Annotated in this window: 49 protein-coding genes and 2 pseudogenes (1 of these 51 only partly in view); 28 read left to right on the top strand and 23 right to left on the bottom strand. The window is 30.7% G+C overall.

Annotated features, from left to right (window positions below; all coding sequences use genetic code 11):
* The 13 genes from KO500_RS13520 to KO500_RS13580 form a co-directional block, all read right to left on the bottom strand.
* A partial coding sequence (locus tag KO500_RS13520; RefSeq protein ID WP_215957092.1) for a DUF5018 domain-containing protein occupies nucleotides 1–1,107 on the bottom strand: 1,107 nt, incomplete at its 3' end.
* A gap of 24 nt (nucleotides 1,108–1,131) precedes the next feature.
* Nucleotides 1,132–3,798, bottom strand: a complete 2,667-nt coding sequence (locus tag KO500_RS13525) for an Ig-like domain-containing protein (protein ID WP_215957093.1) — start codon at nucleotides 3,796–3,798, stop codon at nucleotides 1,132–1,134.
* Nucleotides 3,799–3,830: 32 nt separating this feature from the next.
* Nucleotides 3,831–5,825 (bottom strand): immunoglobulin-like domain-containing protein, encoded by a 1,995-nt coding sequence (locus KO500_RS13530; protein ID WP_215957094.1) that lies wholly within the window; start codon nucleotides 5,823–5,825, stop codon nucleotides 3,831–3,833.
* A gap of 26 nt (nucleotides 5,826–5,851) precedes the next feature.
* Complete coding sequence (locus KO500_RS13535; protein ID WP_215957095.1) at nucleotides 5,852–6,385, bottom strand: conjugal transfer protein TraO; 534 nt, start codon at nucleotides 6,383–6,385, stop codon at nucleotides 5,852–5,854.
* Between the two features lie 4 nt (nucleotides 6,386–6,389).
* Complete coding sequence (locus KO500_RS13540; RefSeq protein WP_215957096.1) at nucleotides 6,390–7,391, bottom strand: DUF4138 domain-containing protein; 1,002 nt, start codon at nucleotides 7,389–7,391, stop codon at nucleotides 6,390–6,392.
* A gap of 509 nt (nucleotides 7,392–7,900) precedes the next feature.
* The gene (locus KO500_RS13545) at nucleotides 7,901–8,386 is read right to left on the bottom strand and encodes a hypothetical protein (protein WP_215957097.1); all 486 of its coding nucleotides are present in this window, start codon (nucleotides 8,384–8,386) and stop codon (nucleotides 7,901–7,903) included.
* 415 nt (nucleotides 8,387–8,801) lie between these two features.
* Nucleotides 8,802–9,548, bottom strand: a complete 747-nt coding sequence (locus KO500_RS13550) for a hypothetical protein (RefSeq protein WP_215957098.1) — start codon at nucleotides 9,546–9,548, stop codon at nucleotides 8,802–8,804.
* Between the two features lie 6 nt (nucleotides 9,549–9,554).
* Complete coding sequence (locus KO500_RS13555; protein ID WP_215957099.1) at nucleotides 9,555–10,403, bottom strand: hypothetical protein; 849 nt, start codon at nucleotides 10,401–10,403, stop codon at nucleotides 9,555–9,557.
* Nucleotides 10,404–10,449: 46 nt separating this feature from the next.
* A complete protein-coding gene (tssD, locus tag KO500_RS13560; RefSeq protein WP_215957100.1) occupies nucleotides 10,450–10,839 on the bottom strand; it encodes a type VI secretion system tube protein TssD in 390 nt (129 codons plus the stop codon).
* A gap of 153 nt (nucleotides 10,840–10,992) precedes the next feature.
* The gene (locus KO500_RS13565; protein ID WP_215957101.1) at nucleotides 10,993–12,351 is read right to left on the bottom strand and encodes a DUF5458 family protein; all 1,359 of its coding nucleotides are present in this window, start codon (nucleotides 12,349–12,351) and stop codon (nucleotides 10,993–10,995) included.
* 18 nt (nucleotides 12,352–12,369) lie between these two features.
* Nucleotides 12,370–12,819, bottom strand: a complete 450-nt coding sequence (locus KO500_RS13570) for a hypothetical protein (RefSeq protein WP_215957102.1) — start codon at nucleotides 12,817–12,819, stop codon at nucleotides 12,370–12,372.
* A 136-nt stretch (nucleotides 12,820–12,955) separates the two neighbouring features.
* Entirely contained in the window at nucleotides 12,956–13,342 is a 387-nt protein-coding gene (gene tssD, locus KO500_RS13575; RefSeq protein ID WP_215957103.1) for a type VI secretion system tube protein TssD, read from the bottom strand.
* A gap of 163 nt (nucleotides 13,343–13,505) precedes the next feature.
* Complete coding sequence (locus tag KO500_RS13580) at nucleotides 13,506–14,528, bottom strand: PKD domain-containing protein (protein ID WP_215957104.1); 1,023 nt, start codon at nucleotides 14,526–14,528, stop codon at nucleotides 13,506–13,508.
* A gap of 61 nt (nucleotides 14,529–14,589) precedes the next feature.
* Between KO500_RS13580 and KO500_RS13585 the strand changes: the two genes are divergently transcribed.
* The 24 genes and pseudogenes from KO500_RS13585 to KO500_RS13700 all read left to right on the top strand — a co-directional run bounded on the left by KO500_RS13585 (nucleotide 14,590) and on the right by KO500_RS13700 (nucleotide 39,531).
* Nucleotides 14,590–15,213: a C40 family peptidase gene (locus KO500_RS13585; RefSeq protein WP_215957105.1), complete on the top strand. Its 624-nt coding sequence runs from the start codon at nucleotides 14,590–14,592 to the stop codon at nucleotides 15,211–15,213.
* 4 nt (nucleotides 15,214–15,217) lie between these two features.
* Nucleotides 15,218–16,129 carry a hypothetical protein gene (locus tag KO500_RS13590; RefSeq protein ID WP_215957106.1) on the top strand — a complete coding sequence of 304 codons (912 nt, stop codon included), beginning with the start codon at nucleotides 15,218–15,220 and terminating at the stop codon, nucleotides 16,127–16,129.
* A gap of 5 nt (nucleotides 16,130–16,134) precedes the next feature.
* Nucleotides 16,135–17,001: a TssN family type VI secretion system protein gene (locus tag KO500_RS13595; RefSeq protein ID WP_215957107.1), complete on the top strand. Its 867-nt coding sequence runs from the start codon at nucleotides 16,135–16,137 to the stop codon at nucleotides 16,999–17,001.
* 9 nt (nucleotides 17,002–17,010) lie between these two features.
* Nucleotides 17,011–18,153, top strand: a complete 1,143-nt coding sequence (locus KO500_RS13600; RefSeq protein ID WP_215957108.1) for a hypothetical protein — start codon at nucleotides 17,011–17,013, stop codon at nucleotides 18,151–18,153.
* Between the two features lie 9 nt (nucleotides 18,154–18,162).
* Nucleotides 18,163–18,672 (top strand): type VI secretion system TssO, encoded by a 510-nt coding sequence (gene tssO / locus KO500_RS13605; protein ID WP_215957109.1) that lies wholly within the window; start codon nucleotides 18,163–18,165, stop codon nucleotides 18,670–18,672.
* Nucleotides 18,673–18,677: 5 nt separating this feature from the next.
* Nucleotides 18,678–21,134 carry an AAA family ATPase gene (locus KO500_RS13610; protein WP_215957110.1) on the top strand — a complete coding sequence of 819 codons (2,457 nt, stop codon included), beginning with the start codon at nucleotides 18,678–18,680 and terminating at the stop codon, nucleotides 21,132–21,134.
* 9 nt (nucleotides 21,135–21,143) lie between these two features.
* Nucleotides 21,144–21,575, top strand: coding sequence for a GPW/gp25 family protein (locus KO500_RS13615; protein ID WP_215957111.1), 432 nt, complete (start codon nucleotides 21,144–21,146; stop codon nucleotides 21,573–21,575).
* A gap of 15 nt (nucleotides 21,576–21,590) precedes the next feature.
* The gene (locus tag KO500_RS13620; RefSeq protein ID WP_215957112.1) at nucleotides 21,591–23,453 is read left to right on the top strand and encodes a type VI secretion system baseplate subunit TssF; all 1,863 of its coding nucleotides are present in this window, start codon (nucleotides 21,591–21,593) and stop codon (nucleotides 23,451–23,453) included.
* Nucleotides 23,454–23,550: 97 nt separating this feature from the next.
* Nucleotides 23,551–25,383 (top strand): type VI secretion system Vgr family protein, encoded by a 1,833-nt coding sequence (locus tag KO500_RS13625; protein WP_215957113.1) that lies wholly within the window; start codon nucleotides 23,551–23,553, stop codon nucleotides 25,381–25,383.
* 11 nt (nucleotides 25,384–25,394) lie between these two features.
* Nucleotides 25,395–25,691 (top strand): annotated as a pseudogene (locus KO500_RS17385) (PAAR domain-containing protein); the annotation flags it as partial.
* A gap of 170 nt (nucleotides 25,692–25,861) precedes the next feature.
* A complete protein-coding gene (locus KO500_RS13635) occupies nucleotides 25,862–28,825 on the top strand; it encodes an N-acetylmuramidase family protein (protein WP_215957115.1) in 2,964 nt (987 codons plus the stop codon).
* Nucleotides 28,803–29,306: a hypothetical protein gene (locus KO500_RS13640; protein ID WP_215957116.1), complete on the top strand. Its 504-nt coding sequence runs from the start codon at nucleotides 28,803–28,805 to the stop codon at nucleotides 29,304–29,306. The genes KO500_RS13635 and KO500_RS13640 overlap by 23 nt, the downstream gene beginning before the upstream one ends.
* A 298-nt stretch (nucleotides 29,307–29,604) precedes the next feature.
* On the top strand, nucleotides 29,605–30,882 hold the full coding sequence (locus KO500_RS13645; protein WP_215957117.1) for a hypothetical protein: 1,278 nt from the start codon (nucleotides 29,605–29,607) through the stop codon (nucleotides 30,880–30,882).
* Between the two features lie 412 nt (nucleotides 30,883–31,294).
* Nucleotides 31,295–31,750: a hypothetical protein gene (locus KO500_RS13650; RefSeq protein ID WP_215957118.1), complete on the top strand. Its 456-nt coding sequence runs from the start codon at nucleotides 31,295–31,297 to the stop codon at nucleotides 31,748–31,750.
* A 9-nt stretch (nucleotides 31,751–31,759) separates the two neighbouring features.
* Nucleotides 31,760–32,218 carry a hypothetical protein gene (locus KO500_RS13655; RefSeq protein WP_215957119.1) on the top strand — a complete coding sequence of 153 codons (459 nt, stop codon included), beginning with the start codon at nucleotides 31,760–31,762 and terminating at the stop codon, nucleotides 32,216–32,218.
* 182 nt (nucleotides 32,219–32,400) lie between these two features.
* Nucleotides 32,401–32,640 (top strand): YARHG domain-containing protein, encoded by a 240-nt coding sequence (locus KO500_RS13660; protein ID WP_215957120.1) that lies wholly within the window; start codon nucleotides 32,401–32,403, stop codon nucleotides 32,638–32,640.
* Between the two features lie 281 nt (nucleotides 32,641–32,921).
* On the top strand, nucleotides 32,922–33,158 hold the full coding sequence (locus KO500_RS13665) for a hypothetical protein (RefSeq protein WP_215957121.1): 237 nt from the start codon (nucleotides 32,922–32,924) through the stop codon (nucleotides 33,156–33,158).
* 205 nt (nucleotides 33,159–33,363) lie between these two features.
* Nucleotides 33,364–34,122 (top strand): YARHG domain-containing protein, encoded by a 759-nt coding sequence (locus KO500_RS13670; RefSeq protein ID WP_215957122.1) that lies wholly within the window; start codon nucleotides 33,364–33,366, stop codon nucleotides 34,120–34,122.
* A 264-nt stretch (nucleotides 34,123–34,386) separates the two neighbouring features.
* On the top strand, nucleotides 34,387–35,232 hold the full coding sequence (locus tag KO500_RS13675) for a YARHG domain-containing protein (RefSeq protein ID WP_215957123.1): 846 nt from the start codon (nucleotides 34,387–34,389) through the stop codon (nucleotides 35,230–35,232).
* 102 nt (nucleotides 35,233–35,334) lie between these two features.
* Complete coding sequence (locus tag KO500_RS13680; RefSeq protein WP_215957124.1) at nucleotides 35,335–35,520, top strand: hypothetical protein; 186 nt, start codon at nucleotides 35,335–35,337, stop codon at nucleotides 35,518–35,520.
* 16 nt (nucleotides 35,521–35,536) lie between these two features.
* Nucleotides 35,537–37,321 (top strand): hypothetical protein, encoded by a 1,785-nt coding sequence (locus KO500_RS13685; protein WP_215957125.1) that lies wholly within the window; start codon nucleotides 35,537–35,539, stop codon nucleotides 37,319–37,321.
* Complete coding sequence (locus KO500_RS13690) at nucleotides 37,321–38,253, top strand: hypothetical protein (protein ID WP_215957126.1); 933 nt, start codon at nucleotides 37,321–37,323, stop codon at nucleotides 38,251–38,253. The genes KO500_RS13685 and KO500_RS13690 overlap by 1 nt, the downstream gene beginning before the upstream one ends.
* A 152-nt stretch (nucleotides 38,254–38,405) precedes the next feature.
* Nucleotides 38,406–38,729, top strand: a complete 324-nt coding sequence (locus KO500_RS13695) for a hypothetical protein (protein ID WP_215957127.1) — start codon at nucleotides 38,406–38,408, stop codon at nucleotides 38,727–38,729.
* 649 nt (nucleotides 38,730–39,378) lie between these two features.
* On the top strand, nucleotides 39,379–39,531 hold the full coding sequence (locus KO500_RS13700) for a hypothetical protein (protein WP_215957128.1): 153 nt from the start codon (nucleotides 39,379–39,381) through the stop codon (nucleotides 39,529–39,531).
* Between the two features lie 601 nt (nucleotides 39,532–40,132).
* On the opposite strand, the gene KO500_RS13705 is transcribed toward KO500_RS13700, so the two are convergent.
* Complete coding sequence (locus KO500_RS13705) at nucleotides 40,133–41,152, bottom strand: DUF4138 domain-containing protein (RefSeq protein ID WP_215957129.1); 1,020 nt, start codon at nucleotides 41,150–41,152, stop codon at nucleotides 40,133–40,135.
* A gap of 315 nt (nucleotides 41,153–41,467) precedes the next feature.
* Between KO500_RS13705 and leuC the strand changes: the two genes are divergently transcribed.
* From leuC to leuB, 4 genes are all read left to right on the top strand, one after another.
* Complete coding sequence (gene leuC / locus KO500_RS13710; protein WP_215957130.1) at nucleotides 41,468–42,880, top strand: 3-isopropylmalate dehydratase large subunit; 1,413 nt, start codon at nucleotides 41,468–41,470, stop codon at nucleotides 42,878–42,880.
* 26 nt (nucleotides 42,881–42,906) lie between these two features.
* Nucleotides 42,907–43,503 (top strand): 3-isopropylmalate dehydratase small subunit, encoded by a 597-nt coding sequence (gene leuD / locus KO500_RS13715; RefSeq protein WP_215957131.1) that lies wholly within the window; start codon nucleotides 42,907–42,909, stop codon nucleotides 43,501–43,503.
* 53 nt (nucleotides 43,504–43,556) lie between these two features.
* The gene (locus tag KO500_RS13720) at nucleotides 43,557–45,074 is read left to right on the top strand and encodes an alpha-isopropylmalate synthase regulatory domain-containing protein (protein WP_215957132.1); all 1,518 of its coding nucleotides are present in this window, start codon (nucleotides 43,557–43,559) and stop codon (nucleotides 45,072–45,074) included.
* A 76-nt stretch (nucleotides 45,075–45,150) separates the two neighbouring features.
* On the top strand, nucleotides 45,151–46,233 hold the full coding sequence (gene leuB, locus KO500_RS13725; RefSeq protein ID WP_215957133.1) for a 3-isopropylmalate dehydrogenase: 1,083 nt from the start codon (nucleotides 45,151–45,153) through the stop codon (nucleotides 46,231–46,233).
* A 64-nt stretch (nucleotides 46,234–46,297) separates the two neighbouring features.
* Here the strand turns inward: leuB and KO500_RS17390 are convergent, their stop codons facing one another.
* The 9 genes and pseudogenes from KO500_RS17390 to ilvD form a co-directional block, all read right to left on the bottom strand.
* Nucleotides 46,298–46,918, bottom strand: coding sequence for a hypothetical protein (locus tag KO500_RS17390; protein WP_252732522.1), 621 nt, complete (start codon nucleotides 46,916–46,918; stop codon nucleotides 46,298–46,300).
* A gap of 216 nt (nucleotides 46,919–47,134) precedes the next feature.
* Nucleotides 47,135–47,722: pseudogene (locus KO500_RS13735) on the bottom strand (TPM domain-containing protein); the annotation flags it as partial.
* Nucleotides 47,723–47,808: 86 nt separating this feature from the next.
* Nucleotides 47,809–48,975 (bottom strand): MFS transporter, encoded by a 1,167-nt coding sequence (locus KO500_RS13740; protein WP_215957135.1) that lies wholly within the window; start codon nucleotides 48,973–48,975, stop codon nucleotides 47,809–47,811.
* Nucleotides 48,976–49,197: 222 nt separating this feature from the next.
* Nucleotides 49,198–50,790: an NADP-dependent glyceraldehyde-3-phosphate dehydrogenase gene (locus KO500_RS13745; protein ID WP_215957136.1), complete on the bottom strand. Its 1,593-nt coding sequence runs from the start codon at nucleotides 50,788–50,790 to the stop codon at nucleotides 49,198–49,200.
* A 157-nt stretch (nucleotides 50,791–50,947) separates the two neighbouring features.
* Complete coding sequence (ilvA, locus tag KO500_RS13750) at nucleotides 50,948–52,195, bottom strand: threonine ammonia-lyase IlvA (protein WP_215957137.1); 1,248 nt, start codon at nucleotides 52,193–52,195, stop codon at nucleotides 50,948–50,950.
* 170 nt (nucleotides 52,196–52,365) lie between these two features.
* Nucleotides 52,366–53,841, bottom strand: coding sequence for a ketol-acid reductoisomerase (gene ilvC, locus KO500_RS13755; protein ID WP_215957138.1), 1,476 nt, complete (start codon nucleotides 53,839–53,841; stop codon nucleotides 52,366–52,368).
* Between the two features lie 29 nt (nucleotides 53,842–53,870).
* Nucleotides 53,871–54,401, bottom strand: a complete 531-nt coding sequence (gene ilvN / locus KO500_RS13760; protein ID WP_215957139.1) for an acetolactate synthase small subunit — start codon at nucleotides 54,399–54,401, stop codon at nucleotides 53,871–53,873.
* Between the two features lie 46 nt (nucleotides 54,402–54,447).
* On the bottom strand, nucleotides 54,448–56,187 hold the full coding sequence (ilvB, locus tag KO500_RS13765) for a biosynthetic-type acetolactate synthase large subunit (RefSeq protein WP_215957140.1): 1,740 nt from the start codon (nucleotides 56,185–56,187) through the stop codon (nucleotides 54,448–54,450).
* Between the two features lie 56 nt (nucleotides 56,188–56,243).
* On the bottom strand, nucleotides 56,244–57,671 hold the 3' portion of the coding sequence (gene ilvD / locus KO500_RS13770) for a dihydroxy-acid dehydratase (protein ID WP_215957141.1). It continues 249 nt past the right edge of the window; only the last 1,428 of its 1,677 coding nucleotides appear in the window; the start codon falls outside the window, past its right edge; it ends in the stop codon at nucleotides 56,244–56,246.

Raw genomic sequence — 57,671 nt, forward strand, 5'->3', positions numbered from 1 at the left:
CCATGTTACTGTTTGGTTTGTAGCATCAGTTGGGGTAATAGTAGCATTTAATTGTTGCGTTTCTCCTTCTTCTAAACTCACAGGATTAGTTGTAACTTCTACATTTGTAACTACAATAATAGCTTCTTCTACCGTACATGTAACCGTGTATTCCTGAGTAGAACTATCCTCTGCTATAACTGTATAAATAACAGGATCGGTAAAGTCTTGTGCTGTACCTGAAGCAGGACTTATTGTTTCTCCAGAATGTACTATTGTTGGTGTTAATGCGGTAAGGTCTGTGCCTTCTGGAAGTTCTATAGCAATTCTAGTATCTGTTAATATCCCGTAAACATCATTGATACTAAAACTAGTTATTTCTTTTTCGGAAGATAATTCTTCTACAACCTCAAAACTTATAGTTTCTATTACTTCTTGTCCATTTGAGTCTTCTAATAAGAATTCAATAGTAACTGAACCTAGTTCTGTTGCTGTAAATTTTAACTCATAAGTTCCTGGTGTTATTTCAACTAACTCATCTAAAGTTTCATCAGCTCCTTCAGAAGTTGTTAACGTACCAGTGCCCTTTGTAAAAGAGTAATTTCTTTGATAAGTAACCTCTTCACCTTCTGTTTCTGAACCTAATACAATTGTTATTTCTTCTGAATCTCCTAAAAGCATTTGGTTTGTACTAGCTGACGCAGTCCAAATAATAGGAATATCAGAAATCGAATAAGTTACTATTATCTGTTCTGTAAACCCGAAAGAGTCTTCTGCTGTAAAAACTATAGTATGATCTCCTACTTCCGTAGGTATATACGTTATTGAAGCAGTTAATGGATCTAATGCTATTTTTTCTCCTTCAGAAATAATAGTGCCTGATTCATCTTCAAAGTAACCAGATCCACTATTAATTTTATACGAATAACTATAGCTATAGTCTTCTACCAATTCTTCAGGAGTAACTGTAATTACTGTAGTCAATACTGTATTCACATAACCTTCTGACTCATGAGTTTCTGCTAACTCAAATTCTACCTCAGTATATAAACCAACTTGTTTTGTACAAGCTAGTATTACTAGTAAGATAGAGATAAAGCTTAGTATGTATTTGGTTGGTTTTTTCATTGTGGTTGGTTAGTTTGTTATAATTTATTGTGGTATTCCATTGTTAATATCCATTAACAAACTTTGAGTGGATGAAGACTCACTATTTGAAATATTTACTGAGGAATACGAAACTGTTCCATCAGAATCATATAAATTGTCATGACTTCCTGTAATTACAACACTTCCACTTTCAGGCATTGTAAAACTTTCCTCATCGGTTAAACTAAAACTATCTATAGTATTGTAAAAATTGGAGACTATCATTACTCCATCTACATTTACAATTGCATCTCCTTTACCCATATCACCTATAGAACGCAAAATTATTGTTACTGTTGAACCCGCGGGAGCAGTATACTCTCCTGTAGAAGAATCAAACGTTATTGGAGTTGCTACAGATATAGTTAAAGTTGTTGAGTTTGTTCCTCCATTTCCATCATTGATCGTTAATATTACGGTATAATCATCGGCTGTTGAATATGAATGGGAAGGGTTAGCTTCTGTAGAGGTTCCTCCATCACCAAAATCCCATAAATATGACAATGTATCATCATCAGGATCTGTAGATGAATCTCCATAGAATTGAGCTGTGCCTCCAGTAAATATTGAAGAAGGTCCAGTAGCTACTGCTGTTGGAGCTTGGTTTAGAGCGTTGACAGTTATACTTATTGTTGCATTTACAGAATCAGTTCCATCATCAACTGTATAGGTAATTTGGTCGTTTCCAGAATATCCATTTGTCGGAGTATAACTAATTACTGTACCAGATATTGTAGCGGTACCATTTAATGCTGATCCAATAGTAACCGTGAGATCATCTCCATCAACATCTGATATTTCATTTGTAAGATCAATAGTATTGCTACTTGAATTTTCTTCAACACTTATGCTAACGTCATTAGCTACAGGTTCATTATTTGCTAAAGCTGTTACTGTTATAGTTATTGTAGCATTTACAGAATCAGTTCCATCATCAACTGTATAAGTAATTTGGTCGTTACCAGAATATCCGCTTGTTGGAGTATAACTAATTACTGTACCTGATATTGTAGCGGTACCATTAGCTGGGTTTATAAAAGTTACAGTAAGCGTATCTCCATCAATATCTGACATTTCATTTGTAAGATCAATAGTATTGCTACTTGAATTTTCTTCAACACTTATGCTAACGTCATTTGCTACAGGTTCATTATTTGTTAATGGACTAACTGTTATACTTATTGTCGCATTTACAGAATCACTTCCATCATCAACTGTATAGGTAATTTGATCGTTACCCGAATACCCGCTTGTTGGTGTATAACTAATTACTGTACCAGATATACTAGCAGTTCCATTTAATGCAGAACTAATAGTAACCGTTAGAGTATCTCCGTCTTCATCACCTATTTTATCTGTAACGTCTATTAAATTACTTGTTGAATTTTCATCAACAGTTACATCAAAATTTTCAGCTGTAGGTTCATTTCCTGACTCTAATTCAACTGTTACTATATATTCTTGTGTAGAACTATCTTCTGCTGTAACAATATAAGTAACTGAGCTAGAAAAATCTTGAGGAGTATTATTAGGATTTATACTTGCTCCATTATGCTCAATTGTAGGAGTTAATGCAGAAACATCAGTTCCTGCAGGTAATGTAATGGTAAAATCATTTTCAGGGTTATCAATAGTTATTCCTTCTAATTCAAAAGAAGTAATATCATTTGATGAACTTTCTCCAACTTCTAATTCAACTGTAACAATATATTCTTGTGTATCATCATTTTCTGCTGTAACAGTATAAGTAACTGAACTAGAAAAATCTTGAGGAGTATTATTAGGATATATACTTGCTCCATTATGCTCAATTGTAGGAATTAATGCCGAAACATCAGTTCCATAAGGTAATGTAATGGTAATTTCATTTTCAGGATTATCAATAGTTATTCCTTCCAATTCAAAAGAAGTAATTGAATTTGTATCGCTTTGCTCTAATTCTTCTACAACCTCAAAATTTATAGTTTCTATTACTTCTTGTCCGTTTGAGTCTTCTAATAAAAATTCAATAATAACTGAACCTAGTTCTGTTGCTATAAATTCTAACTCATAAGTTCCTGGTGTTATTTCAACTAGTTCATTTAAAGTTTCATCTGCTCCTTCAGAAGTTGTTAACGTACCAGTGCCCTCAGTAAAAGAGTAATTTCTTTGATAAGTAACCTCTTCATCTTCTGTTTCTGAACCTAATACAACTGTTATTGCTTCTGAAGCTCCTAAAAGTATTTGATCTGTACTAGCTGACGCAGTCCAAGTAACAGGAATATCAGTAACAGAATAGGTTGCTATTACTTGTTCTGTAAAGCCGAAAGAGTCTTCTGCTGTAAAAACTATAGTATGGTCCCCTATTTCGGTAGCAATATAATTAAGTGATGCCGTTAATGGGTCTAATGCTATTTTTTCTCCTTCAGAAATAATAGTACCAGATTCGTCTTCAAAATAACCTGATCCACTATTAATTTTATACGAATAGCTATAACTATACCCATCAACTAATTCTTCAGGAGTAACTGTAATTACTGTAGTCAATGCTGTATTTACATAACCTTCTGACTCATGTGTTTCTGTTAATTCAAATTCTACCTCAGTATATAAACCAACTTGTTTTGTACAAGCTAATATTACTAGTAAGATAGAGATAAAGCTTAGTATGTATTTGGTTGGTTTTTTCATTGTGGTTATATTTTTATTAAACTTTCACCTAATTAATAATCATAATAATTAGGTAAAACAGTTACAATTCTCGTTATCTCTATTGCGTTATTACCCGCTTGATCCGTAACATTATAAGTGATTAAATATTCTCCACTAGTGTTTGTATCAACAGTATTTACGGTAATAATAGTACTAGTAATATCTCCATCTACATCATCAATAGCGGTTGCTCCTTGGTCAGTATAACTATCTCCAGCTGTTATAGTTTTATAATTGCTACCTATTAATGTGATAACGGGTGCTGTGGTATCTGCTTCTTCTTCAACTGTTACTATTCTAATTACTTCTGTAGCATTATTTTCTGCTTCATCTGTAACATTATATGTAATTGTATATTCACCTGCTACACTTGTATCAACTGGATTTACTGTAACAATTTCACTTGTAAGATTACCATCTATATCGTCCGTAGCTGTTGCTCCTTCATCTGTATATGTATCTCCTACTGTTAATGTGATTTCTGATTCTCCTGTTAATGTTATAACTGGTGCTGTAGTGTCTAATTCTTCCTCAACTGTTACTATTCTAATTACTTCTGTAGCATTATTTTGTGCTTCATCTGTAACATTATATGTAATTGTATATTCACCTGCTACACTTGTATCAACTGGATTTACTGTAACAATTTCACTTGTAAGATTACCATCTACATCGTCGGTAGCTGTCGCACCTTCATCAATATAAACATCTCCAACTGTTACTGTTATTTCTGATTCTCCTACTAATGTTATAACGGGTGCTGTGGTGTCTGTTTCTTCTGCGACTGTTACTATTCTAATTACTTCTGTAGCATTATTTTGTGCTTGATCTTCTACATTATATGTAATTGTATATTCACCTGCTACACTAGTATCAACTGGGTTTAGTGTAACTATATCACTAGTAATATCACCATCTACATCGTCGGTAGCTGTTGCTCCTTCATCAACATAAATATCTCCAACTGTTACTATGATTTCTGATTCTCCTACTAATGTGATAACGGGTGGTGTGGTGTCTAATTCTTCTACGACAGTAACTGTTCTAATTACTTCTGTAGCATTATTTTCTGCTTGATCTTCTACATTATATGTAATTGTATATTCACCTGCTATACTCGTATCAACTGGATTTATTGTAACTATTTCACTCGTAAGATCTCCATCAATATCGTCGGTAGCTGTTGCTCCTTCATCTATGTATGTATCTCCAACTGTTACTGTGATTTCTGATTCTCCCAATAATGTGATAACGGGTGCAGTTGTATCTAATTCTTCTACAACCTCAAAACTTATCGTTGCTATTACTTCTTGTCCGTTTGAATCTTCTAATAAGAATTCAATAGTAACTGAACCTAATTCTGTTGCTGTAAATTCTAATTCATAGGTTCCTGGTGTTATTTCAACTAATTCATTTAAAGTTTCATCAGCTCCTTCAGAAGTTGTTAACGTACTAGTGCCCTCTGTAAAAGAATAATCCCTTTGATAAGTTACCTCTTCATCTTCTGTTTCTGAACCTAGTACAACTGTTATTGCTTCTGAATCTCCAAGGAGTATTTGATCTGTACTAGCTGACGCAGTCCAAGTAACAGGAATATCAGTAACAGAATAGGTTGCTATTACTTGTTCTGTAAAGCCGAAAGAGTCTTCTGCTGTAAAGACTATCGAATGGTCTCCTACTTCCGTAGGTATATACGTTATTAATGCTGTCAATGGGTCTAATGCTATTTTTTCTCCTTCAGAAATAATAATAGTACCAGATTCGTCTTCAAAATAACCAGATCCATTATTAATTTTATACGAATAGCTATAACTATACCCATCAACTAATTCTTCAGGAGTAACTGTAATTACTGTAGTCAATGCTGTATTTACATAACCTTCAGACTCATGAGTTTCTGCTAACTCAAATTCTACCTCAGTATATAAACCAACTTGTTTTGTACACGCAATTATTACTAGTAAGATAGAGATAAAGCTTAATATGTATTTGGTAGGTTTTTTCATTTGGGATGGTTATTAAATAATTTATTTTAGAAAAAATAATACCGTATTCCTAAACCAGAATAATTGGTAAATTGACCAAAATCACTATTCATATGATAAAATTCTGTAGTTTTTGCTACAACAGATAATGTATTACTAATAATTATGTCTATTTCAAGTCCTGCCTGAGCACCATAAATAAATTTACTATCACCATCTAAAAAAACAATATTAGAAAATTCATTTTGTCCGCCATTTACTAATTCATAACCACCTAATAAACCTATACCCATACTTATTGCTTTATATCTTCTTGCTGTTGCATAAAGTGTAGTGTAATATGAATATGATAAAGTATAACTAGAATACGGAATAGAAACTTCTCCTGATTCATAATTGGATAATGATACATCTAATGCAATCTGAGTAAATGAAAATTCATCTATATTATTATTAAACGTTATTTCACCTCCGTAGCCATCTCCGAAAATGCCTCCTGTTGCCATAACAGATTTAGGAAATGCTTGAGCGCTTAAAAAATTAGTAACTAAAAAGCCAAATAGTATTAAAAAATATTTCATTAGGTTAGTTTAAATATTTATAGTCTAAAGGTAATATTACCATTCTGTTTCCGTCTTTTTCATCTAAAACTATTTCTAAAGTTTCATCATTTGAAACCGGAAATTTTTTAAAAACATATACTATTTCATTATTACTTTCAGGATCAATCAATGTCTGTAAGTTAAATGTATAAACAGGTTCTAAAATTTTAGGATTATTTGTCTTATCCTTAATGAAAAAACTCAACCCATTAACCGCATATTCTTTTTTAGATGTGTTTTCTAGGTTTAACATAAAATATACTTCTTCACGGTCTACCAATATATTGTTTAAGCGAATAATAATTTTTTTATTTTGACGAAAACTTCTTTTGTATATTGTTTTTTGTAGATAATTATTTTCACAAAATATTCGATAATACTGCTCAGGGTCAGATTCATACAAATCTCCTTCTTGATTACCATAGCCAGATTCTTCAACAGTGTATAATTCTGAATCCACAATTCCGTCTTGATCAAAATTGTTTTGACTTTTAATTACATCTGAATTTAGTGAAGGAGCAGAATTAATTGGTTTTTCAGGAAATTCAATAGTTGGTTTTGTAGTTTTAGGTAGGTCTTGAGCAAGCGTTACTTCTTGTTCTACCATTTTAGAGTCAGAATTTTGAGATGCATTATTTACGTTCACTTGACCAACAGCTTGATCTGGAGTAAATAAATAAGTAAATGTATCGAGTTTTTCAGAATAGTTTAAGAAAATTGAAAAAACCTCTCCTTGCACAGTTATTACTGTAAGGTTACTAGGAGAACCTTTTCTTGCTTGTAAAGTAGCTAGAGTATTTCCTATTTCATAATCAAACTTATAATTAATCCCAGGTGGAATTACAGTTTCTATTGCTGAGGGAAAAAATAAAGTAATAGTAGTATTCTGATTTGCTTTAATTGTTAAAGGTTCAGCATTATTTTGTGCAAATAAAGGAGCTGAAAGAATAAAATATAGTATTGTAATAAGATAACTTTTATTCATAAAAAGGTATTCCTTGAAACGTTCATTACATTTTAATAACGAACAATTTTAAGAATTAATATATTAAAAATAATTAAGGGATTAAAAATAACAGTTATTTTATCAATAACATAAAAGTTGTAAGTAAATTCGATAAAAAAGTAAATAAAGTGGTACTATATAGACTGAAAAATATTCTATTAGAATTTAAATAGTATTAGTTATATAATTATTCTTAAATAACTTTGATTTTATGCTTAAAGTCTTGGCTATTTATTTTGACTTTCGAAAATGGTATTATAGTTGAATATCTTGTTTTTAAAATAAACTGATTGTCACTATAAAAACTTAAAATAGTTTCTCCGTTAATTTTAAATTTTCTTTTTACCGAAAAGTAAATATTACCATTAGAGTCAAATGCCTTTATATCTCCATATAATTCTATTTTTAGTGAGATCATATTTTATTTAAAACCAATTTCAAGATTTTAATACTTATTAAGTAACTTTTTAAATGGAGATAATAAAATATTACTTAATAAATACGCGGTACATTATTTGTTGCTTGTTTGTTCTAAACCTAATACTATCTTCACTGTGTTCTTGAAATAAATAATCTACAATATAACCTTCAAATAATTGGCTACCTTTTTTATCAAATGTTATATTAAAAATAGGAATAATACTGTCACGAATACGAGCAAAAGTATCTATTTTTTTTTGTGAAAATTCTTCAAACTTGTTCGAAATCGAATTTGTTTTGGCAAAATAAAAATCTACAAAATGATCATCTTCTTCTCTCAAATTTAATGTATCAAAACTTGACTTAAAAATTAAATATCCATTTAAGGTGTCTTTTAATTGTAGAGTGTCTGGTAGTTTATATTCAAGTCTTTTACTCTCTCCAATAACTTCAAATGTTTTTTGTCTAGGATTCCTGTAATTAAGTTTTTTTTTCACCTTGTTATCAGAACAACCTAGTATAATTAAAATTAGTGAAAATGTTATATATTTCATTTAAATATTTTTAATTCATATAAAAAACTCAACTTAACCTCCATCAATCACAGCACTCTATAGCTAATAAAATTAGACTATAAAAAATTATTTCCTCGTTTGTTTCTTTTTTTAAATTTATATTTAAAACAACGTCTGAGGAAAATCTTTTTCTTAAATAAACTTTAGCTATTTTAGTGTTATTTAGAATGATTGATCATAGTATTTATTAATAAAAACCGAATAGAAAATTTTGTTTTATATTGAAAGAACCAATATTCTCAATTGTATATTGTTCTTTAACGCTTTGAATAGTATGTTTGAGTGTCTAATTCGTTATTTTACTTTTAAGAAATGTATTAAAATTTCTAGTATTGAAATTATGATGTATTAATGCGGTTATTATAAGTATAGTTAAAATTTTCAAAATTTAGTTTTATATCGTGTCTTTGACATAAACAATTTTTTCAAAAAATTTCTTATCAATATTCATAAATTCATTCATAGAATCTTTTTCTTTTGTGAAAGCAACTTCATAAACTTCGCCTTTTACTTTTTTGAGACCTACTTTAGAAGAAAAAATTCCAAATTTAGGTTTTAAGCTACCATCACTAAAGGAATCTTTTACAATTATATTATCTTTATATTCATTATCAATGATTACCCATATGTAAAGTTTTTCACTTTTAATTAAACTTTTATATAATTCAAGCTTACCTAAGCTTTTTCCAAGAGGAATTGTATCGGGAATATTAATTTTAAAATAATAACTTAAACTGTCATTTATAGAGCCATTATTGTTATAAATAATAGATTGATTTTTTAAAAATTTGCTCTCATGTAATAAAAATTCAGATTTACCAGCTAGAACTCCCTTTTGATTATAATGTAACCACCAGCCAAATTTATATCCATTTTTTATAATACCTTTACCTTTAATTTTTCCATTTTTATAAAATTCTATCAGAGAATCTTGAACGTTTCCTTTAACATAATTGCCTATATGTTTTAATTCTCCTGATTTATAATAAGATTTATATATTCCATGTTTTAAGCTATCATCTATTATTGTAAATTCATACTCTAAATTACCATTATCATAAAATTGTTTTTGTAATTTTTTATTTTTTTCTTTACAAGAAAATAAAATTAAAATGAATATAAAAAATAATTTATTTTGCATATTTTCTTATTGATTTAACCAGTATTTAGCACTATTTCTTTGATTATCATTATGTATTTCAACAGAATCCTTTAGTTTTTCGTTATCAATAACAGACCTATTCAAAGGTATTTTAAACTTTAATGAGTCCAAAGACTTTGTTAGATTTGCTTTAATATCTAAATGAGTAATCAACTTCATCTTAACTACTGAAATAGAGTCATTTTTTTGTAATTTTTTATAATCAATTAATACTTTATTTAATTTATTTCCATGATCATAAGCTTCACTAACTGTTTTTATTCCTAATATCCCGTACTTAGTATAGTTATTGAGGTTTTTATAGAAATTTAGTTTACCGCCTCCGCCTCCAGGTATAATCCATTCGTCCATATATTGACTACCATAAACTTTACTGTTTTTTCCTATTCTATTCCCAAATTCTAAGCTACCTCCCCCAGTACCGTAAACCTTTTCTCCATTTGCGTTATTTTCAAACCAATCCCATCTAGCTTCTGGCCAAGGATTTTTAAAACTAAGATCAATAGACTTCTTCCACCATCTATCTTCTTCAACCAAACTTGTGTTTAATTTACTTAATAAAGATTTATCTATGCCATTAACAACAACTTCATCTAATTGATTATAACGTCCTGAATACCAAGGTGGATTTGAATCAGAATTTTTTAATTGTCCTTGTTTAAACCGTTGCTTTTTTTTACTTTTTTTTAATCCTTGTTTTAGCTTATTTGTTCTTTTTTTAGCTAATTCATTTTTAGTTAATGTATTATCTATTTCTGCAGATGTGCTATTATTAGCAACTTTTAAAGAACGTTTTAAGTCACGACGCTGTTTTACTAGTTCAAAATTTGTCATATAATAGAAAAGTTTAAGGTGGTTATTGTAGTAAAGAAGTTAAAATTTACTCTCCCCAACTATTTTCAAAAACCATATCACCAATTGTAATTGTACTTGCAGATATTACAATTGTTTTTTGCATAGGAACATCATCAATAGCATCAAATTCTTCTTCAAGACTTACACAGAAAGCTTCGGTAAAAGATACTTCTTGTAAGCGTGATAAAGCATCACGTTTATAAAATAAAATGGCTCCGTCTTTGGTCTGTTCTGGTTCCATCATCCAATGGAAAAGATCTGATTTTCCTTGAGATTCTATTGTTATCATTATTTGACCACCTCTTGGTTTACCTGAAGGCTTCCCTGTATGATCCATTGGTTGTTCAAAGTTGTAGTTACAGTGCAATACGTTATACTCTTGACCGTCAACAATTAATTTTGCTAAAAAAGACATAGGTTGTGTTATTATTGTAAGTTTCGAAGTGTTAAAATACACCCAATTGTTTAATCAACAAAAAAAAGTCGATAAAACACCTTAAATTATTTATTGTCAAAAAAAAACCTCTAAAGCATTAAACAATAGAGGTTTTACTAATAAAAAAAATATTTATTGTTGTTCATAATCAGCTGCCCACTCAGGACCTTCATCTCCTTTTTGACCATCCATTTTAATAAGGAAGTTTTTAGCAGGGAAATAAGGTTTTAAACGTACATCTAATAATATACGGTCTAGTTGATTAGGATCTTGCTCAAATTTTTTGATTTCGAAATTCTCTATCAATTTATCAGGACCTGTAATACCATCAAGAAATTTAACTATCTGCTTATGAATTTCATTTCTAGTTTTAGCATTGAAATTTTCAAAAGCTCTACGGTTTAAAAAGTCCATTAATACCTTAGTGACGTAATCAAAAACACGTACTACAGAATAAGTCTGCAATCCTAAATTATCACCATTAAATAATGTTTTAGCAGAGAATGCCATTACCTTACCATACTCATTAACCATTGGTACAAGACCTAAGTTTTCGAGGTTAGCTATTTCACCTTTCTTTAGATCAAAAGCAACACCATCTACTTCACTTAATCCACCATGTTTTTTACCTGCAGCAACTTGCGACATTAATGTTTTGTATATCTTACCAGCAAATGCACCTGAAGGAGCTACGTATAAGTCATCTTCTTCACCTACTTCTTCTACCTTGCCTCTACCAACTAACCAATTACATGTCATAACTGTATTAGATAAAAACATATCACCACTGGCTAAATTTGCACTTTCAAACATTTCCATAACATCATCTGGCTCATCTAAATGAGCAAAGTCAGTTACTAAAGTTACTTTGTTGTCATGGGCTAGTTTTGCCCATTTGTCAACTACAGATTTTGAACCAAGGTAACCTGGTAATACCATTAATGAGTAGTTATCTCTTAAATCTAATCTATCATATTTAGAAACTAATTCTTCTCTAATATGATCAAAAAAACGTGTGTTATCTAAATCAGATAACTGCTCTAATTCTGCATTTACAATTGATATGTTTTTTAAAGAAGCTGATTCTGTATTTTTGTAAAATAAAGCAACGGATCTATATGAAGATTCTAATTCTTCCGATTCTTCTAAAGCCTGCTTAATGTTTTTGTTTAAAAGCGCTTGCGATTGTTTTGATTTGTCATCTGCCGATTGAACTTGCTCAAGAATATCATCACCTGACTTTAAAGTCTCAGACCATAATTCTAGTATTTTTTGTAAAGATTGGCGTTCTGATTTTTTAAGATTTTCAGTCAAAAACATTTTTCTTCTCGCTTTACGATCAGGGTTTAAGTTTTGAACATCGTCAATTGCCGATTCTAGTAAATCAAAGCCACCATATTTTGCTAGCGTATCTGACTTTTCTTTAATTTGTTGTATAAATGGTTTGTCACTTAATTGTGACTCTTGTTTGTTCTGCGAAGTGTTTGCCATAATTATTGTGAAGTGAGATTACTTAGTTGTTTTTATTTCATTTATAAGTGCGTCAATTGTATCTATCAGAGCTCCTTTAGCTTCAGGATCTTGAAGAGCAGATTTTAATATTTTGTTTGTCTTTAACTGCTTTATGATTTTTTTGTATTGATCACTTTCAATCTCTAATTCTTTTAAAAATACACTATTGTTTGTGATTCCTTTTTTACCAAAATCACCTAAGTTGTTAAACTTTACGGTTTCGTTGATAGTTCCACCGTTTTTATCTTCAAAAGGAATTTTTAATTCTGGTCTATAGTGTTCAAAAATATCTTCAACAGTTTTTAAACCCTCTACAACCTCTGGCTTTATTGGTGTATTTGGAGTTAATTTTCCTGCAATTAAAGTTCTGTTTTGTGGAATTTCATTTAAAGCTTCACTTGCATCACCTTTGACATCATTAGCGCCAATTCCAAAATTACTAGCCATATTTTATGTTTTTTAAAGTTTGTTAAATTTAATCAAATTTTATTATTAACAAATAGTTATTGTAAGAATAAACGCAAAAAGGAGGCATTTAAGTATGCCTCCTTTTAAATTTATTCCAAAAAATGTGTGAATTTAATTACACCCACTCATTAATATGTTCACCACCACCGCTAGATAATTCTTTTGCTGAAATTGTAAAAGATTCAGTTAGTGGGTTTTGACCAGAAGATTCAAAATTTTCTCTGTACTTAATTAAGTAACCTTCTTTAAAATTAACTTCTTTTAAAGTAGCGTCATTATCTCTTTTTACAAAAGTGATAGTTCCGTCTTTTCTTTCAAAATTGTTTGTCATCCACTCAAAAAAACCAGTTTCTCCGTTAGACTCAACTGTTAGGCTAATACGACCACCTCTTGTTACAGAAGAAGGTCTTCCTGTTGGATCAACTTCTTGATTTAAATCGTAAGAACAATGTAAAATGTTGAACTCTTTTCCTGCTACTTTTAATTTTGCTTTGAAAGCCATAATAATTTGTTTTTGTTGGCAAATACTGCCGATTTATATTTATATAACGTCACTAAAGGACACTGTAAACATAAATATTATTATTACTTGTAAGAAATTTTTTCGACGAAACGCACTACAAAATTCTAATTTAGAGCTTGTTACCTTAATATATATAAAGGGCTTAAAATGTTTTAGAAAACAAGCCTTTTTTTATCTTCATATCAATAGTCATACTAACTATACAACCTGTTTTGTTATTCTTAACAAGCTTAATATTATTAACCTCAATTTTTTTGTCTCTAATAGCATTAAAAAGTTGGTTTATAGTGTGTCTTTCTCCGCTATTATTGAATACAGGTATACTACTGTAGCAAAAATACTCTCTAATAGCTCTATCATCTATACTTCTATTTGAATAGCCAACTAATTTTTGTTTAATATCATCAGAAGAAACTACTATTTTTTTAATTTCTGGTTTTTTATCTTCTTCAGGTACTGGATCTGGATCCGGTAAAGCATCAGGAATACTATTGTCTAAAACTTGTTCTATTGGATCGTAAATCGGAGTTGCTCTTACAGGTCTTCTTGTGCTTTCTCGTTTTTCAAGCACTGTAATTCTTTGTTTAGCTTCGTGCCTTCTATCACCATTAACAACTAATAAGATTGTTTTTTCTCCAGGAGATGTGAACGTGTATTTTTCTTCTTGTTTAATTCCATCTATACTTAATGTTTCACCAAAACTCCATTGCCAAGTTTTTGCAAAATCAGAGTCGTTTGAAAATACAACTTCATCTCCTACCCTAACGTTTCTTGGTAAAATTATATTCGGGATTAATTCAGGAGAGATTAATATTTTTTTCTCGCTAATAACCACTTCTTTTTCAACTTCACATTGTCCATTTACCTGTAAAGAAATTTTATAAGTTCCGGGTTTTTGAAATTGATGCACCACATTTGATTGATATTTTGTTTCAGATTTATCTCCAAAATTCCATTTCCACTCTACACCTGAACCGTCTATGCTATTAAATTCAATAAGATCTTCAGTTGTAAATGAATTTGATATTATTTTGAAATCTGCATTTGTACAATCTACTTTAGAATTAATTTTAAAAGAAATTAATATTAAACCAACGCAAAGTAATACTAAAAAAGTAAGAAATACGTTTCGGTCAAAGTGGGTTTTTAGATTTTTACTTTTCATTAAAAAAGGTTTCTAGAATTGATTAAACTCTTATATTTATGCTAAAATTACAATTTTAACTATGAAACTAAAACTGCTCTTTTTAATACTTATTGTGCAACTTACTAGTTGTGGTAAAAATACCTATAATAGTGTAGACCAAAGTTACTACAAAAAACAAATTGCAGAAGCTCATAAACCAAAAACAAAAGAAAAAGTTGTTGATGAACAACCAAAAAAAGTAGCCACAACTAAATATTTAACTTATGAAGAAAAAGAAAGCTTTGCTAAAGCCTTGAATATCCCTGTTGAAGATTTAGAAAACGAGAAATTGTATGGCACAATAAAAGATTGGTTTGGAACGCCTTATTTATGGGGAGGCACTACAAAAAGAGGTGTTGATTGCTCTGCTTTTGTGCAACATGTATACAATGTAGTTTACAATAAAGAACTACCAAGAACGTCGCAACAACAATTTGATGCCAATCTTGACGTTTCATTTAAAAACCAAAATGGTTTAAAAAACGGAGATCTTATTTTTTTTAGATTACGTCATAAAGAGAAAGTAATTTCTCACGTTGGTATATATTTACAAAACGGAATGTTTTTAGGGTCTAACTCTCCTAGAGGTGTTGAAATAGCAAATTTAAATGATGCTTATTGGCAAGATAAATATGTTTCATCTGCTAGAGCTTTGTTAAAATAAATTTATGGAAAATTCTGAAACTACAATTCAAGAAATCAAAGATCATTTAAAAGATCTGAAATTTGATATTAAAGCAGAAACATTTGCATCTGGTGTTAATAAATTCGCTAATGTTACTTATAGTTATACTGATTATTTTAAAAGAAGATACAGTTCAGACGTTTCTGGTGTAACAGAAGATGATTATAAAGAAAAAATAATAGTAGAACTTAGTAGAAGAGGTTTTTATAATATTTTTCCTGAGCGTTTCTTTCATAAAACAACTGGTAGTACCTCATTTGTTAATGAAATGGTAAGTGCTTATAAAAACAGAAAATCAGAACAAGATTACGTGCAATCTTTTTTCAAACCATTAGAAGAAGAATTTTTTCTTCATAGAGTTGAAGTAGAAACGGAAGAAGATTGTATTTTTGAGTCATTAGGAAACGAAGAATTACTATATTTTTTGTCAGATTTATGGAATATTGATAAAGAAATTCCGTTAGTCATGTCAGGAAAAATATTAAAATCTATGCCTTTTATGCATAAGATTGCAGGAAATTTACCGTTAATAAAAGAAGTGATAGAAACCATAATTGAAGAAAAATTAATAATTACTAAATCATACACTAGTATACCAACAATAGATATGCATAGTCAACCATTGCAATTAGGTGTTAATTTTGCCACAGCAACAAGTGGTGAAACCTATTTACCTAAATATACTTTTACTATTGATAACATTAAAAAGCCTGAAAATATTCATGATTATTTACCACAAGGAAAAATTGTTGCGGCAGTTCAATATTTTTTAGATCACACGATGCCTTTTGAAAGTGATTTTGAAATTGCTTTTACTTTGCCAAAGAAAAAACAAAATTTTACACTAGGTGATGCTGTTTTTACAGGCAGACTTGGTATATCTTCTACAATATAATTTTCATGATACAACGTTATTTAAAAACATTAATCAGTTTTGAAGCATTAATGCCATTTATGTTCATTGTGGTATTCACAGTAATGGTGCTTACTTTTTTCTCAGCAAAAACACCTGGTTTTAAAAAGCATAGAAAAAAGTTTTACATTTATTTATTGGCTGGTATTTTAGTAATGGGAATTTTTACTTGTATTGTTTACAATTTAAAACAAACATCTACCCTATTGCGTTATTTTTCTATGCTTACTTTTTCGTTTATTTTAGGAATGTTACATGTATATTTCGTACGCTATTTCTTTGATAAATTTGAGTTAGAAAATAAATTTAAAGAACTTTTGGTGGCAATAATCACATCATTAGCTTTGGTTGTACCAATAATTATGATAGCTGCTTTTTTTGAAGATTTAGAGTTTTTAGGCTATTATTTTTTAATTACTGCAACTTTCAGTATTCCAACAGCATTTTACGCATTATTTAATTACTCAATTAGTATTCCGGTAAAATTATATTCTAAATGGTATTATCCTTTGGGGAACAAATATGAAGCTCCTAAACATTATGAGTTAAATAATATGATTGTTTTAAACTTTATGTTTTACAAAAACACAAAAGAAACTCATTTAACGAGTTTTAAAGCAAAAGCACCAAAAGATATGGATTTTGGCAGGTTGTTTTTCTTTTTTATCAATGACTATAACAGTAAAAAAACAACTACAAAAATAGAACTTATGGAAGATTCTGGAGATCCGCATGGTTGGTATTTCCAAACGAAACCACAATGGTTTTCAGCATCTAAACATATCAACTCAACATTAACAGTAGAACAAAACAACCTAAACGACGGTGACACAGTAGTTTGCCAACGTATATAATAAAGTATTATGATAGAGGACATCAAAAAATTTAAAACCAATTGGATCGATGGAATGAAAATCTCGAAAGAGCATTTTCAAAACCTGCAAGACTTTGCAGAGCATAGTGTAAGAGATTTAACTAGTATTCAAATCGGTAAAAATGGTTACGGTTTATTAGCGTCACACTTAAGTGATCACAACGAATATACAGTAACTATTGATGCGCATAAAAGCTTAAAAATTTCTATTAAAAAACTACGCGGTATTACACCAAATGGTACACGAGTAGAGATAACGAACCAAACACCAGCTGTTAAAGAAGATGTTGTGGTTGAAGAGTTTGCTGATAATAATTTGGAAGAAGGTTTTGTTTTATTAAATGTAGATCATGTTGAAAATGTTGCCTTTGGTGAGCAAGACCCTAAAGAAATGCCTCCTAGGTATCCTTTTACAACAAATAAATACTTTTTCTCTTTTGTAAATGTTAATGAATTTGAAAAATCAGGTATAGCTGGTAACCAACTTCCTATTGCAAAAATTGTAAGAGAGAATAATGGATTAGTAGCAGCTTCAGATTATATTGCACCGTCGACTACTTTAGGAACTAGTGAAGCGTTAATTGATTTTTACAATGTCGCAGAGTCTTTTCTTAAAATGGCTGAACGTAGCTCTATTTTAATTGTTCAAAAAATAAACACAAAGCAAAGCGATAATCCTATTGCCGATGCGATGTTCACTGTGGTAGATAAGTTGTATGTGTATTTGTCACAACAAATTACTTATGTGAAATGGGAAGAATATGACATGGCTCCTAAAAAACTTCTTGAAATTATAGTTAGTTTTTCAAGAATATTCAAAAGTGCTGTTGATGTGGCATCTCCTGAAAATAAAGAGCAGTTATTCAACTATTTTGGTGAGTGGACTGATCTTAAAGGTGGTGATTATGAAAAAATATTCACGAACATTATCAATATAGATTATAAGCATAATGATATTAATCAGAATTTAATCATCATTAATTCATTTATGAGCGTGATAGAGCGTTTGTTTACGATTCTTACACAAGTAGATTACATAGGTAAACGTCGCGATATGGGAATTTTTGTTAACGAGAATATAGTTCAAGATAAATCAGGAAAATCAGGTGGAACTTCATTTCTAGCCGAATAAAATATAATTATGGAAATTTTAAATAAAAAAGAAAGAGTATCTGCTTTCCTTCTATTCTTACTAATGTTTTTAGTAACAATGACCTTAATTTTTGTAGCTGTATTTTTTAGCCACAAGTTGCCTTGGAAAGAAAATGAAGTGTTGAGAGCTGAAAATAAAAAGATAAAATTTGAATTCTTGTATCAGAAACAATTTATTAATGATTTAGCTCGAGTTGATGTATTAATTGATTCGCTTGATAAAACTAATGAAGGTTATTTCTTTTTAGAGCAATCTATAAATTCAGATTTGATCTCTATTAAAAATGAAATCCCAAAAGATTCTTTGGGAAACAGAGCCATGTATGAAAATTTAATTCTTACTTACAAAAAGCTAATTGATGCTAAAAGAGATGTTAAGCAAGTACAGAATGCTAAGAATGAAATTCAAGAGTTAGATGAGCAGATTGATGAATATGAAGACAGAATTAAAAATTTAGAAACCGCTTTAGAATTATCTCGAAGACTGAACAGAAACTAATAAGTATGAATAACGAAGTAGAAAAAGCAGTCTATATTGCGTCACAAATAGCCGAAGAAAATCAACATCAAAACTATACAACAGCACATTTAATAAAAGCCTCTTTAAACAGAGATTTATCTTTGTTACGCAAACTTCATAATTTGGGTGTTGATGTTTATTTTATTGAAGAATGGGCAGAAGTAAATATAGAACAAGCGGCTAAAAAATCTTCTAGAACTGCTGAAGTTGAAGCAGATTCAGGTGTTCAGTTAGTTTTTGTTGAAGCTGAGGATATTAAAGATAAAACAGGTAATGAAGATGTAGATTTATTTACATTATTCATCGCAGCAATAACACCAGGTGTTGGTTTTAATTTTGATCAACTAAAATCATTACCAATAACACATACACAGCTTTTAGATACTGTTAAGTCAAACAAAACAACAATAAGTACTGCAGCGCCTAAAATTAGTGCTGCTTCACAAACAAAAGAAGGTGGTATTTTATCAAAATACACTTCTGATATTGTAAAAGAGGCACAAAGTGGTGATTTTGAATATATTGTTAATAGAGATAAAGAGTTAAAGAGTATTACTGAAATACTTAGTAGAAAGTCAAAACCTAATGTAATCATACAAGGTGAATCAGGTGTTGGTAAATCTGTTTTAATAAAAAATTTAGCAGTTCTTATTGCAGAAAAGAAAATAGTTGATGTACTGCAACAAGCGACCCTTTTAGAAATTCATACAAGTGATTTACTTTCAGGAGCTTCTTATAAAGGTGAAGTTGAAGATAGGTTAAAAGAAATTTTCACTGAGGCAAAGTCATACAACTTCCCTATTCTGGTTTTAGATGATTTTCATGCATTATTGCAAGATAGCGGAATGAGTCAAGGAATTTTAAATGTAATTAAATCTGAATTAAATAAAGGTGAGTTGGTTATAATCGGTGTAACATCACCAGAACATTTTAGAAAACATATCACTGCAGATGATGCTTTAAATAGAAGGTTTGAAACGGTTGTTTTAGATGAACCTGATACCGATACGGCATTTAGAATTCTTAAAAATGTGGGTCAAACTTTCAAAGATCATCACCAACTAGAAATAGCTGATGATACTTTTAAGGAAGCTATTCTGTTTTCAAAAAGATATTTAAAAGAAAAGAATTTACCTGATTCTGCTTTAGATTTAGTAGATAGAACAATGGCGGCGGCGAAAGTATCGCAACAATCATTACCGGCAGATTTAGTCGATTTAAAGGCTAAAATTGAGTTTTTAAATAAAAAAGCCAGTGATCTCTCTGAAGAACAACGTAAAGAAGAGTTAGATTGGATTTATGTGGAATTAAAAAATAAATTAGGACCAATTATTATTGGTAAATACGACACCGAAGATGCTTTATCTTTTGCTACGTATGATAAAAAATTAAGTTACATTAACGATATACTTGTAAAAATAGAAGAACACTCTACGAAGGAATTGACTGAAATTTTTGATGAAGATTTAGCGGCAATGGTATCGAGTATAACAGGTATTCCGGCTGGTAAAGTTCAAACCCAAGAAAGAGAGCGTTTAATGGAAATGGAAGAAACGCTCAAAAAGCGTGTAATTGGCCAAGACCACGCTGTAAAAACAGTAACTGAGGCTATTATTGAATCTAGATCAGGTTTATCAAAAGCAGGGCAACCAATTGGTTCGTTCTTTTTCTCAGGGCCTACTGGTACTGGTAAAACGGAATTAGCAAAGTCATTAGCAGAGTTTTTGTTTAATGATGAAAGTGCTATCATTCGTTTTGATATGTCTGAATTTAAAGAAGAACATTCTGCGGCACTTTTATATGGTGCGCCTCCGGGCTATGTTGGTTACGAAGAGGGTGGAATGTTGGTGAATAAAATAAGACAAAAACCATATTCTATTGTTCTTTTTGATGAAATAGAAAAAGCGCATCAATCTGTTTTTGACGTATTCTTACAAATTTTAGACGAAGGTAAGCTTAGTGATCGTTTAGGTAAAGTGGGTGATTTCTCTAATGCCGTAATTCTTTTTACATCAAATATTGGGTCTGAATTTATATCTAAAAAAATAGAAGAAGGAGTTACACCTGCATCAGATGAAATACTAGAAATTATGTCGCCTTATTTTAGACCTGAATTTTTAGGTAGAATAACAGAGATTATCCCGTTTGCTCCTATTTCAAAAGAGAATGCACCTTTAATTTTCAATTTACACTTGAAAAAAGAATTATTGGTATTGGCTGATAAATTAGGAATAACGTTAAATATAGATAAAGAGACTAAAGATTTCTTGTCATTAGATGGCTTCTCTCCTACTTACGGAGTTCGACCTTTAAAGGCAGTTATCAGAAATAAGTTAAAAAGACCATTGTCACGTATGATTATTTCTGGTGAAATAACAGCACCACAAACGGTAAATATTAGTCTAGAAGATAATAATGTAGTTTTTAAAGTAAGCAACTAAAAATAACCTATGGCAAAACCATACTACCAAGCTCCATTTGATTTTAAGCGCTTTTTTGAAAAAAAAGAGTTGCGTAAAATTTCACTTCAAGATTCTATCTCTCAGTTTATAAGTATAATAATTACTACTTATTTTGAAGAGTATGTTTTTGATGAAGATTTTGGTAGCGAAATTTGGGAAACAGATTTTGATTTATTGGTAAATGCCAATGTTTTAAAAGAACGAATTAAAAAGTCATTAACCAACCAAATTGAAACCTATGAGAAGCGATTAGGTAGTGTAAATTTGACCATTAATTTACAAGAAAAATTATCGGAAAATTCGAATAAAGTAAGACTCAAAAAGTATTTAAATATTACTATTTCAGGTACCTTAAGAAAAACAAATGAGCCTTATTATTTTTCTGGCGATTATTATTTAGCTCCATTATCATATAAGTAAACACACACTCAAAGCATGAAATCATTAAGTAAAGAAGAAATAAAAGAACGCCTAATTAGAAGAGCTGCGGATACTTGGGGAATGGATGAAATGGAAATTGAATATTCCCTTGACCCTATAATAAGTATACTTTTTGATGCTTGTGCACATGAGTTTGAGCGTATTTCAGATACAATAAAAACAAGTCGTACAAGAATTACAGAGCGCTTAGTTGATCTTTTAACACCACAAGTTTCAGTAACTGCTAAACCTGCTCACGCAGTAATGCATGCTTTGCCAATTGATAGTAATTTAGATATTAATGAGCGCTCAGCTTTCTACCATAGAAAAAGAATGCCCATTTTTAGAGAAAGTGGTAAAAATGACTTTGAAGACTTTTTCTTTTCCCCTGCCGGAGATTTTAAAATAAATAACTGTGCATTAGAATACATTGCTTACCCTGATAAAATAGTATCGTATAAAAATCATAGGAACATTTCGTTTTTAAGTAAAAGTAGTTTTGAGGGTTCTCCTGAAGAAACAAGCATCTATTTAGGTATTAAACCTGATGCAGATATTAAATCTATTCAACAATTAATTTGTTATTTTGATTTACTTAATTTCTCCCAGAAAAATATATTAACACATCAATTAAGTATTGCCAATTGGACCTTAAATGACACGCCATTAAATGTAGTTAAAGGGTATAACGAACAACAAAATTTAGGTAGTGATATTACTACGTATATTAATGAAGCTATACCGAGTAAAATTAAATTTTATGAAAATTATGTAAAAGAATTTTACCAAGATCATTTTTATACCATAACCGATGATATAGATATTAACGGAGCTAAGAAAAACTATCCTGAGGCTTTTGAAACTTTTTTATCAGAAAAAGATTTAAAACATTTTGACGATGAATTAGTATGGATCAAAATCAGTTTTTCAACTGTAGTCTCTAGTTTTATGTTAGAGAATTTACATTGTCATATCAACTGTTTTCCTGTTTTAAATAAAAAAAGACACGAAACAAACAGACGCTTAAAACCCTACTTTAATATTTTACCATTAGAGGTTGAAGAAGATTACTTTTTTGACGTTCAAGACATTACTGGTGATAGCGGAAACACCTATTTTATTCAAGATAGAAAAAGTGAAGACAGTAGCACTAGTACCCAAGCATATTTACGTTTTGGTGGTGTATCTCGTTTTGATGAGCGTGATGCCTCTGAGCTTTTAAATTATACTTTAGATTTATTAAAGGAAGATAGTATTGCATTTAATGCAATGAACGACGATTTTATAAATACTAACCTAAAAGACCTAAAACAGATAATCTCAAGAATAGAGCAACAGATTGAATTAAGGGATTTTACTAAAAATAAAATTCCGTATTTAGTAATTAATAAAAATAGTATACAGAAAAATAAAGATCAATTTGTGTTTGCGAATTACTGGAGCACTGTTGGTGGTAAGGCCAATAAAATTAATCCGTATGTAAAACTAGTTCAATATTCTGGTACCGCATTTTTACCAAGCTCATTAACCTTTATAACAGGTACAGTTGGCGGTAAAGATGAAGCAACAGCTAGTGATAAAATATATGCTTATAGAGAGCACGTACTTTCTAAAGGTAAAATTATTACCAAACAAGATATTGTTCAACATTGTTTCGGCATCTATAAAGAAAATATTTCTGAAGTATCGGTAAAAAAAGGTGTTGAAGTTGCTTTAGAAGAAAGCGTTGGCTACACCCCTACAACCGATGTGTATATTACAAAAAATGAAGAATCTTTATACGATGATAATAGTTGGGAATATTTAAAGAAAGAAGTCTTAATTGCTTTAAAATCAAGGTCAGCTAATATTTTACCTTTTAGAGTATTTTACAACTAATAGCTATATAAAATTTTACGTAATTCATCGAATTACAGCTGTATTTTTTGTCAACCTAAATCATTGTGTTTACTTTAACACAATAAATACTACAACCATGCCTAAAATAATTACGCCTACACTTATTATTGATGGAGAAACTTTTCTTCCTAAATCAGGTTTTAAGGTTTCTATAGAACAATCCATGGGAACGCATAGTTCTTTTAGTGTTGTTTTTCAAACCAATGCTACTGAGGGTTACAATGGTATATTAATGAATAATTCTATTAATTATTCTGGTAAGAAGATATCTATAGGTGTAAATGATGGCGAATTAGAATATGTAGGAATTATCACTTCCGTAAGTTTACAAAAAGGTATTGGAGCATCAGGTGCTATTGTTATTTCGGGTCAAGGTGCAAGTATTTTATTATCTAGATCTGTACAATGTTTCAGTTATGAAGAAGGTACTTCGTTTAGTCAAGTAATTTCAGATACTTTTAACGGCCATGCTACCGATCTTTTAAAAACGGAAATTGGCACAGGTACCGATATTCAATTGCCCTATACCGTACAATATAACGAATCAGATTTTTCATTCTTGCAACGTATGTGTGCACGTTATGGCGTTTGGATGTATGATAATGGACGTACTTTTTGTGTAGGCCGTACAGGTGACCAACAATTAAATGGTGTATACGGACAAAATATCCAGAATTTTGGACTTGCCACAACCTTACAGTCACAAAATAGCGGTTTTAAATCTCAAGATTGGGTAAATGATAGCGAACTAGAAGCAGTTTCCTCTTCATTTAGTGCTCAAAATGGGCATATGTATGCCGGAGTTGTAAAAAGTGAATCGGAAGCATTATTTGCTAAAAAAGAAAACTATTCTTGGAATTACAACCAAAACGAATATAGCGGTCAACAAGGTTTAGACCATATTACTAAGGTAGATACTTTATCAAAGGCAGCAAATATGATTATTGCCAGTGGTACTTCTGAAATTGTAGGGTTACGAGTAGGTGATAGTTTAACTATTGAAGGCACAAGCTTTTCAGATAAAACAAGACGTGATGCTTTTGGATCGTATATGATTACCAAAGTAGCACACCGTTTTGACCATAGCGGTAATTATGAAAATCATTTTGAAGGAGTACCCGAAGGTACAGAACACCCGCATTACAGTGCTGTTTTTGCGACTCCAACAGCAGAAGAACAACGCGGAAAAGTTTTAGACAATAACGACCCTGATGGTTTAGGAAGAATAAAAGTACAATTTCCGTGGCAAAGCCATATGGGGACTACTACACCATGGATAAAAATGAATACTCCTTACGGTGGTAATGGAAAAGGATTCTATTTTATACCTGAAGTAGATGAAGAAGTATTGGTTGGTTTTGAGAACAACAACCCTGAAAAACCTTATGTATTGAGTGCAGGGTTTAATAGCAGTGCTAAAAGCGGTGTTGCTGATGCCGAAAATAACATAAAGAGTATACGCACCCGTAGTGGCCATACTATAGAATTAAATGATACTGATGGTGAAGAAAAGATAAACATTTATGATCATGAAGGAAGCATAATTACCTTTGATACGCAAGCCAAATCATTATATATTACAGCTACAGAAAGTATAGAGTTCCAAGCGAAAAATATTAAAATGATTGCTGAAGAAAATATTGACCTTCAAGCACAAGCTGATATAAATACGGCATCAGAAGGTAGTACAAATATCATATCTGAAAGTACATTAGCATTACAATCTGCATTAGATACTACAATTAATAGCGATTCTAATATAGCAATTGAAGCAACAAGTGATGCTACAATATCTAGTGCTAATACTATAGTTGAAGGGCAAGCTTCTGTTGAAGTTAATGGAGCACAAACAAAAGTAACAGGTAGCGCATTAACCGAAGTTTCAGGTGCAATCGTAAAAATAAATTAAAATAGAATAGTATGCCAGGACCAGCAGCAACAGTAGGAAGCATGCATGTATGCCCAATGCTAAACCCAGGAACTCCACCACCACCACATGTTGGCGGACCTATCTCTGGACCAGGAATACCTACAGTTTTAATAGGTGGTAAACCTGCATCAGTAATGGGTGATCTATGCACCTGCGCAGGACCACCTGATACTATTGTAATGGGTGAAAGTACTGTTTTAATTGGCGGAAAACCTGCTGCTACAATGGGAGATTCTACAGCACACGGTGGAACAATTACAGCAGGAGAACCTACCGTTTTAATTGGTACAGGTACAAGTGCCGCAACTGCTATTATGCCATTACAGAAAATACCATTTCCTACCATTAATTCAAGCCTTAGAGGACAATTAACCGAGGCCATTGCTAAGCAAGAGGCGCTTCGTGAAGAAGCAGATAAAAATGGGTATTTAAACGATTTTTCATTTAGTATGTAGTTATGAACATAGAATATCCTTACAATATAAAATCTTTAGCAGACAGTTTAAAACCTAGTAATAGATTTGGTATATACCCTATTGGTAAATTTAATGCATGGCATGGAGGAATACATATTGAAGGTGACTCACATGTAAAATGCATAGCAGATGGTAGGGTTATAGCATACAGGATACCAACTAAATATTTCTATGAAGATATAGGAAAGGGAAAAGACAATCCTAAATATTCTAATGGTTTTGTATTAATGCAACACCATTATAAGAGCGAAGAGGGTTTAGAGTTTACTTTTTATAGTCTGTACAATCATTTAATGAGTAAAAAGGATTATGAAAAAAATGACTATAGCAAGAAAAAAATACCAGACGTTCTCGCTGAATTTTCTTATAAAGTATCAGGCCAAGCCAAAGATGCTATCAATGGATTAGAAGTTTACAAATTAAATAGTGAAAAGGAATTAGACAGAACAAATCCTGTTTTTTTAAAATATAAAACAACTGTTGAAACATTAACCAGTAATGGTAAAGAAATACTATTAGAATCAAATAAAAAATATAAAAAGATTAAGTGCAAAGATTATGAAGGAAACACACATAGTGATGTTTACGTTTCTAAGCGTCTTATAGTAAATGGTAAGGCTAATTATAAAGGAGACAAGTCACCTAAGAAGGGAGTTATTGTTTATGAAGAAGCAAAAGACACGTCAGAACAATTAAGAGTTATAGAGAAAAATGCAAAAATCAAAATAGATAAAAAAAAGAGTACTAATGAATGGTTAAAGTTAGAAGATGAAGAAGGATTTATTAAAAATGATGATAATCTAACTAAAACCAAAACAATTGATGAAGAAAATCTTTTTTTTGATAAAATAGTAAAATCAGATGGACTGCTTAAAGCAGGAACAATTATAGGTCATACAGGTTTGTTTGATTCGCCTAGCATTTCACAATACAGAGCGGCACATGTTGAGGTTTTTAGTTTTGAAGATCCAAAAGATTTTTTAAAAGGTGGAAAAGATGCAGAGAAAGAAGAGAATAAAAAATTCTTAAAAATTGATAAAGGAGCTGAATTACTTCCGAACTTAAAAAAAAGCATTGCCATAAAAAAACACACTCCAGTAAAAATTTTAGAAATTGACGACAATTATTGTAAGATACAAATAATTAAACCTAGTGCTGTAGTATTGTACAAACACCTTTATGATGGATATGATAATGGAACAGACCACTATACAATTAAAGATGATTATACAGAAACTATAGATGGGGTTGAAAAAGAAATTAAATGCTATGAAATTATAAAAGCATTATTCGGTAAATATTTAAAAGCAAGCTCAAAATTATATTTTTTAAAATATATAGAAGGCTCATCAGAAGAACGAGAGGCTGAGTTTAGACCTGAACATCATGATAAAACTTTTTGGGTAAAAAATAATGCTGCTATACAAAAAGAAAATGCAGAAAATGTATTAATAAAACCTATAAAAAATGATGAGTTTACTTTAGCTGAAGATATATCAGAGTATTATATAACAAAACCTAGTACTGAAAGTGATGCTATTATCACTAAAGAAATCTTTAGAGTTAATAGTACTAGCATACCTAAATACAAAGATGGTGAAAAACAATATTATAAAATAACTTATAATTCAAAAGAAGGATGGATTAAAACTGATGACCCAAAAATAACAAAAATATCAGCATTTAATTGGGAAGAATTTGGTTTTGAAGCTATGGATGCTGGTGACGAATATTGTTATAGTGTAAAAGATGTAAAAAACAACATTGAAACCTCTCCTTTTTTAGAAAAAATCTGGAAAACTATTGATGAAAATAATGATAACATTATTGATGAAAATGAATGGAATAGAACAGCAAAAAGTGCAAAAGTATTATCACAGTTCAGCAAATTAGTTTGCAAACATAAAAGTGAATGGAGTTATACTGAGTCAGAAATAGAAAAAGAAATAAAAGAATATTATAAAATAGGTTTAAACCAAGCTACTGGGGATAAGAAGAAAACTTTAGAAGCTAAACAGGATGAAAATATAGCTTTATTAAAAAAGCGCGTAAAAAACACCTGTTTTTGGGATAAGGTAGAAAAAGGAGAACAGGAAACTAAAAGTACTTTTTCAAATTTATCAACACTAACATTACTGCCTGCTGCTTTTATATATTATTATTTTACAAAAGAAGAAAAAAAAGAAGCAGACAAAAAAAATATTAGAAATTTTAAAACTTCACAAAAAAATGTTTGGCACTTTCATCCAATAGCTTTTGTCGAACATATGAAATTGAATGCGCCATCCGATTGTTACTGTTATAAAATGGGAATTGTCAATAGTCCTTGTGGTGGTAAAGGAAAACTTATTGAAGAAAAACATTATGATACTCTTTCACAAGAAATGGGTGTTGAAAAAAATGTATTTAAAGCAGTCGCAAAGGTGGAGAGTGGAGGACGAAATTCTTTTATTTCCAAAGATCCACAATTGTCAAAAATATTGTATGAAAGGCATAAAGCTTATAAACATACAAAAAAACAAAAAGGTAAAGTTAAAGCAGATGAGTTACAAACTTCCAATGACAATTTATTTAATAAAGCTAGAGGTGGATATAAAGGTGGTATTAAAGAGCATGAAAGATTAAAAGATGCTTCTGAACTTCTTGATAATAACAGATCTATTCCTATTATGAGTGCATCTTGGGGTAAATTTCAAGTCCTTGGAGAGTATTATACATATTTGTATGATTCAGCTGAAGACTTAGAAAAAGCACAAAACATGTGTGAAATACAACAATTTAGATTCTTTAGGACTTATTTAGAGGATGTCGCCCCTTCTATAATAAATGCAATGAAGGCCAAGGATTGGAAAAACATAGCAAGACTTTATAATGGCCCTAAATATTACGAAAATGATTATGATAACAAAATGAAAAAAGCTTATGAAAAATATAATAATAGTTAGTTTTTATTTTTTTTTAATTTTATCTTCTTGTAAAATGAAAAATAATCATTCAGAAGAAATAAATGAAAATATAAATAATCAAAAAGAATTAGATTCACTTACAAAAATAACTGAGAATACTAACCGCAAGAGCTATCAAAAAAAAAATAGCATAAGTATTTCAATAGATACTATAAACTCAAATATAATTTATATTCTTAATTTAAAGAATAAATTATGTTCGCAGAGCGAAACTATTTTAACACATACTCTAATGGAATCAAATTTTCATAATTTGGAATTGGAGGGAAATAATATATTTTATGAGTATGAAAGTGTAAGACCTGTTTATTATAAAATTATTTATTTTAATGATTCATTAGAAATTATAGACTCAATTGAAACTGGAAATTTTAATATGGAAAAATCTGATTATGACATAAAGATTGAAAAAAAACGGATAAATGTTTGTGATCAAAAAATTGATTTAATTTTAAATTAATTTATAGACCCCGCTAGCGCTCTTTTGCAACAAGTGCCTTATCAAGTAAGAAGGCAACTATTTTAATTAGCTTTTGTACTTTTAAGTAATGAGTATTAAGAATAAACCGCTTAAACTTAACGGTGCTAAATTGGTATGCAAGCATACTTTAGAATGGGCTTATACACCAAAACAAATAAGTGACGAGGTTAGTAAAATTTACGATTAATATATAAGCTTAGAAGACCCTAGTGTTGAAAGTGAATTAAAAAAATTAAAAAAAGAAAAATTACAAGGTTTAGAAGAACAGGTAGAAAAAATGATGTTTTGGGAAGAATTAAAAGGAAAGACATATATACCACCAGAACCAGAGAATAAAAAAAGAAAAAAACAAGAACCTTTAAATTTGGAAGTATTTGGTATATTAGATAGTCCATACGCACTTACTCCAGCTGATGATCAGGGCCTGAATGAAATTACAGCTGATCCTGTTCAAAATGATATTCATGCACCACAACCTGAAACAACACAACCTGAAACTCTAGAAGCAACTGAAACTACAGAAATAGAAGAAGTAAAAGCCCCTAAACGTTTAATGCCTACCGCAAATGATGTATACCACTTCCACCCTATTGCTTTTATAAACCACATGAAACTGGTGTTTGGAGAGCAAACTGGAGAATGTCATTGTAATCGTGATTTAACAACTGAAGAATTTAAAAATATATTTATTCAAGTTCGTAAGAGTGAGAAACTTGGGAAAGGAATCTTGAACCATAGTAATTGTGCTATTCCAAGTAATGATAAAACTTTTGAAAGGTTAACGGAAGAATTTAATAAAACAACAAGGAAATACGGAATAAATCAATGTATTCAGAAAATTCATTTTATTTCTCAGATATATTGGGAATCAGCACGATTTACTACAGGTTTAGAGTTTGCAGATGGTACAGGATATAATCCTGGACAACATAGAGATGCAGCAAAAATGGGACATACAGTAGCTGGAGATGGCCCTAAATATAAAGGGCGTGGATTTATGCAATTGACTTGGCGAAAGTCGCAAATAGAATATCTAAAATATGCAGCTAAAAAAGAAGGTACGTTAAAAGGTAAGACAGATACAGAACTTGAGTTGCGAAGTAATAATTATGAGAAGTATATTTCAGATAATCTTTTCTATGCAATGGATTCTGCTGGATGGTTCTGGTCTAATTATAAAAAAGCAGGTTCAAAATATTCAGAATTAAAAGGTAAACCATTAAATGACATAGCTTTGCACGGTGATACATATATAAATTATATATCTACGTTAGTTAATGGAGGTGGTAGTGGGAAATCTGAACGAAAAAAATATTATGGAATATTAAAAAATATTTTTAAATATGATTTTGTTTGTGTCAACAATGAAAATAAACAAGAATTAGAGTCAAGTGATTTTGCTCCTTGGGTTAAATATATATACCAAGAATTTGCAGAATATAAAGGTTTAAATGAAGTTGAATCTCCGTTAAAAGAAAGAATAATAGAATATCATAAACCTGGAAGAAAAAGTGGGGACCATAGTATATCATGGTGTGCGTCTTTTGTGTATTGATGTTTTGTTCAAGCAGGATATTCTAATATTAATACAGGTTCTAATTGGTATGCATTTGACTGGGCACCAGAAGGTAATGTTAAGGCGTCAGATAAAAATGTAGCTGGACTTACAGGTTGGAAAGAAGGTGAGGAATGTGAAGCATTTGTAGGTGCAGTTATAGTATTAAATTATTCTCATTGTGCAGTTATCGTTGGGAAAAATACCACGCTAGAAAAATATGTTTATATAGGTGGAAATCAAGGTGATGGAACTATTTCTGGAGCTCAGCAAATAAAGTATGGAACTGTCACAATAGGTAATGAATACGCTATAATGAAACCTATAAAATATACTCCATCTTCTTATGAGCTTCCTGAGATGAATAAGAATGAAGATGGTAGTTATGCATCAACACACTAAATATACTAAAATGAATAAATTTCTTATTACAGTTGTATTATTACCTCTATTAATTGCTACAGGATGCAAAAAGAAGAAGGAGGAGAATTTAAAAGAGGATGTGAAAAAAGAAACGAATACTATTGTTAAAAATCCAAATTGTTTTACGCAAAATGATATTATAACGTTAAATAGTCACTATTTTGAAATAGAAAAGGTTCTAAAGCAGGGGGGGGATTTTGATTTAAAAAAGTCAAATGTTTTTTACACAAAAAAACATAGTGATTTGATTTTAAGAAAACTGAAAGAAAGCAAGTGCTCGGCAAGACCTATTAAATATTCTGGAAAATGTTTAGAAACTATAAGTTTTTATATAGACTACAAAGAGATTTTTGAAACAGATGATGGAGATCATTTGGCAGAAGAAACATATGAAATAATATTGTCTAAGAAGAATAATAAGTTTTTTTCTAAAACTTCTTTATAATAGTACTATATGAAATTTAAGCTAACATTTTGTTTTTTACTAATATTTATTTTTTTGGTTTCTTGTAAGCTGAAAACCAAAGAAGTAATAAATGTAGGTAACGATGATATAAAGGATGTTTTAGTAGAAGAAGGGGAGATCTTCATCTTTTTAAAAGATAAGGTGCTTTTAAAGTTTAATTTTTCTTCATTTTTAGATAGTGAATCTGAGTATTACTTTAGTAGAGATACTTTAAAAGTCCATGAATACGATTCCAGTTATGGGAATTTTGTAGACTGGAATTTTATCTATAAGGATAGTACATTATTTTTAAAAAATCTTAAAGCTTTTTTTCCATTTAAGCAAGATATTTTAGGGCGTAATAAATACTGTATAATGGATAGTTTGAATATGGATATTCGCACTATAGATAGTGAGCAGTTATTTGAAGAGTTCAATACAGAAAAGTATTGTGAATTAAGGAAATAGTATAAAGCCCCCGCTAGCGTAAGCGTCTCGCTTGTGCCGTTACAGCTTTGAATAAAATAATTTTCATCACTTATTTCTTTTACTCTTATGTATCTTACTTACTCGATTACGAGCGTAATGCTTTTTAATCAAGGAGTTTGGATAGGATATTTTAGACCTAAAAATTACACAAAACAATTATAATGAAAAAAATTATATTATTTACATTACTATGTAGCATTTTGTCATGTAAAGGACAAATAGAAAAAGAAGAAGTAGTTTCATCATTTGAGTATTTATCAGAAGAAGTATTAAAGACTAAATCAAAAGAAGAATTAGGTTTACTCCGTAACGAAGTTTATGCTAGAAAAGGTTATGTTTTTAAAAGTAAAGATTTAAACGATTTCTTTAAAAAAAAAGCTGGTATTCACCAAATAAATTAGTTAAAATTTCTTTATCAGATACTGAAAAAGATTATCTTGATGAGATTAAATTTCTTAAAAAAAATAATTACTCTTTAACTAATACTTGTGAAAGTTGGCCATATAGTAATTTATACCCACTAACAGGTGAGAAAATATTATCTAAAGAAACTCAACTTATACTAAAAGGTTCCGAATTAGATGATTTTGAATATCTAGAAAAATTTAGAAATTATACTTGTGAAGGTAAAGGACCATTTTTCTATAAGATAAATTGTAAAAAAGATTTTTTCTATATATTAATGGTAACTTATTGTACTGATTCTGAATATGTTTTTATTTCAACTAATAAATTGGACAGGGATGATGTTTTAGAAATATATGGGTTAAGAGGTGATTTATGGGATAATATTAACAAGGATTTTATTTTAAATAGAAACATTTTAGAACTAAATACAATAAAAACTGAAGAAAATATTGATACTGAAAAACTAATAAATAAATACAAACTTACTGATACTGGTTTGATTGAATTATAATTTTTTTTTAATAAAGATTAAACCCGATATCCCCTGCTAGCTCAAGCGTCTGGCTTGTGCCGTTACTGCTTTAATAATAATATTTTTCATCATCGATTTCTTTTACTCTTTTGTATCTTACTTACTCGATTACGAGCGTAATGCTTTTTAATCAAGGAGTTTGGATAGGATATTTTAGATTCAGAAATTAGACAAAACAACTATAATGAAGAAAATTATATTATTTACATTACTCTGTACTGTTTTGTCTTGTAGAGGGCAAACAGAATCAAAAGAACTAATTTCATCTTTTGAGTATTTAACGGAAGAAGTATTAAAAACAAAATCTAAAAAAGAATTAGGTTTACTCCGCAACGAAGTTTATGCTAGAAAAGGTTATGTTTTTAAAAATGATGATTTAAATACTTATTTCGAAACTAAATCATGGTATAAACCTAATCCAAATATTTCTTTATCATTTACTGAAAAAGAAAGTAGTTATATTTCTAAAATAAAGACCTTAGAAGAGGTAGAAAATGATTCCTCAATAGTTAATTGTATTAATTATTATGATCATAATAAATCAAAGATATACCCCTTGTCGGGTTCTAAAATAGAAAATGAGGAACTTCCAAACGGACTAATTGATATTGAGTTAAGTCATGACAGCCTTAAACCGGAAATAAAAGAAATTTTGTTTGATGGATCTATTTTTAATCTTGATTGTCTAAATCCTAACAAATATAGATTTATAATTACAGCATATCCAAATCAAAATCTACACTCATATTTAGTTATTGGTGACTTGATCGAAATCAAAAAACTTTATGGTAGTTTTGGCCCTTATAACAATCATAAAGAATATGATTTTGTATTAAATCACAAGGATTTAGAAATTACTATAGAAGATTGGGAACGAGACAAAAAAGTATCAACTAAGGTTGAAAAATACAAGCTTACAGATACAGGTTTAGTTAAGTTGTAAATTTTTACTCTCTTACGCTCGTTTGTAACAAGTGCCATATCGAGTAAGAAAACATCAATTAAAATTATAAATGTTTTAGTTAACTTTCGCCCCCGCTAGCGCAAGCGTCTCGCTTGTGCCGTTACAGCTTTGAATAAAATAATTTTCATCACTTATTTCTTTTACTCTTATGTATCTTACTTACTCGATTACGAGCGTAATGCTTTTTAATCAAGGAGTTTGGATAGGATATTTTAGATTCAGAAATTAGACAAAACAACTATAATGAAGAAAATTATATTATTTACATTACTCTGTACTGTTTTGTCTTGTAGAGGGCAAACAGAATCAAAAGAACTAATTTCATCTTTTGAGTATTTATCAGAAGAAGTATTAAAAACAAAAACCGAAGAAGATTTATGCTTGCTTAGAAATGAAGTTTTTGCACGTAAAGGTTATGTTTTTAAAAATGAGGATTTAAATACTTATTTTAAAACTAAAACTTGGTATAAACCTAATAATAAATTAAACCCTGAATCTTTAAATTTTTCAGAAAAAGAGAAAAATTATATAAATCAAATCAAATACATCGAGGAAGATTTCTTTAATAAGAAAGAAGTTAGTAGCTCAATAATGTGTATCGATCATTTAGCTAAAACTAATTCAAATATATACCCAATCACAGAAAACAAATTAAACTCTGATAAATACTATGAACTATTAAAACCTATAGATTACAATTCAGATAATAGAAAAAAAATCGCTGAAATATTTTATGATGAAGGCTTGGTTTGCGATATCACTTGTAATCCGATTGGCATTAAATATAAACTAATATCCTATTTTAAAGTTGGTGAACAGCACATGGTTAGGCTAGCTACTATTAAGGATAATAAAATAGAATATATAAAACTTTACGAGACTATTATTAATGTAAATGGTTACAGTTTTAATTCAGGTTATTATGATATAGATTTCAAGCTGGATGTTGATTCGTTAGAAGTATATAAAATTTTCAAAATATGGGACAAAGAAAATAGTACAGAAGAAAATCGATATCCTATTAAAGAACTTCGAAGAGAAGTAATTAAATATAAACTAACAGAAAACGGTTTAACCGAGTTAGAATAAAAACTTTCTCCCTAGCGCGCCAAATCCGCAACCCTGGCGCACTTCTGTGAAGTGTGTCTAATTTTCTTTAGTATTTGCAATGCAATTTATTATCTTGAAACAATGTCTCAGAGATATAAAGTCATAGATAGTACCGTTCCAACATTTGCGACAATAACAATAATTGATTGGGTAGATTTATTTATTCGACCAACGTATTTTAAAATATTAGATGATTCTCTAAATTATTGTATTGTAAACAAAGGATTAGTTAATGATAGTCATAAATTAGATTTTGTCTCCCGCTAGCGCAAGCGTCTCGCTTGTGCCGTTACTGCTAGAATGGGCTTATACACCAAAACAAATAAGTAACGAGGTTAGTAAAATTTATGATTATTATATAAGTTTAGAAGACCCTAGTGTTGAAAGTGAATTAAAAAAAGAAAAATTACAAGGTTTAGAAGAGCAGGTAGAAAAAATGATGTTTTGGGAAGAATTAAAAGGAAAGACATATATACCACCAGAACCAGAGAATAAAAAAAGAAAAAAACAAGAACCTTTAAATTTGGAAGTATTTGGTATATTAGATAGTCCATACGCACTTACTCCTGCTAATGATCAGAGCCTGAATGAAATTACAGTTGATCCTGTTCAAAATGATATTCATGCACCGCAACCAGAAACAACACAAACAGAAACTCTAGAAGTAACTGATGAATCAACTGAAACTACAGAAATAGAAGAAGTAAAAGCCCCTGAACGATTAATGCCTACCGCTAATGATGTATACCACTTCCACCCTATTGCTTTTATCAATCAAATGAAATTGATGTTCCCAGAGGGGGAAAATGAATATTATTGTGATAGAGATCTTTCGGAAGAAGAAGTTAAAAAGATAATAGTTGCATTACGTAAATCAGAATCTTCTGTTTATGTAGGGTCTAATAAAGAAAAATTATTTTTTAAAAGTAATTGTGATTTACCAGAAACAGATAAAACTTTCGCAAAATTCACGAAGGAATTAAATAAAGCTTTTAACACTTATACTATTGACACTTGCATTAGAAGTATGCACTTTTTAGCACAAATTTATCATGAAACTGATAGGTTAAGAACGAATAAAGAATATGCTACGCAAAAACCATATGCTCCTTACACAGGTAGAGGTCTTATGCAACTTACGTGGAAATCTAACTACATTAAATATAAAGACTATAGTAATGTAGAATGTGTAACAGATTATGAATCGATTTCTAATAATCTATTTAATGCTTTTGATTTTGCTGCTTGGTTTTGGGAAAAAGGAAAAGCTTTGAATGTAGGAACAACATGGACAGCTCCTTCAACCGCTCCATCATACGTTAGTGTTTATAATGCTAGTTATCCTAAAAGTATAATAATTTACGACAACGAAGGTAATTCGGATGAATATGGAACTGTAGATTTAAACCTAATGGCTGATAATGATCATATAGATATCATAAGTTGGTTTGTTAATGGAGGCAGTAATGGATTACAAGAAAGGAGAGATTATTTGAAAAAATTGAAGAAAATTTTTAAATATGACGCGAAATGTGTCTCAAATATTAATAGAGTTGAACAGGAACCAGAATCTATCGTTAATAATGGTGTAATTCTTCATTTTACTGGGGAAACATCAACAGAATCATCATTATCAGAAAAAACTAAAAATATTTTAAAAGAAGAAGGAGAAGCTTCAGGAAACTTTAATATTCATATTACAAGTACTGCTAGAACTCCGTATGACCAAGCTAGAATTATGTATGAAAATTGTAAATCTACAGGAGCTTCAGTTCAAAAGGGGATATATGCTTCTTCTGGAGATCAAGTGATTGATGTCTATACGGCTGAAGATAATTTAGGAAAAAGTAAAGAAGAAGTTATTGAGAAGATGGAAGATAAAATATTAGAGATAGGTCCATCAACAGTATCTAAACATCTTGCGGATCCTGAAGTTATGAATACTTTTGATGTATCATACGGAAATTTAACAGACAAGACAAATTTTTGGGACGAAATGGAAAAACGTTCTGAATTAGATAAAATTTTAGAAGAAAACAGTTGTTATCACATTCAAATAAATCAATAATGCAAAAACTTGTAATATTACTAATATTAACTTTTAGTTTTATTTCTTCTTGTAAGCGAGAAAAAATAAAAAATATAGGATCTAAAAATGTCGATGATTCTACAATTAAAAACAGGTATATTAAGACTGTTAATGATACCATAATTAAAAGTCCTAATGTTATTTTTGTAATGCCAAATGAAGAAGAAATAGAAATCTTAAAGAAGAAGCATGGAGAAGATAATTTTTATATAATAGCTGATGACATTAATTTTTATATGGCAGGTATTGTAAGAGATTTAAAAATTAAAAATATTATTTTCAGTTCAAAAAGTAGTTATTTTTTTGATGAACAAAATATTAAAATAACCAAAAAAGATTTTAAAGACCCATGGTTTATTATTGATTATATTAATGGAAAACCTATAAAGTATTCATTAGTTGATTATTATTCGAAAGTTAAAAAGAGTAGTAAATCTTTATCTGTTTTTGAAAATAATAAAGATTTTTTTATTGAAGATATAGATGTCAATAATGATGGTGTGTTAGATAAAATAGTAAGTAGTAAACCTTATAAAGGAAACTCATTGTATTTATTTTGTAAGAAAAATGATAATTATATATTGGCATTAGAAAGTGTAAATTTTTCTGAAGATGGAGGTAACATAATTCATAATATTTCACAATCTAAAGATGATGATGAAATATTTATTTTGCATACTGTATTTCCTGATGGAGGAAATTTTCAAGCTTTTCATTATATTAAATATAACGTACCTAATATATGGAAACTAGATAAAACTATATATGAAAAAACAGACTGGCAAGATTCTAAAACTTATATCTGTGATGTGAAACAAGATGTAAATATGGAAGAGTTTCTTTCAGGCAAAGGATTTAATTCTATACCTGAAAATGTTAATAATAATGAAATGTGTAAAATTAAAAATTAAATGCTTTATCTTAAGTAATAAAAAAAACAACTAATTATTGTAGTTTTTTATGGTTTAAAAGTTAATCTTTCCAACCACGTATTTTTCCGCTCTGCTAAGTTTGCAACCCTACTGGCGAAAGTTTTTGTAATAAAAATTTTACTACGGAGGACTTGAAAAGAATTGTACAGTACGTTCGTTACAATACTTTCTATAATAAAAAACCAATCACAGAACATCATGGGGAAAAATTATTTCATGGTAAAGGTGGTGTTCCTGCAAGCGATCATAATTATGAAAAGTTAACAGAGGTCTTAAATACTTCTTTTGCTAAGTTTGGCATTACTAATTGTTCTCATAAAATACATTATTTAGCAAATATGTATACGGAAACCAATTATTTTACTGCTACTGAGGAATTTGGAAATAACCATGGTTATATGCCTTATAAAGGACGTGGTTTTCAACAAGAACAGACTGGAATCATGGTAAAGTAGCTACACAAGCGGAACGAGAAAGAACAAGTAATTACAAAGCTTATTCAGATGCTGAAGGTAATCAAGATATATATTCAGGCACTAATTATTATAAAGTTAGTTATGCTCAAGAGTCAGGAAGTAAAGCTCATTTGAGGTCTGAATTAACTGACAGCGCTTTAAATAAAATGGATTGTTCTGAATTAGTGTGTAGATATCTAAATAAAATAGGCTGGTTCTTCCTAAAGGAAAGCCATTAACTGTCAATAATTTACAAATACTTTAATAACACATTAATATTCATATAATTAAAACATTACTACTGCTCTGTTAAAATAATATTACAACTCAATAGAGTTTTTTTTATGTATAATAACTCAAATTAAGTTATTATGAAACTTTTTTTAAATTACTGTTATCATTCATATTTATTTTTGTTGTAGGCTGTGCAGATCTATTAAAAATAGATACAGAATATATTACTATTACAGCAGAAAATCTATACGAATATGATAGCCTGCAATCATTTGAAGAAATTTATGACAGCACCGTAGTTATTAATTTTTTAAATAAAAAAACAGTAACCGAGCTAATTAATTTTGAAAATTTTTACGCACTTGCATCTATTCGGTATAGCTTTAGGAAAACTCTAGATGACAGCCAAGATAAAATGAGATTTGGTCCAATAGATATTGATGGTAGCCAACCAGGTTTTTCTAGAATTGCCTTTCTCGATACGTTATTATTTATGGCAATAGAGAAAACATCAAGTGTTACACATCACTTATTTAAAAGAATTAAATCGTTTAGAAGTTTTTCATAGCCTATAAAAAGAAAATCCATTTAAAAAATTACCAGAGCAAGATTTGTATTCAAATATTTTGTCCAAATTATAATTGGTAAAAAACTTTCACAATTAAGGATAATGCACCCAAAGAGATTAACTGGAATAATTTTGAAAATTTAATCTCGCGCCAACAAAGAAAATTATTTACAACTATTAGAGATTTCATACCTGAACTTGAAACTGAATTACCTAAAATATATAAAGTTTGCTTTTGAGCTGAAAGACTATAACAATGCATTAATTATTCGAGATAGTACCGTTCAACCTTTATTTAAAGAGCTTGATGCCATTAGTTTAAATACTAAAATTAATTTAAGGCAAAATGATTTTAATAACGAAACCTTAAAAAAACGCTAAAAAGTTTAAGTGTTTTTAATGAAATAGAAACAGTCCTTAAAACGGACCAAGGGTTTATTATTAATTAAGATGATGACGATTTGTATATTGTGTATTATTACGAAAATAATGGAACTCCTTACATATTCTGTTTATCAGGACTTGATTATTTAAGACAAAGTCAAATTTATTTTCAATTATTAAGTAATATAGAGAATCTAAAAAATAATGGGTTATAATCTTATCTATTAATCAACTCATTTGATGGTTGTAGCATTATAAATCGGTCATTGTCAAAACAATTTAACGTGATGTACAATTGCTGTTTTTTACTAAGTTTTGTGTTTTTAAGTACACTAATAATCTTGTAACTTGTGTTTTTTTCTAGCTTTTCCGGGTAATTGTGTAGGTATAAAGGTTCTACTTTAAAAGCAGTGCCTTTCCAACTCTTTACGTGAAAATTGAGATCATTAAGCGGGTAAACTTTCGCCGAATTATTAATAATTTCTAATTCAAAATACATTTCATTTTTATCAAAAACTATAGTGTTCAACTTAAAATCAATAACACTAATTTTGCTATGTACATTTTTAATGCTTGGTTTTTCATTAGGCATATTTTCGCAAAATATTTGATAATACATTTCTGGTTCAGAACTGTATAAATCTTCAATAACGGTAAATTCTTCTTCTATGAGTTCTTCTTTTGTATTTGCTTCTACAACTTCTATTTGTTCTTCTTTATTAATATCAGCTGTAACTTCTTCTTGTTTATTCTCAATAACAATTGAGGGAGTTTCTTTTTCAACTTCTAAAGTCTGAGATTCTATTTCAGTTTCAATAGTATTTTCTTTAGCCATATCAGTGGCACCTATTTTTGTGTTATTTTCACTTTTAATAACATTGCTAGCATTAATACTTCCTACTGCGTCAGAAGCAGTAAGTATATATACAAAATTTACAACTTTATTAGATGGTTGTAGTAAAAATGAATAGATATTTCCATCAATTGTAGTAACCGTTAAATTACTCAATTGCTTTGTCTTTTTTGTTTTTAAAATACCCATATTACTCATGTCGTCATAACTGAATTGAAAATCAGAAGAAGGAGAAACAACATTTGCTATTTCTGTAGGAAATATAAGTGTAATAGTATTATTTTCATTTATAGTAATAGTTATAGGGCCGTTTACTCTCGCATATGTTAATTGCGTAACAAACACAATAATAAATAAGAAAATTTTAAAGTATTTACTGCTCATAATTAAAATAAGTATAGGGTTACCTTACTATGTAATTGAAAATTTTTTCTTACAAAATTGAGCGCTAATTTAGTCAAGACTTTAATCTATAAAAAATATAATCGTTTAAAGTAGCTTCTAAAATATGGAATTATAGATTTGTTAGTATTCTATTGCTTATGGTATATAATATGTTCTTTTTTAGTGAAAATTATTCTTAAATAGTTGTTGAACATCGTAATTATAAAAACTATTAAAGCATTAAAACGATATTCATTTCTTAAATTTGTAATTGCTCGTTATTAGCGAAAAATATTAAAGTTTTATCAGAACAAAATGAAAAAGACATTATTCGACAAAGTATGGGATTCGCATGTAGTTAAACATGTAGAAGACGGACCAGACGTATTGTTTATAGACCGTCACTTAGTGCACGAGGTAACTAGTCCGGTTGCATTTTTAGGTATTAAAAATAGAGGAATTAGTGTATTGTACCCAGAGCGTACTTTTGCTACTGCCGATCATAACACACCAACAATTAATCAACATTTACCAGTTGAAGATCCACTTTCTGCTAATCAATTAAAAGCATTAGAAGAAAATGCAAAAGCATATGGTATTTCTCACTGGGGATTAGGACATCAAAAAAATGGAATTGTGCACGTTGTAGGTCCTGAATACGGAATTACACAGCCAGGAGCAACAATTGTTTGTGGTGATTCACATACCTCTACACACGGAGCATTTGGTGCTATCGCGTTTGGTATTGGTACTTCTGAAGTAGAAATGGTTTTAGCCTCGCAATGTATTATGCAACCTAAGCCTAAAAAAATGAGAATTAATGTTACAGGTGATTTAAACTTTGGGGTTACACCTAAAGATGTTGCTTTATATATTATTTCTAAGTTAACAACTTCTGGTGCTACAGGATACTTTGTAGAATATGCAGGTGATGTTTTTGAAAACATGACTATGGAAGGCCGTATGACGGTTTGTAATTTAAGTATTGAAATGGGTGCTCGTGGTGGTATGATTGCACCTGATGAAAAAACATTTGAATATGTAAAAGGTAGAGAGTTTACTCCAACAGGTGCTGCTTGGGATAAAGCAATGGCTTATTGGGAAACTCTACACACTGATGAAGGTGCTACTTTTGATAAAGAACTTACTTTTGATGCTTCTGATATAGAACCAATGATCACCTATGGTACAAATCCAGGAATGGGTATTGGTATTTCTAAAAACATACCTAATGCAGAACAGGTTGAAGGTGGTGTAAGTACATATAAAAAATCATTAGGCTATATGTCTTTCAACGAAGGAGATGGAATGATTGGTAAGCCAATTGATTTCGTTTTTATAGGAAGCTGTACAAATGGTCGTATTGAAGATTTTAGAGCCTTTACATCTATTATTAAAGGACGCCAGAAAGCACCGAATGTAACAGCTTGGTTGGTACCAGGTTCACACAAAGTTGAGGCTGCTATTAAAGATGAAGGTCTTTTAGATATAATCCATGAAGCTGGTTTTGTGTTAAGAGAGCCAGGTTGTTCTGCTTGTTTAGCAATGAACGATGATAAAGTACCTGCAGGTAAATTAGCTGTTAGTACATCAAACAGAAACTTTGAAGGTCGTCAAGGCCCAGGATCAAGAACATTATTAGCTTCACCTCTAGTTGCTGCGGCTGCGGCTGTTACTGGTAAAGTTACTGACCCTCGTGAATTAATGGAAAATGTAGTTGCTGGTTAAGTAGCAACAAATAAAAAAATAGTAAAATGGCTTACGATAAATTTGAAATATTAACAAGTACTGCAGTTCCTTTGCCAATAGAAAATGTAGATACTGATCAAATAATACCTGCTCGTTTCTTAAAAGCAACTGAGCGTAAAGGTTTTGGCGATAATCTTTTTAGAGATTGGCGTTATAATAATGATGAAACACCTAAAGCTGATTTTGTATTAAACGATGCAACGTATTCAGGTAAAATATTAGTTGGTGGTAGAAACTTCGGTTCTGGTTCTTCAAGAGAGCATGCTGCTTGGGCAGTATATGATTACGGATTCCGTTGTGTAATTTCTAGTTTCTTTGCAGATATATTTAAGGGTAACTGTTTGAATATTGGTGTTTTACCAGTGCAAGTTAGTGCTGAATTTGCAGAAAAAGTATTTGCAGAAATTGAGAAAGATCCTAAAACAGAAATTGAAGTTAATTTACCTGAGCAAAAAGTAACAATTTTAGCTACTGGTGAATCTGAGTCTTTCGATATCAACGGATACAAAAAAGAGAACATGTTAAACGGTTTTGATGATATTGACTATCTAGTTAATGTGAAAGATCAAATCGTTGAATTCGCTAAAAATACTCCATTATAGAAAAGTAGTATTTAGTAATTACTAAATATATTTTCAACTGAGTATCGCATATAATGGAAAAAAGAAAAATTGAAATAATGGATACAACACTCCGAGATGGTGAACAAACCTCCGGAGTGTCTTTTTCTGTATCAGAAAAACTTACGCTTGCCAAATTATTACTGGAAGAACTTAAGGTAGACCGTATTGAGGTCGCTTCTTGTAGGGTTTCTGATGGTGAGTTGCTTGCTGTGAAACAAATTACACAATGGGCAAATGAAAAAAAATTTATAGATAAAGTTGAAGTACTTTCATTTGTTGATAAAGGTGTTTCTATTGATTGGATGGTAGATGCAGGAGCAAAAGTTCAAAACCTATTGACAAAAGGCTCTTTAAATCATCTAACACATCAACTTAAAAAAACTCCTGAAGAACATTTTTCTGAAATTACGTCAGTAATTGAATTAGCACAATCAAAAGGTATTGAAACCAATGTGTATTTAGAAGATTGGAGTAATGGTATGCGCAACTCGCAAGAATATGTATACCAATTTCTTGACTTTTTAACCACACAACCTGTAAAAAGAATTCTTTTGCCAGATACTTTAGGTGTTTTAACGCATAATGAAACTTTTAGTTTTATAGATGCAATTGTAAAAAAATATCCGAGTTTACATTTTGATTTTCATGGTCATAATGATTATGATTTAAGTGTTGCTAATGTTATGGAAGCGCTTAAAGCAGGTTGTCATGGTTTGCATTTAACCGTAAATGGTATGGGAGAAAGAGCTGGTAATGCTCCCCTTGCTAGTGTTGTTGCGGTAATAAATGATTTTTTACCTGAAATTGAAACCAATGTAAACGAGTCATCACTATATAAAGTAAGTAAGTTAGTTTCTGCTTTTACTGGTTTTGGTATTCCTGCAAATAAGCCAATTGTTGGTGCGAATGTGTTTACTCAAACTGCTGGTATTCATGCAGATGGAGATAGTAAAAATAACCTTTACTTTAATGATTTATTACCTGAAAGATTTGGGCGTAAACGCCAATATGCTTTAGGTAAAACTTCTGGCAAAGCAAATATTCAGAAAAACTTACAAGAATTAGGACTTACGTTAAATAACGAAGAACTTAAAAAAGTTACCCAACGTATTATTGAGTTAGGTGATAAAAAAGAACGTGTTACTAAAGAAGATTTACCATACATAATTTCTGATGTTTTAGATAGTGATGGTTATCAAAACAAAGTAAGCATTAAGTCTTATTTATTATCACATGCAAAAGGTTTAGAACCTTCTGCTGCAGTTGCTGTTGAAATTGAAGGTGAGGATTTTGAAGCTCACGCACAAGGTGACGGACAATTTGATGCATTTATGAATGCATTGAAAATTGTTTATAAATCTAAAAAAATTAGTTTACCAACTTTAATTGATTATGCGGTTAGAATACCTCCTGGAAGTCATTCTGATGCCTTATGTGAAACTATTATCACTTGGGATTATCAAGGTAAAGAAATATTAACTCGTGGTTTAGATTCTGATCAAACTGTATCAGCAATAAAAGCTACAGAGAAAATGCTGAACATCATTTAAAAAGGTTTTAAAATAAGAACAACATATAATTAATTATAGCTTTAAGCATAATGTTAAAGCACAAAGAAAAATACAAATGAAATTAAACATTGCCCTTTTAGCCGGAGATGGTATAGGACCAGAAGTAATTGATCAAGCAGTAAAAGTATCTAATGCTATTGCTGCAAAGTTTAATCATGAAATTAGCTGGACACCTGCTTTAACAGGTGCTGCTGCAATTGATGATTGTGGAGAACCTTATCCTGATAGTACTCATGCAGTTTGTGAAGCTGCTGATGCTGTTTTATTTGGTGCAATTGGTCACCCACGTTTTGATAATGACCCTTCTGCTAAAGTTAGACCAGAACAAGGTTTGCTTAAAATGCGTCAGAAATTAGGTTTGTTTGCTAATGTAAGACCAACATTTACATTCCCGTCTTTAATTGATAAGTCTCCTTTAAAGAAAGAACGTATTGAAGGTACAGATTTAATTATCTTAAGAGAGCTTACTGGTGGTGTATATTTTGGTGAAAGAGGTCGTAAAGATGATGGAAACACTGCTTTTGATACCATGACGTATAAGCGTGAAGAGATTACACGTTTAGCTAAAAAAGGCTTTGAATTAGCAATGACAAGAGGTAAAAAACTTTGTTGTGTAGATAAAGCTAACGTATTAGAATCTTCAAGATTATGGAGAGAAACTGTACAAGCAATGGAAAAAGATTATCCTGAGGTTGAAGTTTCTTATGAGTTTGTTGATGCAGTTGCAATGCGTTTAGTTCAATGGCCAAGTTCTTATGATGTTATGATTACAGCAAATTTATTTGGTGATATTTTAACAGATGAAGCTTCTGTAATTTCAGGTTCTATGGGCTTAATGCCATCTGCATCTGTTGGGGAGAAAACAAAATTATACGAACCAATTCACGGTTCATACCCACAAGCAGCAGGTAAAGATATTGCAAACCCATTAGCAACAGTATTATCTGCAGCAATGTTATTTGAAGATTTTGGTTTAACTGAAGAAGCTACACTTATTAGAACTGTTGTAAATAAATCATTAGCTGAAGGTGTTGTTACTGAAGATTTAGCTGAAGGTGTTGTTACTGAAGATTTAGCTGAAGGTGGTAAAGCATATAAGACTAGTGAAGTTGGTGATTGGTTAGCTAAAAACATCTAATTATAAGCTAAACTTTAAAAGTTCAAAAAAATCCTCTGAAATGTATTCAGAGGATTTTTTGGTTTTACCAACTCACTCCTGCTCCACCGCCACCAGAACTACCACCTCCAAAACTTGATGATGAAGACGAAGATGATGATGATGAGGAATAACTACTACCAGAACTTGAACTGCTAGAGCTCTCTCTAACTTTCATAGGTATTGTTTCTGATATTGAAGTTTTCGCATTACAATTTTTACATTCATAAAAATTTATTCTTTCACCATAACTATCATATGTGGCTATTTTAATAATTTCAGTTCTAACCCTACCGTTTGCTTCATAATTGCACTCATCACATTCAATATAAGACCTACAAGATTCTCCGTAATATCTTAGTATCAAAATATCACTTCTATCTTCTGTAACCCAAACATCGTAATCAACGGATTTAATATTTTCTTCTATCAATTGTCCATCATTTAAATGGGCAATTTCTTTTTCAGAATCTAATAAAGTTAATTGCTTTCCATTTAATTTACTAAATCTAGGGTTGTACCTATATTCTTTTAATCTTTTTAAGTATAGTTCATGAATTGTAGCTAGTGGAATGGGAAAAAACATGTATTTAAAACCCATGTTTAAGTTTTGTAACCTTTTATATTTATCATAATAATCTTCTTTTGAAATATGTATAGAAGCCATACGTACATAAAAGTAAATTCCATAATAAATACAGAGAAGTATATATATAATTAAAATAATATACCACATACTCAAATTAGTTATAAAGTCAAAAAATGAATTTACTGCATTGGTAATTCTATTAGATAATTTGTTACTTTCAATGTTATAAGTTATTTCATTAGAATAAATTTCGGCGACAGCTTCTGGGTTTTCTAAAATTGTTTTTACTTGTCTTGAAGCATTTAATAAGCCGAGGCCATAATCATATTCTTGAAATGCAGGTACAATTTCATCAGTGCCAATTCTATAACAAATATTATCAGGTAAAACAGCTTCTAATCCATAACCAGTCTCAAATTCTGTTCGTCTTTGGTTAACGACCGTTAGTATTAATAAGCCATTATCTTTATCAGCCTTACCAATACCCCATTTATTGAATAGTTTTGTAGCAAATTTTTTAGGAGTTTAACTCCCAATGCTATTTACAATAACAATAATAACCTCTGCGGAAGTATTCTTTTCTAAACTATATAAGACCTTATTAATTTCTTCTTCTTTTTCTTCGGAAAGAAAATCATCTGGATCAGAAATATATCCAAAAATCCCATTTTCTCTTGGCTGTGGAACAATGTCAAGGGTGTAGAAATGAGATTGTTGTTTTATATAATTAGGAGGTATAAATTTAGGGTAATCTATTACTTCGTTGGAGTCTTTGAAGCTATTTATTTCACTTATTTGATTAGTATTTGATTTGTTTTGGGAAAAAGAAAAATTTACTAGAAAAAATAATAGTAAAATGAATAGCCTGTTTTTAAATTTCATTAGGTTGATTTAGATCAATCTAATCTAAAAAAATCGTGTAAGAACAGTAAGCTTAATCGGTATATTGCAATTTCTATTAGGTTTGGTTATTTCTTAAGCCTTCTTTTAATTATAATTCCAATAGCAATTAAAACACCTGTACCCGCTAAAATAGCGCCCACATAACTAGAATAGACAACACTATAACCCATGGCTATAGGTAAACCTGCCAAATAAGCTCCAGAAGCATTTCCCATATTAAAAGCACTTTGGTTCATTGAAGAACCTAGCATTTCCGATCCTTTTGATGCATTTATGATTGCCATTTGTAGTGGTGTTGATACGCTAAAAGAAGCCGCACCTATTAAAAATGTAGTACATAATATTAGTATAGGGTTACTTGCAGTGAGACCATTAATTACCAATAGAATAACCATAGTAGAAAAACAAACAATAATTGCTTTCATTGGGCTCAACTTTTCAGTTAATTTAGCACCAACAAAATTGCCAATAACCATACCTACACCTGCAATAATCATAGCATAGCTCACCATATTTTCTGGATAACCAGCAACATTTGTAAGTAATGGAGCTATGTAGCTATACCAAGCAAAAAAACCACCTGTACCTACGGTAGTAAGTACAATAACAATCCATAATTCTACTCTTTTGAATACTTGAAAATCTTTTCTTAACCCTTTATCTGATGATTTTGGTAATTCTGGAATCCAAAAGTAAATACTTAACATGGCAAGAACTCCAATGCAACCGACAATTAGAAAAGATAAGTTCCAATTAAAATTATGTCCGAAATAGGTGCCTAAAGGCACACCTATAACATTGGCAACAGTTAAGCCCGAAAACATTACAGCCATAGCTTGTGCAGCTTTGCCTTCACGAGCTAATTTACCAGCAACTACTGCTCCAATACCAAAAAAAGCACCATGGGGTAAGCCTGATAAAAACCTAAAAAACAATAAACTGGTGTAATTTTCTGCAAATGCCGAAAGTGTATTGAATATCGTAAACCAAAGCATTAAAGCCAATAGCATTTTATGTGAAGACCACTTACTACCAATACTGGTTAATAAGGGAGCACCAATAACAACCCCTAATGCATAGGCAGAAATAAAATGACCTGCTTTTGGTATTGAAATATTTAAAGCTGTTGCTACATCTGGTAAAATACCCATAATAACAAACTCTGTCATACCAATTCCAAAACCACCTATGGCTAATGCTATTAAAGCTTTTCTGTTTGTGATTTGCTCCACTATAACTAAAAAATTAAAAATTAAGTCTTTTAAAAACCTATTTATTTATAGTGCAAAGTTAGAACGAATTAAAAGCTTAGTGCTATGCTTTAGTAACAATTTTAAAATGAAATGAATTTTTAGTACTTTGAGATTTTAGAAGTTAATTTGATACTATTACAAATAAAAAACCTCTTATATTTTATGATATAAGAGGTTTTAATGACTTTATATTAAATAGTATTATAAGATATAATCTGTACTCACAAAATTAGAAAGTTTAGCGTCTAATAATTGCTCAACTATTTCCGTGTTCAGCTCATTGTCTTTAAAAGCAACAAATGTTCTTATTGAGAATGAACGTAGCGCATCATGTACACTTAATGTTGCTTGGGCAGAATCTTTTCTACCTGTAAAAGGATAAACATCTGGGCCACGTTGGCAAGAGCTGTTTAAGTTTACTCGACAAACTAAATTTACTAGCGTATCAATTAACGGAGATAATGCATAAACATCTTTGCCAAATAAACTTACTTGTTGGCCATAATTTGATGCAGCCATGTCATCTAAAGGTTCTTCTATATCTTTAAACGATACCACAGGAATAACAGGTCCAAATTGTTCTTCTTGATAAACACGCATATCTTTAGTAACTGGGTAAAGTACAGCAGGCCAAATGTAATTATCTGTTTGCTTTCCTCCTTTTTTATTTAAAATTTTTGCTCCTTTTACTTTAGCATCATCAATTAAACCTTGAATATATGCTGGTTTGTCTGGTTCTGGTAGTGGTGTAAGTTTTACACCATTTTCCCAAGGATTACCAAATTTTAATTCATCTACCCTTTTAGCAAAGCGCTTAGTAAATTCCTCTTTAATATCTTCATGTACATAAACAACCTTTAAAGCTGTACAACGTTGACCATTAAATGATAAAGTACCTGCAATACACTCATCAATAGTTAAATCTAAATCAGCATCTGGAAGAATAATAGCAGGGTTTTTAGCTTCTAAACCAAGAACTAATCGTAAACGGTTACTCTTTGGATGTTGCTGTTGTAATGCATTCGCAGATTTACTATTCCCGATTAAAGCTAAAACATCAACTTTACCTGTTTGCATAATTGGTGCAGCTACAGCTCTACCTCTACCAAATAAAATATTAATTACTCCCTTCGGGAAACAAGATTGAAAAGCTTCTAATAAAGGAGTAATTAATAAAACGCCATGTTTAGCAGGTTTAAATATTGCCGTATTCCCCATTATTATTGCAGGAATTAGCAACGCAAAAGTTTCATTTAAAGGGTAGTTATAAGGTCCTAAACAAAGAACAACCCCTAAAGGTCCTCTTTTTATATGCGCGTAAACACCATCATGTTTTTGAAATTTAGCAGCGTTACGGTCTAATTGTTTGTAATCTTCAATAGTATCATAAACATACTCAACTGTTCGATCAAATTCTTTTTGCGAATCAGGTAATGATTTACCAATCTCCCACATCAAAAGTTTTACAACTTCGTCGCGTTTTGTTTCCATTTTTTTAGCAAAAGCCTCCATGCATTCGATTCTATCTTTAACATGCATCGTTGGCCAAATACCTTGACCACGACCGTAAGCTTTCATAGCAGCATCTAAAGCATCGATTGCCTCAGTTTCGCCCATATCAGGTATACTACCTAGTAATGTTGGTTTGTATGTCTCTGTTGATGAGATTGTAGAATATACTTCCGTAGTATTCCCTGTCCATTTTTTTAGTTCACCATCAACTAAATATTTTTTTTGATCTATAGTTTCTTTTATCTGAAATTCCTCTGGAATTGTACTGTCAATTTTGCTCATACATTTATATTCTGAAATATAAATTTAGTCAAAAAGCTACTATAAACCCTCTAAAATCAAGCTTAAATTATGAATAATATCATTTAATTAACATTAAAATTTAAAACAAATAAAAATCTAAAAAATCAAACGTTTGCGAATAATAATCAGTTTTTAGCTAAACCAAATATTCAAATAAATCTTTCTTGTCATTGATGTAATCACCATAAAAATTCCCCTCTTTCATGCGTAGAATTAATGGTTCTAAATCATCAGGACTTTTTAATTCAATACCTACAACTGCTGGTGCATCTTCTTTACTTGATTTTTTGGAATACTCAAAATGTGTAATATCATCATTTTCACCTAAAACAGAACCTACAAATTCTTTTAAAGCACCTGGTCGTTGTGGAAAACGAACAATAAAGTAATGTTTTAATTTTCCATAAAGTAAAGCACGTTCTTTTATTTCTGCGGTTCGTGTAATATCATTATTACTGCCACTAACAATACAAACTACGTTTTTACCTTTTATTTCGTCTTTAAATTGATCTAAAACAGCAATTGTTAATGCACCAGCAGGCTCAACAACAATAGCATCTCTATTATAAACATCTAAAATAGTTTGGCACACTTTACCTTCAGCAACGGTTACCATTTGGTATAAATTATTTTTACAGATGTTATATGTATAATCACCAACTTTTTTTACAGCTGCACCATCAATAAATTTATCAATTTTAGCTAATTCAGTGTTTTCTCCTTTTTCAATAGATGTTTTCATAGATGGAGCTCCCTCAGGTTCTACGCCAATAATTTTAGTATTTGGAGATAAAGCTGACAGACAACCAACAAGTCCTGATGCTAAGCCACCACCACCTACGGGGACGAAGATGTAATCAATAGGTGTTTTTGATTGTTCCATAATTTCCAAACCAATTGTACCCTGTCCTTCAATAGTTTTAGGATCATCAAAAGGATGAATAAACGTCATGTTTTCTGTTGTGCAGTATTCTTTCGCTGCTGTTGATGAATCATCAAAAGTATCCCCTTCTAAGATAATTGAAACCCATTCTCCACCAAATAATTCCGTTTGTTTAACTTTTTGTTTGGGAGTAACAGAAGGCATAAAAATCACCCCTTTTATTTTTAAATGATTACAAGAGAATGCTACACCCTGTGCATGGTTTCCGGCACTAGCACAAACAACGCCATGTTCCATTTCTGCTTTAGATAATGAACTAATTTTATTGTATGCTCCCCTAATTTTGTATGACCTAACTTGGTGTAAATCTTCCCTTTTCAAAAGAACATTTGCATGGTATTCTTTTGACAATCGAATACTGTTAGTTAATGGTGTAAGTTGAGCAACCTCTTTAATAGTGTCAGCTGCTTTTTTAATATCATTTAACTGAGGAAAATACATATAATGTGTTATTAAAACCTGTAATTAGTTTGGTTACAAAAGGTGTGAAAAACAAAATTGGGAACTAATTACCAATAAAGATAATTAAGTTCCCAATTATTATAGTTTAAATTCTAGTTAATTAAAACACCTATTTTATATAGGATTGTAAACTAGCTATTTATCATATATTAAACAATAGGCTTCATTGCTGTCATAGAAGCTCTAAGTCTTGCGCCTACAATTTCTACTGGATGTTCTCTTAATGCTTTATTTACTCTAATTAATTTAGCATTGTCAACTCCGTTACCTTCACCCTCAGCAAAATCTTTACCAATAACATCAGTATCAATCTTAGTCATAAAGTCAGCTAATAAAGGCTTACAAGCATGATCAAATAAGTAACAACCGTACTCTGCTGTATCAGAAATTACACGGTTCATTTCAAATAATTTTTTACGTGCAATTGTATTTGCGATTAATGGCGTTTCATGTAAAGACTCGTAGTAAGCAGACTCTGCAATAATACCAGAATCAGTCATAGCTTCAAAAGCTAATTCAACACCAGCTCTAACCATAGCAACCATTAATACACCGTGATCGTAAAATTCTTGTTCAGAAATTTTATCACTTCCTGCAGGAGTTTTTTCAAAAGCAGTTTCACCAGTAGCTGCTCTCCAAGTTAAAAGGTTTTTATCATCGTTAGCCCAATCTTCCATCATTGTTTTAGAAAATTCACCTTGAATAATATCATCCATATGTTTTTGGAATAATGGACGCATGATATCTTTCAATTCTTCAGCCAATTCAAAAGCTTTTATTTTTGCTGGGTTAGATAAACGATCCATCATATGTGTAATACCACCGTACTTTAAACCTTCCGTAACAGTTTCCCAACCATATTGGATTAGTTTAGAAGCATAACCAGCATCTAGACCTTTTTCAATCATTTTATCGAAACATAAAATAGATCCTGTTTGTAACAAACCACATAAAATAGTTTGCTCACCCATTAAATCAGACTTTACTTCTGCAACGAAAGAAGATTCTAAAACACCTGCTCTATCACCACCTGTAGCTACTGCGTAAGCTTTAGCTTCAGCAAATCCTTTACCTTGAGGATCATTGTCTGGGTGAACAGCGATTAATGTTGGAACACCAAAACCTCTTTTATATTCTTCACGCACCTCAGATCCTGGACATTTTGGAGCAACCATAATAACCGTTAAATCTTCGCGAATTTGCATTCCTTCTTCTACAATATTAAAACCGTGAGAATAAGATAATGTAGCTCCTTTTTTCATTAAAGGCATAATGGCAGTAACTACTGCAGTATGTTGCTTATCTGGAGTTAAGTTAATAACTAAATCAGCAGAAGGAATAAGCTCTTCGTAAGTACCAACATTAAAGCTGTTTTCTTTAGCGTTTTTGTACGATTGTCTTTCTTCTTTAATTGCTGCTTCACGTAATGTATACGAAATATCTAAACCAGAATCACGCATGTTTAATCCTTGGTTAAGTCCTTGGGCACCACAACCTACGATTACTATTTTTTTACCTTTTAAAGCTGATACACCATCAGTAAATTCACTTGTGTCCATGAACCTACATTTCCCTAATTGGGTCAATTGTTCTCTTAATGATAGTGTATTGAAATAATTTGCCATTTTATAAACTCGTTTATTTAAAATTGATTTTATTTATTTTCTTTGAATTCTGCTAATAATACCGATATTGGCATTTCAGCTTTAGTTACTGCTATTCTCCCTGAACGTACAAATTGCATAATCCCGAAAGGTTTTAATTTGTCATACATTTCGTCAACCTCAAACTTTCTTCCTGTTTTTGCTAAAACAAAGAAATCTCTTGATACAGTTACAATAGTTGCATTACAATCTTTTATAATATTTTGAATGTTTCGTTCGTCAAATAACAAGCTAGAATCTATTTTAAATAAAACAGACTCTTGATAAATAGTTTCATCATCTAAATGAAAATACGCTTTAATAACTTCTATTTGTTTTTCTATTTGACCAACAATCTTACGTGCAGTTTCATGATCAGTAAATATTACAACTGTGAATTTTGAAACATTTTCTATTTCAGATTTAGAAACATTTAAACTTTCAATATTAATATGTCTTTTTAAAAATATCCCTGAAATCCTATTTAGTAGACCAACATTATTCTCAGAATAAACTGATACTGTATACCTATTTTTCTCCATTATTAATACTCAAACCCTAATATAATATGGGTTGTAATTTAAGTTCTTATTTTAATCTTATATCTGATACTGATGCTCCAGTTGGAATCATAGGAAATACGTTATCTTCCTTTTCAACCTTCACTTCTAAGAAATACGGATTTTTTGAAGCCATCATTTCTTTAATCGTATTTTTTAATTCACTTCTTTCGCTAATTCGCTTAGATTCGATATGATATCCTTCTGCTATTTTTACAAAATCAGGATTTACCATAACTGTTGAAGCATATCTTTTTTCAAAAAATAACTCTTGCCATTGGCGTACCATACCTAAGTGATCATTATTTAAAACCACAATTTTCACCGGTATATTATGTTGAAAGATAACACCTAATTCTTGAATAGTCATTTGATAACCACCATCACCAATAATAGCAACAACTTCCCTATCCATAGCACCTTGTTTAGCGCCAATAGCAGCAGGTAAGGCAAAGCCCATAGTACCTAAGCCACCTGAAGTTATATTACTTTTTGTTTGATTGAATTTTGCATATCTACAAGCGATCATTTGGTGTTGACCAACATCAGTAACAATAACAGCGCTGTTTTTTGAAGCGATATTTATCTCTTCAATAACTTCTCCCATAGTTAAACCTTCTTTCGTTGGTTTAATATCATTTTTAATTACTTCATTATATTCAATGTCATATCTTTTCTTAAACTCATTATGCCACTCATCATGATTTTTTTTATCAATTAATGGTAAAATAAGTTGTAAAGTTTCTTTTGAATTTCCTAAAACAGCAACATCAGATGTTACGTTTTTATTAATTTCAGCAGGGTCTATTTCAAAGTGGATAACTTTTGCTTGTTTAGCATATGTTTCTAAGTTACCAGTAACACGATCATCAAAACGCATCCCGATGGCAATTAGCAAGTCACATTCATTTGTTAAAACATTTGGTGCGTAATTACCGTGCATACCTACCATACCAACATTTAAAGGATGTTCACTATCCATTGCCGCGACTCCTAAAATTGTCCATGCAGCAGGAATACCTGCTTTTTCAACAAACTGTTTTAATTCAGCTTCAGCTTCTCCTAAAATAACTCCTTGACCAAAAACAATCATTGGTTTTTTAGCTTCATTAATTAATTTAGCAGCTTCAGCTATTGCATTTGTATTTGGCTTAGGTACGGGTTTGTAACTTCGTACACCTGTACATTTCTCATAAGAAAAATCAAACGTATCAAATTGAGCATCTTTAGTAATATCAATTAAAACTGGCCCTGGACGACCTGATTTTGCGATATAAAAAGCTTTAGCTAAAATTTCAGGAATCTCAGAAGCTTTAGTTATTTGGTAATTCCACTTTGTTACTGGTGTAGAAATGCCAACAATATCAGTTTCTTGAAAAGCATCAGAACCTAACAAATGGCTTCCAACTTGGCCCGTAATACAAACCATAGGAGTTGAATCTATTTGAGCATCAGCTAAACCTGTAACTAAGTTTGTTGCCCCAGGTCCTGAAGTTGCCATTGCAATACCAACTTTACCCGAAACTCTTGCATAGCCTTGAGCAGCATGTGTTGCTCCTTGTTCATGACGTGTTAATATATGAGTCAGTCTATCTTGAAATTTATATAATTCATCATAAACTGGCATTATAGCACCACCTGGGTAACCATAAATTAAGTCAACACCTTCTGCTAATAAACAATGAATAATTGCTTCAGCTCCACTAATATTCATAGTCTCTATCTTTTTATTAGGTGTCTTATTTTCTTTTATCGTATTCGAATTCATTCTCTTAATCTTGAGATTTTCTAGTAGTAATTTTATCTAGAAATAAAAATATATTATTAAAATTCGTCAGTAACACAACCTTGTGATGCTGAAGAAACAGAACGAGCGTATTTGTACAATACTCCCTTTTTAAATTTTAGGGCTGGTTCTACCCAAGCTTCTTTTCGTTTTGCTAGCTCCTCTGCAGTAACATCAACATTAATTGAGTTTGTTTCTGCGTCAATTGTAATAATATCACCATCATTAATTAAGGCAATAGCACCACCATCTTGAGCTTCTGGAGAAATATGACCTACGACGAAACCATGTGTACCTCCTGAAAATCTACCATCTGTAATTAAAGCTACATCTTTACCTAAACCAGCACCCATAATAGCCGCAGTTGGTTTTAGCATTTCTGGCATTCCAGGCCCACCTTTTGGTCCCTCGTACCTAATGACGACTACATCACCTTTTTTAACAATACCAGTTCTAATACCATCATTTGCAGCATATTCACCATTAAAAACTTTTGCAGTTCCTTTAAATAACAAACCTTCTTTACCTGTAATTTTTGCTACTGAACCATTTTCAGCGATATTTCCGTAAAGCATACGTAAATGACCTGTTGCTTTTATAGGGTTTTCTAAAGGACGAATAACATCTTGACCTTCAAGTAAACTTGGTACCTCTGCTAAATTTTCAGCTAAAGTTTTACCAGTAACTGTTAAACAATCACCATGTATTAAACCTTTTTCTAATAAATATTTTAATACTGCAGGAGTACCACCAATGCGGTGAACATCTTCCATCAAATATTTACCACTAGGTTTTAAATCTGCAATAAATGGTGTTGTATCACTAATATGTTGAAAATCTTCTAACGTAAATTCAATATCGGCAGCTCTTGCAATAGCTAAAAAGTGTAGTACTGCATTTGTAGAACCTCCCATAATAGTTACCAAACGAATTGCATTTTCTAGTGATTTTCTAGTTACAATATCTAAAGGCTTTATATCATTTTCTAACAGATAAAACATTTTTTTACCTGCATCAATACACTCTGCTTTTTTCTCACTACCTATTGCAGGGTTTGAAGAGTTGTATGGTAATGCCATACCTAAAGCTTCAATTGCCGATGCCATAGTGTTTGCAGTATACATACCACCACAAGCACCTGCACCCGGAATAGATTTTTTAATAATACATTGAAATTCATCTTCTTTCATTGTACCAGCAACTTTTTCTCCCCAAGCTTCAAAAGCAGAAACAACATCTAACTTTTTATCATTATGACAACCAGAAGCTATAGTACCACCATACACTAGAATTGATGGTCTGTTTAAACGAATCATAGCCATTAAAGCACCTGGCATGTTTTTATCACAACCAACTACAGTAACCAAACCATCATATGACATACCTTGAACAACAGTTTCCATAGAATCTGCTATAATATCACGTGATGGTAATGAAAAACGCATTCCTGGCGTTCCCATAGAAAT

The sequence above is a fragment of the Cellulophaga baltica genome, assembly GCF_018861125.1.
GTDB lineage: Bacteria > Bacteroidota > Bacteroidia > Flavobacteriales > Flavobacteriaceae > Cellulophaga > Cellulophaga baltica_A.

Excerpts from the sequence above, each read along its gene's own strand:
- ilvA (WP_215957137.1), bottom strand. The coding sequence starts at position 52,195 with ATGTATTTTCCTCAGTTAAATGATATTAAAAAAGCAGCTGACACTATT.
- KO500_RS13635 (WP_215957115.1), top strand. The coding sequence starts at position 25,862 with ATGAACATAGAATATCCTTACAATATAAAATCTTTAGCAGACAGTTTA.
- KO500_RS13690 (WP_215957126.1), top strand. The coding sequence starts at position 37,321 with ATGCAAAAACTTGTAATATTACTAATATTAACTTTTAGTTTTATTTCT.
- KO500_RS17390 (WP_252732522.1), bottom strand. The coding sequence starts at position 46,918 with ATGGCTTCTATACATATTTCAAAAGAAGATTATTATGATAAATATAAA.
- KO500_RS13745 (WP_215957136.1), bottom strand. The coding sequence starts at position 50,790 with ATGAGCAAAATTGACAGTACAATTCCAGAGGAATTTCAGATAAAAGAA.
- KO500_RS13645 (WP_215957117.1), top strand. The coding sequence starts at position 29,605 with ATGATGTTTTGGGAAGAATTAAAAGGAAAGACATATATACCACCAGAA.
- KO500_RS13655 (WP_215957119.1), top strand. The coding sequence starts at position 31,760 with ATGAAATTTAAGCTAACATTTTGTTTTTTACTAATATTTATTTTTTTG.
- KO500_RS13700 (WP_215957128.1), top strand. The coding sequence starts at position 39,379 with ATGAGATTTGGTCCAATAGATATTGATGGTAGCCAACCAGGTTTTTCT.
- KO500_RS13590 (WP_215957106.1), top strand. The coding sequence starts at position 15,218 with ATGGAAAATTCTGAAACTACAATTCAAGAAATCAAAGATCATTTAAAA.
- KO500_RS13595 (WP_215957107.1), top strand. The coding sequence starts at position 16,135 with ATGATACAACGTTATTTAAAAACATTAATCAGTTTTGAAGCATTAATG.
- KO500_RS13720 (WP_215957132.1), top strand. The coding sequence starts at position 43,557 with ATGGAAAAAAGAAAAATTGAAATAATGGATACAACACTCCGAGATGGT.
- tssO (WP_215957109.1), top strand. The coding sequence starts at position 18,163 with ATGGAAATTTTAAATAAAAAAGAAAGAGTATCTGCTTTCCTTCTATTC.
- KO500_RS13570 (WP_215957102.1), bottom strand. The coding sequence starts at position 12,819 with ATGGCTAGTAATTTTGGAATTGGCGCTAATGATGTCAAAGGTGATGCA.
- leuB (WP_215957133.1), top strand. The coding sequence starts at position 45,151 with ATGAAATTAAACATTGCCCTTTTAGCCGGAGATGGTATAGGACCAGAA.
- ilvC (WP_215957138.1), bottom strand. The coding sequence starts at position 53,841 with ATGGCAAATTATTTCAATACACTATCATTAAGAGAACAATTGACCCAA.
- ilvN (WP_215957139.1), bottom strand. The coding sequence starts at position 54,401 with ATGGAGAAAAATAGGTATACAGTATCAGTTTATTCTGAGAATAATGTT.
- KO500_RS13580 (WP_215957104.1), bottom strand. The coding sequence starts at position 14,528 with ATGAAAAGTAAAAATCTAAAAACCCACTTTGACCGAAACGTATTTCTT.
- tssD (WP_215957100.1), bottom strand. The coding sequence starts at position 10,839 with ATGTCTTTTTTAGCAAAATTAATTGTTGACGGTCAAGAGTATAACGTA.
- KO500_RS13620 (WP_215957112.1), top strand. The coding sequence starts at position 21,591 with ATGAAATCATTAAGTAAAGAAGAAATAAAAGAACGCCTAATTAGAAGA.
- KO500_RS13665 (WP_215957121.1), top strand. The coding sequence starts at position 32,922 with ATGGTAACTTATTGTACTGATTCTGAATATGTTTTTATTTCAACTAAT.
- KO500_RS13660 (WP_215957120.1), top strand. The coding sequence starts at position 32,401 with ATGAAAAAAATTATATTATTTACATTACTATGTAGCATTTTGTCATGT.
- KO500_RS13600 (WP_215957108.1), top strand. The coding sequence starts at position 17,011 with ATGATAGAGGACATCAAAAAATTTAAAACCAATTGGATCGATGGAATG.
- KO500_RS13610 (WP_215957110.1), top strand. The coding sequence starts at position 18,678 with ATGAATAACGAAGTAGAAAAAGCAGTCTATATTGCGTCACAAATAGCC.
- KO500_RS13670 (WP_215957122.1), top strand. The coding sequence starts at position 33,364 with ATGAAGAAAATTATATTATTTACATTACTCTGTACTGTTTTGTCTTGT.
- KO500_RS13555 (WP_215957099.1), bottom strand. The coding sequence starts at position 10,403 with ATGACAAATTTTGAACTAGTAAAACAGCGTCGTGACTTAAAACGTTCT.
- KO500_RS13525 (WP_215957093.1), bottom strand. The coding sequence starts at position 3,798 with ATGAAAAAACCAACCAAATACATACTAAGCTTTATCTCTATCTTACTA.
- ilvB (WP_215957140.1), bottom strand. The coding sequence starts at position 56,187 with ATGAATTCGAATACGATAAAAGAAAATAAGACACCTAATAAAAAGATA.
- KO500_RS13680 (WP_215957124.1), top strand. The coding sequence starts at position 35,335 with ATGTCTCAGAGATATAAAGTCATAGATAGTACCGTTCCAACATTTGCG.
- KO500_RS13535 (WP_215957095.1), bottom strand. The coding sequence starts at position 6,385 with ATGAAATATTTTTTAATACTATTTGGCTTTTTAGTTACTAATTTTTTA.
- KO500_RS13640 (WP_215957116.1), top strand. The coding sequence starts at position 28,803 with ATGAAAAATATAATAATAGTTAGTTTTTATTTTTTTTTAATTTTATCT.
- KO500_RS13545 (WP_215957097.1), bottom strand. The coding sequence starts at position 8,386 with ATGAAATATATAACATTTTCACTAATTTTAATTATACTAGGTTGTTCT.
- KO500_RS13565 (WP_215957101.1), bottom strand. The coding sequence starts at position 12,351 with ATGGCAAACACTTCGCAGAACAAACAAGAGTCACAATTAAGTGACAAA.
- KO500_RS13585 (WP_215957105.1), top strand. The coding sequence starts at position 14,590 with ATGAAACTAAAACTGCTCTTTTTAATACTTATTGTGCAACTTACTAGT.
- KO500_RS13550 (WP_215957098.1), bottom strand. The coding sequence starts at position 9,548 with ATGCAAAATAAATTATTTTTTATATTCATTTTAATTTTATTTTCTTGT.
- KO500_RS13705 (WP_215957129.1), bottom strand. The coding sequence starts at position 41,152 with ATGAGCAGTAAATACTTTAAAATTTTCTTATTTATTATTGTGTTTGTT.
- tssD (WP_215957103.1), bottom strand. The coding sequence starts at position 13,342 with ATGGCTTTCAAAGCAAAATTAAAAGTAGCAGGAAAAGAGTTCAACATT.
- KO500_RS13540 (WP_215957096.1), bottom strand. The coding sequence starts at position 7,391 with ATGAATAAAAGTTATCTTATTACAATACTATATTTTATTCTTTCAGCT.
- KO500_RS13625 (WP_215957113.1), top strand. The coding sequence starts at position 23,551 with ATGCCTAAAATAATTACGCCTACACTTATTATTGATGGAGAAACTTTT.
- KO500_RS13615 (WP_215957111.1), top strand. The coding sequence starts at position 21,144 with ATGGCAAAACCATACTACCAAGCTCCATTTGATTTTAAGCGCTTTTTT.
- KO500_RS13675 (WP_215957123.1), top strand. The coding sequence starts at position 34,387 with ATGAAGAAAATTATATTATTTACATTACTCTGTACTGTTTTGTCTTGT.
- KO500_RS13650 (WP_215957118.1), top strand. The coding sequence starts at position 31,295 with ATGAATAAATTTCTTATTACAGTTGTATTATTACCTCTATTAATTGCT.
- leuC (WP_215957130.1), top strand. The coding sequence starts at position 41,468 with ATGAAAAAGACATTATTCGACAAAGTATGGGATTCGCATGTAGTTAAA.
- leuD (WP_215957131.1), top strand. The coding sequence starts at position 42,907 with ATGGCTTACGATAAATTTGAAATATTAACAAGTACTGCAGTTCCTTTG.
- KO500_RS13530 (WP_215957094.1), bottom strand. The coding sequence starts at position 5,825 with ATGAAAAAACCTACCAAATACATATTAAGCTTTATCTCTATCTTACTA.